49 protein-coding genes, 1 pseudogene and 1 riboswitch (2 of these 51 cut by a window edge) are annotated in these 57671 nt (G+C 67.0%); of the genes and pseudogenes, 25 read left to right on the top strand and 25 right to left on the bottom strand.

From position 1 onward, the window contains the following. A protein-coding gene (locus IPG63_10625) for a transporter substrate-binding domain-containing protein (protein MBK6727698.1) crosses the window boundary here: on the top strand, positions 1-35 show its 3' portion. Its footprint begins 754 nt before the window's first position; the window shows 35 of its 789 coding nt (coding positions 755-789); its start codon lies off the left edge, out of view; the stop codon is at positions 33-35. A gap of 18 nt (positions 36-53) precedes the next feature. On the opposite strand, the gene IPG63_10620 is transcribed toward IPG63_10625, so the two are convergent. Then, on the bottom strand, positions 54-887 hold the full coding sequence (locus tag IPG63_10620; GenBank protein MBK6727697.1) for a DUF3025 domain-containing protein: 834 nt from the start codon (positions 885-887) through the stop codon (positions 54-56). Beyond that, positions 884-2209 carry a 30S ribosomal protein S12 methylthiotransferase RimO gene (gene rimO, locus IPG63_10615; protein MBK6727696.1) on the bottom strand — a complete coding sequence of 442 codons (1326 nt, stop codon included), beginning with the start codon at positions 2207-2209 and terminating at the stop codon, positions 884-886. Before rimO ends, IPG63_10620 begins: the two co-directional genes overlap by 4 nt. Before the next feature lie 96 nt (positions 2210-2305). Here rimO and IPG63_10610 point away from each other — a divergent pair, with 96 nt between their 5' ends. Both IPG63_10610 and IPG63_10605 read left to right on the top strand, forming a co-directional pair. After that, a complete protein-coding gene (locus tag IPG63_10610) occupies positions 2306-4378 on the top strand; it encodes a GGDEF domain-containing protein (protein MBK6727695.1) in 2073 nt (690 codons plus the stop codon). Then, the gene (locus IPG63_10605) at positions 4375-5451 is read left to right on the top strand and encodes a dienelactone hydrolase family protein (protein MBK6727694.1); all 1077 of its coding nucleotides are present in this window, start codon (positions 4375-4377) and stop codon (positions 5449-5451) included. The genes IPG63_10610 and IPG63_10605 overlap by 4 nt, the downstream gene beginning before the upstream one ends. Here IPG63_10605 and IPG63_10600 read toward each other — a convergent pair. From IPG63_10600 to IPG63_10580, 5 genes are all read right to left on the bottom strand, one after another. After that, a complete protein-coding gene (locus IPG63_10600; GenBank protein MBK6727693.1) occupies positions 5448-6017 on the bottom strand; it encodes a dCTP deaminase in 570 nt (189 codons plus the stop codon). The two genes, IPG63_10605 and IPG63_10600, sit on opposite strands and share 4 nt — an antisense overlap. A 30-nt stretch (positions 6018-6047) precedes the next feature. Next, a complete protein-coding gene (locus IPG63_10595; protein MBK6727692.1) occupies positions 6048-6662 on the bottom strand; it encodes a DUF1287 domain-containing protein in 615 nt (204 codons plus the stop codon). Next, complete coding sequence (locus tag IPG63_10590) at positions 6658-8472, bottom strand: flotillin family protein (protein MBK6727691.1); 1815 nt, start codon at positions 8470-8472, stop codon at positions 6658-6660. Before IPG63_10590 ends, IPG63_10595 begins: the two co-directional genes overlap by 5 nt. Positions 8473-8565: 93 nt before the next feature. Beyond that, positions 8566-9210: a YqiJ family protein gene (locus IPG63_10585; protein MBK6727690.1), complete on the bottom strand. Its 645-nt coding sequence runs from the start codon at positions 9208-9210 to the stop codon at positions 8566-8568. Positions 9211-9349: 139 nt separating this feature from the next. After that, positions 9350-11908, bottom strand: a complete 2559-nt coding sequence (locus IPG63_10580; GenBank protein ID MBK6727689.1) for a PQQ-binding-like beta-propeller repeat protein — start codon at positions 11906-11908, stop codon at positions 9350-9352. A gap of 334 nt (positions 11909-12242) precedes the next feature. Between IPG63_10580 and IPG63_10575 the strand changes: the two genes are divergently transcribed. Genes IPG63_10575 through IPG63_10565 form a run of 3 tightly spaced genes read left to right on the top strand, consistent with a single transcriptional unit; the run spans position 12243 to position 16449 of the window. Continuing rightward, positions 12243-12413 (top strand): hypothetical protein, encoded by a 171-nt coding sequence (locus tag IPG63_10575; GenBank protein ID MBK6727688.1) that lies wholly within the window; start codon positions 12243-12245, stop codon positions 12411-12413. Between the two features lie 49 nt (positions 12414-12462). Then, the gene (locus IPG63_10570) at positions 12463-14316 is read left to right on the top strand and encodes an HlyD family efflux transporter periplasmic adaptor subunit (protein MBK6727687.1); all 1854 of its coding nucleotides are present in this window, start codon (positions 12463-12465) and stop codon (positions 14314-14316) included. A gap of 21 nt (positions 14317-14337) precedes the next feature. Then, positions 14338-16449, top strand: coding sequence for a peptidase domain-containing ABC transporter (locus IPG63_10565; protein MBK6727686.1), 2112 nt, complete (start codon positions 14338-14340; stop codon positions 16447-16449). Between the two features lie 374 nt (positions 16450-16823). On the opposite strand, the gene IPG63_10560 is transcribed toward IPG63_10565, so the two are convergent. From IPG63_10560 to IPG63_10545, 4 genes are all read right to left on the bottom strand, one after another. Beyond that, on the bottom strand, positions 16824-19298 hold the full coding sequence (locus IPG63_10560; GenBank protein MBK6727685.1) for an EAL domain-containing protein: 2475 nt from the start codon (positions 19296-19298) through the stop codon (positions 16824-16826). A 92-nt stretch (positions 19299-19390) separates the two neighbouring features. Beyond that, a complete protein-coding gene (locus tag IPG63_10555) occupies positions 19391-19873 on the bottom strand; it encodes a hypothetical protein (protein ID MBK6727684.1) in 483 nt (160 codons plus the stop codon). 54 nt (positions 19874-19927) lie between these two features. Next, positions 19928-20302, bottom strand: coding sequence for a hypothetical protein (locus tag IPG63_10550; GenBank protein ID MBK6727683.1), 375 nt, complete (start codon positions 20300-20302; stop codon positions 19928-19930). Positions 20303-20308: 6 nt separating this feature from the next. Then, a complete protein-coding gene (locus IPG63_10545; protein ID MBK6727682.1) occupies positions 20309-21532 on the bottom strand; it encodes a phytase in 1224 nt (407 codons plus the stop codon). A 162-nt stretch (positions 21533-21694) separates the two neighbouring features. Between IPG63_10545 and IPG63_10540 the strand changes: the two genes are divergently transcribed. Together IPG63_10540 and IPG63_10535 are read left to right on the top strand one after the other, a co-directional pair. Then, entirely contained in the window at positions 21695-24019 is a 2325-nt protein-coding gene (locus tag IPG63_10540) for a TonB-dependent receptor (GenBank protein MBK6727681.1), read from the top strand. 3 nt (positions 24020-24022) lie between these two features. Beyond that, a complete protein-coding gene (locus IPG63_10535) occupies positions 24023-24844 on the top strand; it encodes a CHAD domain-containing protein (protein MBK6727680.1) in 822 nt (273 codons plus the stop codon). Positions 24845-24858: 14 nt separating this feature from the next. Here the strand turns inward: IPG63_10535 and IPG63_10530 are convergent, their stop codons facing one another. From IPG63_10530 to IPG63_10520, 3 genes and pseudogenes are all read right to left on the bottom strand, one after another. Next, positions 24859-25902, bottom strand: a complete 1044-nt coding sequence (locus IPG63_10530) for a lipase family protein (GenBank protein MBK6727679.1) — start codon at positions 25900-25902, stop codon at positions 24859-24861. A 332-nt stretch (positions 25903-26234) separates the two neighbouring features. Further along, positions 26235-27269 (bottom strand): annotated as a pseudogene (locus IPG63_10525) (IS110 family transposase). A 99-nt stretch (positions 27270-27368) separates the two neighbouring features. Continuing rightward, a complete protein-coding gene (locus tag IPG63_10520; GenBank protein ID MBK6727678.1) occupies positions 27369-29951 on the bottom strand; it encodes a hypothetical protein in 2583 nt (860 codons plus the stop codon). 276 nt (positions 29952-30227) lie between these two features. Between IPG63_10520 and IPG63_10515 the strand changes: the two genes are divergently transcribed. From IPG63_10515 to IPG63_10495, 5 genes are all read left to right on the top strand, one after another. After that, positions 30228-32930, top strand: coding sequence for a TonB-dependent receptor (locus IPG63_10515; protein ID MBK6727677.1), 2703 nt, complete (start codon positions 30228-30230; stop codon positions 32928-32930). Positions 32931-33084: 154 nt separating this feature from the next. Next, positions 33085-33226, top strand: a riboswitch (molybdenum cofactor riboswitch). Beyond that, positions 33217-34203 (top strand): GTP 3',8-cyclase MoaA, encoded by a 987-nt coding sequence (gene moaA, locus IPG63_10510; protein ID MBK6727676.1) that lies wholly within the window; start codon positions 33217-33219, stop codon positions 34201-34203. It overlaps the preceding riboswitch by 10 nt. Positions 34204-34304: 101 nt before the next feature. Beyond that, complete coding sequence (locus tag IPG63_10505; GenBank protein MBK6727675.1) at positions 34305-35552, top strand: molybdopterin molybdotransferase MoeA; 1248 nt, start codon at positions 34305-34307, stop codon at positions 35550-35552. Beyond that, entirely contained in the window at positions 35549-35809 is a 261-nt protein-coding gene (locus IPG63_10500; GenBank protein ID MBK6727674.1) for a MoaD/ThiS family protein, read from the top strand. The genes IPG63_10505 and IPG63_10500 overlap by 4 nt, the downstream gene beginning before the upstream one ends. Before the next feature lie 3 nt (positions 35810-35812). Next, positions 35813-36298: a molybdenum cofactor biosynthesis protein MoaE gene (locus IPG63_10495; GenBank protein ID MBK6727673.1), complete on the top strand. Its 486-nt coding sequence runs from the start codon at positions 35813-35815 to the stop codon at positions 36296-36298. A 90-nt stretch (positions 36299-36388) separates the two neighbouring features. Here IPG63_10495 and IPG63_10490 read toward each other — a convergent pair whose 3' ends face one another. Continuing rightward, on the bottom strand, positions 36389-37447 hold the full coding sequence (locus tag IPG63_10490) for a DUF2278 family protein (protein ID MBK6727672.1): 1059 nt from the start codon (positions 37445-37447) through the stop codon (positions 36389-36391). Between the two features lie 182 nt (positions 37448-37629). Here IPG63_10490 and IPG63_10485 point away from each other — a divergent pair, with 182 nt between their 5' ends. Further along, the gene (locus tag IPG63_10485) at positions 37630-38658 is read left to right on the top strand and encodes a LacI family DNA-binding transcriptional regulator (GenBank protein MBK6727671.1); all 1029 of its coding nucleotides are present in this window, start codon (positions 37630-37632) and stop codon (positions 38656-38658) included. A 118-nt stretch (positions 38659-38776) separates the two neighbouring features. On the opposite strand, the gene IPG63_10480 is transcribed toward IPG63_10485, so the two are convergent. The 3 genes from IPG63_10480 to IPG63_10470 form a co-directional block, all read right to left on the bottom strand. Further along, entirely contained in the window at positions 38777-40378 is a 1602-nt protein-coding gene (locus tag IPG63_10480; GenBank protein MBK6727670.1) for a cyclomaltodextrin glucanotransferase, read from the bottom strand. A gap of 82 nt (positions 40379-40460) precedes the next feature. Then, the gene (locus tag IPG63_10475; protein ID MBK6727669.1) at positions 40461-41864 is read right to left on the bottom strand and encodes an MFS transporter; all 1404 of its coding nucleotides are present in this window, start codon (positions 41862-41864) and stop codon (positions 40461-40463) included. A 32-nt stretch (positions 41865-41896) separates the two neighbouring features. Beyond that, entirely contained in the window at positions 41897-43315 is a 1419-nt protein-coding gene (locus IPG63_10470) for a solute:sodium symporter family transporter (protein MBK6727668.1), read from the bottom strand. Positions 43316-43466: 151 nt separating this feature from the next. Here IPG63_10470 and IPG63_10465 point away from each other — a divergent pair, with 151 nt between their 5' ends. Further along, complete coding sequence (locus IPG63_10465; protein ID MBK6727667.1) at positions 43467-45080, top strand: alpha-glucosidase; 1614 nt, start codon at positions 43467-43469, stop codon at positions 45078-45080. Between the two features lie 50 nt (positions 45081-45130). On the opposite strand, the gene IPG63_10460 is transcribed toward IPG63_10465, so the two are convergent. Together IPG63_10460 and IPG63_10455 are read right to left on the bottom strand one after the other, a co-directional pair. Beyond that, a complete protein-coding gene (locus IPG63_10460) occupies positions 45131-45394 on the bottom strand; it encodes a hypothetical protein (GenBank protein MBK6727666.1) in 264 nt (87 codons plus the stop codon). 604 nt (positions 45395-45998) lie between these two features. Beyond that, entirely contained in the window at positions 45999-46850 is an 852-nt protein-coding gene (locus tag IPG63_10455) for an IS110 family transposase (GenBank protein ID MBK6727665.1), read from the bottom strand. A 217-nt stretch (positions 46851-47067) separates the two neighbouring features. Here IPG63_10455 and IPG63_10450 point away from each other — a divergent pair, with 217 nt between their 5' ends. Beyond that, a complete protein-coding gene (locus IPG63_10450; GenBank protein MBK6727664.1) occupies positions 47068-47397 on the top strand; it encodes a DUF4279 domain-containing protein in 330 nt (109 codons plus the stop codon). 289 nt (positions 47398-47686) lie between these two features. On the opposite strand, the gene IPG63_10445 is transcribed toward IPG63_10450, so the two are convergent. Further along, a complete protein-coding gene (locus IPG63_10445) occupies positions 47687-47887 on the bottom strand; it encodes a hypothetical protein (GenBank protein MBK6727663.1) in 201 nt (66 codons plus the stop codon). Positions 47888-48387: 500 nt separating this feature from the next. Between IPG63_10445 and IPG63_10440 the strand changes: the two genes are divergently transcribed. Together IPG63_10440 and IPG63_10435 are read left to right on the top strand one after the other, a co-directional pair. Continuing rightward, positions 48388-48717, top strand: coding sequence for a type II toxin-antitoxin system RelE/ParE family toxin (locus IPG63_10440; protein MBK6727662.1), 330 nt, complete (start codon positions 48388-48390; stop codon positions 48715-48717). 5 nt (positions 48718-48722) lie between these two features. After that, positions 48723-49010 (top strand): helix-turn-helix domain-containing protein, encoded by a 288-nt coding sequence (locus IPG63_10435; GenBank protein ID MBK6727661.1) that lies wholly within the window; start codon positions 48723-48725, stop codon positions 49008-49010. Positions 49011-49228: 218 nt separating this feature from the next. On the opposite strand, the gene IPG63_10430 is transcribed toward IPG63_10435, so the two are convergent. From IPG63_10430 to IPG63_10420, 3 genes are read right to left on the bottom strand one after another with little or no spacing between them, the layout of a single operon-like run. Next, positions 49229-49426, bottom strand: a complete 198-nt coding sequence (locus tag IPG63_10430; GenBank protein MBK6727660.1) for a hypothetical protein — start codon at positions 49424-49426, stop codon at positions 49229-49231. Further along, positions 49411-49965 (bottom strand): Uma2 family endonuclease, encoded by a 555-nt coding sequence (locus IPG63_10425; protein MBK6727659.1) that lies wholly within the window; start codon positions 49963-49965, stop codon positions 49411-49413. Before IPG63_10425 ends, IPG63_10430 begins: the two co-directional genes overlap by 16 nt. Positions 49966-50016: 51 nt before the next feature. Further along, positions 50017-50577, bottom strand: coding sequence for a hypothetical protein (locus tag IPG63_10420; GenBank protein MBK6727658.1), 561 nt, complete (start codon positions 50575-50577; stop codon positions 50017-50019). Positions 50578-50749: 172 nt separating this feature from the next. On the opposite strand from IPG63_10420, the gene IPG63_10415 reads away from it, so the two are divergent. The 7 genes from IPG63_10415 to IPG63_10385 are packed head-to-tail and all read left to right on the top strand — an operon-like array spanning position 50750 to position 57403. Then, complete coding sequence (locus IPG63_10415; protein MBK6727657.1) at positions 50750-51718, top strand: fatty acid desaturase; 969 nt, start codon at positions 50750-50752, stop codon at positions 51716-51718. After that, entirely contained in the window at positions 51715-52959 is a 1245-nt protein-coding gene (locus IPG63_10410) for an FAD-dependent oxidoreductase (protein MBK6727656.1), read from the top strand. The genes IPG63_10415 and IPG63_10410 overlap by 4 nt, the downstream gene beginning before the upstream one ends. Beyond that, entirely contained in the window at positions 52956-53732 is a 777-nt protein-coding gene (locus IPG63_10405; GenBank protein MBK6727655.1) for a DUF1365 domain-containing protein, read from the top strand. The genes IPG63_10410 and IPG63_10405 overlap by 4 nt, the downstream gene beginning before the upstream one ends. Further along, a complete protein-coding gene (locus IPG63_10400; GenBank protein ID MBK6727654.1) occupies positions 53729-55024 on the top strand; it encodes a class I SAM-dependent methyltransferase in 1296 nt (431 codons plus the stop codon). Before IPG63_10405 ends, IPG63_10400 begins: the two co-directional genes overlap by 4 nt. Next, on the top strand, positions 55021-55551 hold the full coding sequence (locus IPG63_10395) for a DUF2878 domain-containing protein (protein MBK6727653.1): 531 nt from the start codon (positions 55021-55023) through the stop codon (positions 55549-55551). The genes IPG63_10400 and IPG63_10395 overlap by 4 nt, the downstream gene beginning before the upstream one ends. After that, entirely contained in the window at positions 55551-56330 is a 780-nt protein-coding gene (locus IPG63_10390; GenBank protein ID MBK6727652.1) for a DUF1295 domain-containing protein, read from the top strand. The genes IPG63_10395 and IPG63_10390 overlap by 1 nt, the downstream gene beginning before the upstream one ends. Further along, complete coding sequence (locus IPG63_10385) at positions 56327-57403, top strand: class I SAM-dependent methyltransferase (protein MBK6727651.1); 1077 nt, start codon at positions 56327-56329, stop codon at positions 57401-57403. Before IPG63_10390 ends, IPG63_10385 begins: the two co-directional genes overlap by 4 nt. 25 nt (positions 57404-57428) lie before the next feature. Here the strand turns inward: IPG63_10385 and IPG63_10380 are convergent, their stop codons facing one another. Further along, positions 57429-57671, bottom strand: the final stretch of a protein-coding gene (locus IPG63_10380; protein ID MBK6727650.1) for a hypothetical protein. 531 nt of this gene lie beyond the right edge of the window; only the last 243 of its 774 coding nucleotides appear in the window; its start codon lies off the right edge, out of view — the gene reads right to left on this strand; it ends in the stop codon at positions 57429-57431.

Genomic DNA, 57671 nt, shown 5'->3' with positions numbered 1-57671 from the left:
AGTACAACCTGAGCGACTGGACCGCGACCGAATGACCACGCTGATTGCGGCGGCTAGGGGTTGAACGCCGCCTGATCCAGCGGCGTTGGGTACACGCGTCCGGGGCGTGCCGGGCGAAAGCACTCGGCGCTGGCATAAAACGATTCATCCTGGATGCCGTGCCAGCCGGGAATGCCGGACACCGGCAGCGGACGTAATTCCTGCGGATCGTTGAGCCAGCGGCCGCCGCGGATCGCGTCCGCAGTGGCAGTGCCGGTGTCGAAGCCGGCGTCATCGCCGCACCACACCAGGCACTTCGCGGTCATCAGACGCCCCGCCGTCAACGCATGTTCGAGCAGTGCGTGCCCGAATACCTCGATGCGCAGGGCTCCGTCCTGCCAGTGCACGGGCTGAAACAGTTCGGACCAGCCGTGTGCGTCCCAGATCGGCAATAGGGCGGCGTCGCGCAGCGTGACGATCACTCCACCTTCGTCGAACAGGGTCTGCGCATACTGCGCCGGCGTGCGCCGTTTCGCTCCAACCCGCAACAGATCCTGATACTGGCGGCCGTTCAACGCCGCCTTGATTTGCGGAAATCGGCACCAGACCATGGCATTCAGCAGGTCGTGCCAGTTGCGTTCGCGCGTGGCGATCTCGCCGCGTTCGAAGATGCGGGCTTCGTAGTGCAGCCCATCAGCCAACAGCTCCGGCGTCTGCGCGACGAAGCGCAGCGGCTTGCCGGTCGCGGCATGCCGCCGCTCGCCAAACCCGGCGTTGAGTGCACCGAGATCGGGCCAGGCGGGCTGCAGCAACCACTGTTTCAAGCTCGCGTAGCCGGCAAAGGCCGGGGGCGCGAAGGTCGCAGCCGACGTCGCCTCACGCGCCGGAGCGAGATAGCGACGCTTCACGGTGCCACTGCGGTTCCGTGCAAATCATGCTCCCCGGCGGACTCGATGCGGACGTCGACGAACTCGCCGGCGCGTAACCCGATCGCACCCGGGGCAACCAGCACCCTGCCGTCGATCTCCGGCGCATCGGCGCGCGAACGACCGATACCGGCGCTTGGACCCACCTCGTCGATCAACACGCGCTGTACGCTGCCAATCCTGGCCTGCAGGCGCCTGGCGCTGATGCCCGCCTGGTGCAGCATGAAGCGTTCGAGCCGCTCGCTCTTCACCGACTCTGGCACCGCACCCGGCAGCGCGTTCGCTGCCGCACCGTCCACCGGCGAATAGGCGAACGCACCGACGCGGTCGAGCTGCGCGTCATCGAGGAAGTCGAGCAATTCCTGAAACTCGGCCTCGGTTTCGCCGGGGAAGCCGACGATGAAGGTGCTGCGGATGGTCAGACCGGGACAGATCGCGCGCCAGGCACGCACGCGTTCCAGCGTTTTCTCGCCGGATGCGGGACGCTTCATCGCCTTCAGGATGCGCGGGTTCGCGTGCTGGAACGGCACGTCGAGATAGGGCAGCAGCTTGCCCTCGGCCATCAGCGGAATCACCGCATCAACGTGCGGGTACGGGTAGACGTAGTGCAGACGGATCCACACGCCGAGTTCGCCCAGACCTTCGCACAAGGCCAGCAGGCGCGTCTCGTAATCGCGGTCGCGCCAGCGGCGCGCGGCGTACTTCAGGTCCACGCCGTAGGCGCTGGTGTCCTGCGAAATCACCAGCAGCTCGCGCACCCCGCCCTTGACCAGACGTTCCGCCTCGACCAGGACCTCGTCAACGGGCCGCGACACCAGGTCGCCACGCATGGACGGGATGATGCAAAACGTACAACGGTGGTTGCAGCCTTCGGAAATCTTCAAGTACGCATAGTGCCGTGGCGTCAGTTTCACGCCCTGAGGCGGTACCAGATCAAGGTACGGATCGTGCGGCGGCGGCCGCTGCGCGTGCACCGCGGTCATCACGCTGGCGTAGTCCTGCGGTCCGGAGACCGACAGCAGGCCCGGAAAGCGGTCGTGGATCATCTGCGCGCGCTTGCCGAGGCAGCCGGTGACCACCACCTTGCCGTTCTCGGCCATGGCCTCGCCGATCGCGTCCAGTGACTCTTCGACCGCGGCATCGATGAAACCGCAGGTATTGACCACGACGACGTCGGCGTCATCGTAGCTCGGCACGATCTGGTAGCCCTCGACGCGCAGTTGGGTGAGGATGCGTTCCGAGTCGACCAGCGCCTTGGGACAACCGAGGCTGACGAAGCCGACTTTGGGTGGGGACACGGACATGGACGAAACCGGCGGAAAGTCGGGCGCGGAGTATATCTTCCACACCATGGCGGGAGGACCATCGCTATCATCGCCCCGCCTCGCCGGAACCAACGCTTGAACAGATTGCTCCGCCCGCTCCTGATTCTGGCCGCCGCACTGCTCACGGCTGCCGCGCCGTTGCCGGCGCCCGCGGCACTCGGCGAGTCGCGCAATGGCGGTATCTGGAGACCCGCCATCGAAGGCGCGCTTGAGCTGCGCCGACTGACGATCGGCACGCGCGGTGCTTACAGCGCCCATGTCGGCGCCGCCATCGCCTTCGCCGCCAGCCATAGCAATACTGCCGCCCAGGCCCAGTGGCGCGCAGCACTGGCGACCGCCACCAGCCCCGGACAGCGCATGTACGCGCTGCAGATGCTGGCGGAGAACCGCATGGTCGCGGGCGACTACGATGCCGCGATCGCCCTGGCTGGCCAGCTCGCGGAGCTGGCCCGAACGCAGTCGCACGCTGGCTATCTGGCGCGTGCGGTCGGCCACCTCGGACGCATCGCGCGACGCCGCGGCGCGCTGGAAGAGTCCTACGCCTACCAGCAGGAGTCCTTGCGCATCGCGCGCACCGCCGAGCGTTCGGCCGACGCCGCGTTGGCCCTGGTCAACATCGGCACCGTGCTGCGCGACATGGGACGGTTCTCCGAGGCCATGGACTATCAGTTGCAGGCACTGGAGATCCGCAAGCAACTGGGGAGTGGCCACCGCGTTGACGTGCCGTACCGGAACATCGGCCTGCTGTATCGCGAGATCGAAGACACGCAATCGGCACGCGAATACCTGGAACGCGCGATCGAGGCAGCCCGGCTCGAGTCCGAACCGGCGGCGCTGTCCTCGGCACTGGGCAGCTATTCCACCTTGCTCAACGATCTCGGAGAAGCCACGCTGGCGCTGGAAACCGCGCGCCAGGCGATGGCCATCGACAACCGCATCGGCGACAAGCAGGGCGTGGCGCTGGAACGTCTGGAGGTGGCGCGTGCATTGCTCACACTGAAGCGCTGGACCGAGGCCGAAGACGAGATCGAGCGCGCCGGGCAACTCGGCGAGCAAATGCGCCAATCCGACGTGACTGGTCGCGCCCTGCTGTATCGCGGGGACCTGCTCGCCGCGCGGCACCAGCTCAGGGAGGCCGAGAGCGCCTACAGCCGCTCACTCGATTACCTGACCCGCGCCCAGCTCAAGCCGCAGCTGCACGCCGCCTACAAGGCCATGGAGACGCTGCTGGAAACGCGCGGCGATGTCCGCGAAGCACTGCACTACGCCCGCCTGCGCGCGACATTGCGCGAGGAACTTCTCGGCCTCACCGCAACACGGCGACTGGCGGTGCTGGAGCTGAAGCAGGAACGCGAGCGCAGTGAACGCCAGGTCGAAATGCTGCGCCTCGACAATTCGCTGCAGGAGTTGAGCCTGCGCACCGAAGCGCTGCGCCGGCGCATCGGAATCGGTTTCATCATCGCCCTGTTCGTGGTGCTCGGCGTCGTTTTCTGGCGCCTGCGCGATGCGCGCCGGGCGGCGCGCCTGCTGGCCACGAAGAATGCCGAGATTTCAGCGCAGGACCAGGCCCTGCGCACAGCCAACGCCCGTCTCACCACGCAAGCCCAGGAACTGTTCCTGGCTGCAACCACCGACCCGCTGACCGGGCTGAGCAATCGCGGCCATGTCATGCAGCAGATGATCGAATTGTTCGACCGTCTGCGGCAACGCCCGGAGGGTCGCCTTTCGCTGCTGCTGCTCGATCTCGACCGCTTCAAGCCGATCAATGATTCGATGGGCCATCAGTTCGGGGACCGCGTGTTGATCGCCGCCGCGCAGGTGCTGCGCGAGGAAATGCGCGATGGCGATCCGGTCGGGCGCTACGGTGGCGAGGAGTTCATCGCGGCGCTGCCAGGTGCGAGTGCCGATGAGGCGTCGGCGACCGCAGAACGCCTGCGGCTTGCGCTGCAACAGCGGCTTGGCGAACTCGAGGGGTTCACGATCGAACTGACCGCGAGCATCGGCATCGCCGAATTGCGCGAAACCCATGCGCCATCGCTGAGCGCGCTGATCGCCGCCGCCGACGATGCCCTGTACCGCGCAAAGGACCTGGGCCGCAATCGCGTCGAGATCGCACGTACCGCCTCGGATCGCAGGAAACCCGGATGATCAACGACTGGATCGAACTCGACGCCGCCGACGGCCACCGCTTTCGGGTCTACCGATCGCGACCGCCCGAGGCACCACTCGGCAGCGTCGTCGTGCTCCCGGAAAGCTTCGGCACGAACCGCCACCTGCGCTGGGTCGCCGAGCAGATCTCAGCGCACGGTTACGCCGCCCACGCGCCCTGCCTGTTCGATCGCGTCGGTGGTGACATCGATCTGGAATACGGCGACGACAACGCCCGTACTTGCCGCGAACGCGCCGCGGCGCTGGGCTTCGAACGGGCCATGCTCGATGTCGCCGCCACCGCGACCGCCGCCGAGACCCATGGGCCGGTCGGCTGCGTCGGCTTCGGTTGGGGCGGCACCCTGGCCTGGCTCGGCGCAACGCGGCTGGCGCTGCCGGCGGTGAGTTACTACGGCACGCACACGCAAGCCTTTCTCGACGAGACTCCGCAGGCACCGCTGCTGATGCACCTGGGCCAGCGCGACGCGCTCATCCCGCCGGATTTCCACGACGCGCTGCGCAGCCGACACCCGCAGGTGGCGATGCATCTCTACCCTGCCGGCCACGGCTTCAACTGCAACGAACGCAGCGACTTCCACGCCGAGAGCGCGGCCATGGCCTGGCGTCGCAGCTTCGCCTTCCTGCGCGAGCATCTCGCCGAGGCGCCACGTTTCCAGTTGCATTCGACGCTCGCCGCAGACTGCGTTGAAGTCGGCGAGTTGCCGCTGTGCCGTGTGCTGCTGATGAACGACGCCCGCTATCCGTGGCTGATCCTGGTCCCGCGGGTGCGAGAGGCGCGCGAGATCATCGACCTGTCGCGCGACGACCAGCATCGCCTCAGCGACGAGATCGCGCTGCTCAGTGGCGTACTGCAGTCGATCTGCGAGCCGGCCAAGCTCAATGTCGCTGCACTCGGCAACCGCGTACCGCAGTTGCACGTGCACGTGATCGCCCGTTTCGAAAACGACGCCGCCTGGCCCGACCCGGTCTGGGGCCGCGGAGCACCCGCGGCCTATGCCGAGGGTCCGCTGAAGATGCTGCTGAAGACGCTGCGCGCCGCGCTCGGAAGCTAGGCCTTCGGCAAGGTCACGCCTTTCTGGCCCTGGTACTTGCCGCCGCGGTCGCGGTAGCTGACGGCGCAGACTTCGTCGGACTCGAAGAACAGCATCTGCGCGACGCCTTCGTTGGCGTAGATCTTGGCCGGCAGCGGCGTGGTGTTCGAGAACTCGAGGGTGACGTGACCTTCCCATTCGGGCTCCAGCGGCGTCACGTTGACGATGATGCCGCAGCGCGCGTAGGTGCTCTTGCCCAGACACACCGTCAGCACCGAACGCGGGATGCGGAAGTACTCGACGGTGCGCGCCAGCGCGAACGAGTTGGGCGGGATGATGCAGACGTCGGCCACGACATCGACGAACGAACTGGGATCAAACGCCTTCGGGTCGACGATGGTGGAATTGATGTTGGTGAAGATCTTGAACTCGTTCGCGCAGCGCACGTCGTAGCCGTAGCTCGAGGTGCCGTAGGAGATCATGCGCCCGCCGTCGGCATGGGTGCGCACCTGGCCGGGCTCGAACGGTTCGATCATTCCCTGCTGTTCGGCCATGCGGCGGATCCAGTGATCGGACTTGATGCTCACGGGCGGGTTCCTTGGGCGGGGGCGCGCAGTCTAGCGAGGCGCGGGCGTTTCCGGTTGTCGGAAGTGCCCGTCGATGGTCCAGGCCAGCAACACGTCCTCGATCTGCGCGCCGATGGCGATGTTGTGCACGACCAAGGGCCGCGCGCCATCGGCGCTGCGCCGCGCCGAGACCACGCCGATGTGCGGACGGCCATTTGGCAGCCGCCAGCTGACCAGGTCACCCGGCAGATACTCGCCCGGCAGCCGGCTTGGCGTCAGCGACCAACCATGGCGTTCGAACCAGCGTCGCAGGTTGGGCACGCGGCGGTGGTCGATGTTGCGATCCGGGCGCCTGAGCCCCCAGAGCGCCGGGTACGCGGCGAAATGCACGCGCATGTCCTCGTACAACTCGCGCTGCAGGTCGATGCCGATGTCGCGCAACGCGCGCACCACGACATCGGCGCACACCCCGGTATCGATCGGCACATCGCCGCCGGGAAAATCCAGGCGCCGATAGGAAGGGTCGTAGGACGTGGTCACGCCGACCTGGGCGAGCGCCGCCTCGGCGATACGACTGCGCTCTCCCTCGTCCGCGGCGACACTGGCCGCAACCCCTGCCAGCAGCCACAGCCACGCCAGCGCTGGCAGCGGCCGCGTCACCTCAATCGCTGTCCTTGCGCAGCAGCGCGTCGCGCTTGGCGATCAGCTCGCGCACCTGCGCCGCATGCGGGTCCTCGCCGTGCAGCGACGCGGTCATGCCGTTCAGGTCGCCACCAGTGATGCCGACTTCCTTCATCAGCGATTCGATCAACGGCGCCTGTGCGCGATAACGCAGCGCGCTGCTCACTACCTGCTCGGCGAGATTGCCGCTGCCGACGCTGGCCGCCGTGGCGCCATCGCCATGACCACCGCCACTGCCTGCGTTCAGCCCCTCGACCTGCACGATCTTGATGCCGTCGATCGACTCCATCGGCTTCACGCTCTCGCGGATGATGTCGGGCAGGTGGCGCAGCACCGCCAGCTTGATCTGCAACGCGATCTGCTCCGGCGACAGCATGTTCGCCGCTTCGTTCAGGCGGCGCTGACCCTCGGCATCGACGCCATAGCGTTTCTCGGCGGCATCGGCGCGCAGCTTGTCGGCATCTGCGTCGGCCTGCGCGGTGATGCGCTTCTGGTCGGCGTCTGCATTCGCCAGGGTGCGCGTCGCGTCGGCGCGATCGTTGGCCGCGCGCTTCTCCGCTTCCGCAGCAATGGTGATGCCGATCGCCTCGCGCTCGGCCTGGCGCGAGGCCTCGACCAGTTCGATCTTCTTCTGGCGTTCGGCACGTTCAACCTCGCGCACGGTATCGACCTGTTCCTGCGCCTGCACCGCCGACGCTCGCGCCTGGTCGGCGAGCGCCTGCGCTTCCGACTGCGCTCGCGACTTCTCGGCGATCGCGATCGCACGATCCTGCTCCGCCAGTTGCACCGCCTTCTGCTGATCGATTTCGGCGGTCTGCACCGACTTCGACTTGACGATGTCGCGCTCCTTCAGCTGCTGCTCGATGGCGATGCGCTGATCCTGGATCGCGCGTTCGGCGGCAAGGCGGGCGGCATCGATCTGCTGCTGCGCGGCGATCTTGGCTTCCTCGGCCTCGCGCGTCTTCTCCGCCTGCTGGGTCGCGATTTCGGCCTGCTGGGTGGCACGACGGATCTCGATTTCGCGCGTCTGCTGCAGCTTCGCGTATTCCTCTTCACGCGCGATCGTCAGCTTCTGCTGCGCGGCAATGAGGTTCTTCTTCTGGATCTCGACTTCGGTGTCCTGCTGGATCTCGTTGCGCTTCTTGCGACGCAGCTCGATCGCCTCGGTCAGCTTGGTCAGGCCCTCGGCGTCAAAGGTGTTGTCCGGGTTGAAGTACTCCTTGCTGGTCTGGTCGAGGCCGGTCAGCGACACCGCTTCCAGCTCGAGACCGTTCTTGAGCAGGTCCTCGGACACCGCCTGTTGCACCTTCTGCACGAACAGGGTGCGCTGCTCGTGCAGCTCTTCGATGCCCATCTCGGCCGCGACCGAGCGCAATGCGTCGACGAACTTGCCTTCGACGAGTTCCTTCAGCGAGTCCGGCTCGATGGTCTTGCGACCGAGCGTCTGCGCCGCGTTTGCGATCGACTCCTCAGTCGGTTGCACGCGCACGAAGAACTCGGCGGTGACGTCGACACGCATGCGATCACGCGTGATCAGCGCCTGCTCGGCGGCGCGATGCACGTCGAGCTTGAGCGTGTTCATGTTGACCGGAATGACCTCGTGGATCACCGGCAGCACCAGCGCGCCGCCGTTGAGGATCACTTTCTGTCCGCCGAGACCGGTGCGGACGAAGCTCAGCTCCTTGGATGCGCGCGTGTACATGCGCGCGAACACCTTGACGATGTACAGCAGCACCATGAACGCGACGAGGGCCAGGCCGAAGGTGATTGCCGGTCCCATCAATTGCTCGAGCATGTGGTTTCCCCAGTGGTTGACTCAGGATGCGCCGTGGAAGCTCCCTGCGGCGACGCCGCGGGCCACCCGGCGGCGCGCCGGGCGGAATGCAGATCAGGGTTGGTGGGTGAGTTGCGCCGGCGCGACGCGCTTGGCCACGTAGACCGCGCCGCGGCGCGCCATCAGCGCGATTTCCTCGCCCTGGCGCAGTTCGATGCCGTCTTCATCGGGCTCGACCATCACGTAATGCGTGGTACGAAACTCGTCGCGCAGTTTGGCCTGGGCCGGAAAGCCCTTGCGCGCATGGCCGGTGACGATGACCGCGATGCGGCCGATCAAGTCTTCGCGCGAGATCACCGCGGTCTCGTCGCGCGGCATCATCCGCGCGAGGATGGCCGCAGCCATCTTCACCAGCGGCAAGGACAGCGGCAACATGGTCAGGCTCGCGATACCGACATGCAGCGGCGCACCAAACAGGGTCGCGACAAGGTGCTGCAGCAACAGTCCGCCGGCCCCGAACACGCCGAGGAACACCGCGAACACCATCAGCATCGGCACACGCCCGGAGCGCAGCCACGACAGGAACTGGCTCGGCATGGACACGTCATCCGCATCCGGCACGTCGGCATCAAGGTCCGGAAACATCCCCTCGACCACATCCGACAACCCGCTACCGGCGAACTCCAAGGCCAGCAACAACGCCAACACCCCCAACGACACTGTGAACACGATGTTCGGTGCAGCAAACAGGAAGCTCATCGTTCCCTTTTCACGTCGACGGTCGAAGGACAGTCTTTCACAAAGCGTGCACGAACGCACATGGCGGTGGCCAAGCGGGATTCAAGCCTCCCCGATTGGGATGATCTGAACGATTTCGCTGTGACGCGCGCCGACGCGCCTACCAGCGCAGCGCGTACAGCTGCTGATCGGCGCTGGTCACCGCGAGCCAGTCGCCCTGCGCGGCCGGATTGAACACCGGGCCGTGCGTGCGCAGGCGCCACTGCGGTCGGCCGCTGGCGGCGTCGAGTGCATACAGATACGCGTCGCGGCTGCCGGCGATCACCAGACCCTGGTGCAGCAGCGCGCTGCCTTCGGCTGCGGCACCGGTGCGATAGCGCCATTGCTCGCGGCCGCTGGCCTGGTCGAGCGCGTACAGGTGGCCATCGCCGCTCGCGAAATAGACCCGTGAGGCGTCGGCCGCAGCGGCGAACCAGACTTTGCCCTGGGTCTCGAAGCGCCAGCGCAGCCGGCCGTCATCGAGCCCGAGCGCCAGGAAATCGCCGTTGCCGACACCGATGAACACGCGCCCACCCGCGATCACCGGGTAGGCCACCACCCAATCGCGCGCGCGGTACTGCCAGAGCAGGCGGCCGCTCGCGACATCGAGTGCGCGCACGGAACGGTCGGCGGCACCGAACACGACCCGATCGCCGACCACCGCGACGCGACCGCGCACCGGCCGCTCGCACGGAACCCGCCACAGCTGCGCGCCGCTCGCGGCATCCAGCGCGTACAGGTTGCGGTCGTCGCTGCCGACGAACACGCGCCCGTCTGCAACCACCGGCGGCGACATCACCGGGCCACCGGTCTGCACCGTCCAGCGGCGAATGCCGCGGGCACGGTCGAAGGCGCGCACGCTGCCGTCGCGCCGGCCGAAGTAGACGCGTTCGGCATCGAGGGCCGGCTCGGTGGCGCGTGCGGGCGGCAGCGGCGTGAACCAGCGCGCGCTGCCGTCGGCCGCAAAGGCCTGCGCGGCACGCTCGTCGGCCAGGAACACGCCGCCTTCGACGTCCATCGCCAACCCGCGCACCTCGCCGACCACAGCTCTCTGCCACTGCAAGCGAGGCAGCACCGCGCCCTCGGCGAGCCCTTCGACCTCGCCGCGTTCTGCCGCCTCCGCGGCCGCCGGCTGCAGTATGCCGTCGGCGGAGAGGCGCCAGTTGCCGCGGCGCGCGGCCAGCGACGGCGCCAGCGCGTGCACCCGCCCCGAGACCGTCGCGACCAGCAGGCGTTCGCCGTCCACCAGCAACGCCTGCGGCTGCTCCGGCCACTCGATGCGGGTGAGCCGGTCGCCATCTTCGGCATCGACCAGGCCCAACGCGCCGCCGCGCAACACCACGGCGATGCGGCCGTTCCACGCGACCGGATCGAGCGCGCCGGCGATCTCGAGCTGGCGTTGCCAGGCGATCGTGCCATCGGCGCGATCGAAGGCGACCAGATCGCCGCGGCGACCGAGCACCACCACCCGCCCGCCGATGCGCAGCGGCGTAGTCGCGGCCGCGACCAGTTCGCTCTGCCAGCGCAGGCTGCCATCGGCGACGGCGAGCGCCGCGACGAAACCGGCGTCGCTCGCGATCAGCACCTGGTCCTGGTCGAGCACCAGCTCGCGCAGCAACCCGGGAAAGGCCTGCGTCCAGACCGGTCGGCCATCGTCCAGCGCCAGCGCATGCACGCGCCCGCCGGTGCTGCGAAACAGCGCCAGAGACGCCGCAGTCACCGCCCGCCCATGCGGCATTTCGCCAAGCGAGGTGCGCCAGCGCGGCGTCGAGGCCACGAGGTCGAGCGCGTGCACGCTGCCGTCGGAGTCGCCCACCAGCACCTGCCGGTCGGCCAGCAACGGCGTCGTCACCAGTCCGCGCCCGAGTTCGCGACGCCAGTACTCGCGACCGTCGCGGCGGTCGAGCGCATAGAGCCGCCCGTCGGCGGCGGCCACGAACAGCGTCTGCGCCGAAACAGCGGGGCCCTGCAATCGCGTCGCCGCGGGCAGCCGCCAGCGTTCACCGCCCGCGACGCCGTCGAACGCGAACAGGGTGCCGTCGCGACCCGCGAGATACAGCGCCCCATCCGCGTCGCGCGCGAACACGTCGAGTTCGCCATCGCCGCGAAACGGCAGCGGGCTCACATCGCGCCCCGCGCCCGAATCCACCGGCCATAGCCGTACGACCGCTGCGATCAGCAGCAGCGCGGCCAGCAGCCCGATGGGCCACCAGCGGTCCACGCGTGCGTGCTGTGCGGTGACGGCCGCGGGCGGCGCCTCCGTCAACGCCAAGGGCAGCGTCGGCTCGGGTGGCGATGCGGGCGCGATGGGCCCGACCTCGGCGTCCGGGATCGCCGCAGTCGCCGGCAGGGCGGGCGCTTCGATCGGCGCCGGCGCCACCCGCGCCACCAGCCGATAGCCGCGTCGCGGCACGGTTTCGATGTAGTTCGGGCGGCGGGCGTCGTCGCCGAGCGTCTTGCGCAGCATCCACACCGCGTTGGCGACCGACTCCTCGCCCAGGTGCGGGTCGTTCCAGACGCGCTTGAGCAGCTCGGCCTTGCCGAACACTTCGCCCTGGCGCTCGGCCAGCACCATCAGCACGTCGATGAACTTGGCCGGCAGCTTCTCGCTGCGACCGTCGATGCACAGTTCATTGCGCCGCGGTCGCACCACGACGTCGTTGAGCAGGAAGTCGTTCATCGCGTTGCGCAGGGTGGTGCCGGCGGCGGGGGCCGTTGCGCTGAGGCAGCGTCCGTCCCGGGGGCGCGAAGCTAGCACAGGCCGCAGCCGGCGCCCATAACGCAGCGAATTGCCTGGCGCGAGTGCCAAGCCCATCAAATCCTGAAAACTTTGATGTCGCCATGACGCCGATTTGATGGCTTCGCCGGCCCCCGGCACCTAGCGTCCGGCCCGGTCGACCGCACCGTCCCCGGCCCCTGCCGGGGCGGTCGCGGTCGGCAATCCCGCCGCGGAAGGTCGCAGCCCATGGCCAGCGACCGACCTCGGCCCATCAAAACAAACTGAGGAAAAACGAATGAACGTTGCAATCCGTGAGCTCAATGCGGCCGAAGCGGCCAGCGTCGCTGGTGGTTATGACGGCGACTGGTTCTGCGGCACCGTGCCGCACCACTTCCCGTTCCCGCCGCGCCCCTGGTTCATCGACCTGAACCTGCCGGTGATCATCAACACGCCGTTCGGCGGTTGATGGCTCGCGCCACCGCCGTCCGCGGTGGTGGCGCTTCTTCCGCGACCCGATGATGCACGAACCCGATGCCGCCACCGGCCGCGCCCCGGCCACCGCCGAAGTCCCGGTGCTGGACCCGCGCCAGGCCGCGTTCCTGCTGCAGCTGCTGGTCGGCAACGACCCCTTGCACCTGCATTTCGAGTCACCGCTGTGGACCCCGGCCGCACTCGCCGAAGTGATCCACGACGAATTTGATCTGCGTCTCGACCCGGCGACCCTGCAGCGTTGCCTGTTCGAACTCGGACTGCTGCCCGGCGACCCGCTGCTCGCGCTGCCCGCCGCCGAGCGCCCGGCCTGCGCGCGCTGGCTCGCCACCGAGCTGCCCCGCCGACTCGCCCCCGGGCAGAGCCCGTGGTGGCTGGCGGAACAGGTACTGGCACTGTCCGACCTCGGCGAGCCGCTGCCGCATGCGCCGCGCTCCGCCACGGCGCTGTCGGCGCGCGCCGGCGACGGCCGCCTGTGCTGGTGGTTCTGCCGCGGCCACGCCGACGCCGCGGCGCGCGCCGAGTTCGCCGCGCGACTGGCGCGCGTGGCCCCGCGGGCGCTGCTGCTGGGCGCGGCCATCGACCTTGATCCGACCTCGGACCTGCAGCTGCTGGATCTGCGCCAGGCCCAGGGTGCCGCCGACCCCGGGCTGTTCCGCGCCGAAGCGCTGCGCGCGCGCGAACGCCGCATCGAGGGCGAAGTGCTGCTGGTGCAGCCGCTGTCGCTGCGCGTACTCAGCGCCGGCGTGCTCGCGCTGCTGCTCGCGGTCGCCGCGTTCGCCGGCTTCGGCCGCTATGCCCGCACCGAGACCGCCAGCGGCTTGCTGCTGCCGGCCAGCGGCGTGGTCCGCATCACCGCACCGCGCGCCGGCGTGGTCGAGGTGCTGGCCGCCAGCGGCGCCGACGTGCGCGGCGGAGACGCGGTCGCACGCATCGGCTCGGCCCAGGTCGATGCCGGCGGTCGCGCCGTCGAGGCCGACCTGGAGCGCGAACTCGACGCCTCGCTGCAGCGCCTCGCGAACGAGGCCGCCGACCTGGATCGCCAGGACCCACTCGATCGCGCGCAACTGCAACAGGCACTCGGCGCGAGCGAACGCGAACGCAGCGAACTCGCGCGCCAGCAGCAACTGCAGCGCCAGCGCGAACGACTGCTCGCCGACAACCTGGAGCGCAGCCGCAGCCTCGCCGCGCGCGGCGTGATCGCGCGCATGCAGCTGCAGGAGCTGGAACAGCAGGCACTCTCGGCGCAGGTGCAGACGCTGGCGCTGGCGCGCGAACTCGACCGCGCCGGCAGCGCCATCGGCAGCGCGCGCCACGCGCTCGCGCTGCAACCGCTGGAGGCCGCGCGTCGCCGCGAAGCCATCGCCGAGCGCCGCAGCCAACTCACGCAGCGGCTGGCGCAGGTACGCCTGCAAAGTGGAGCGACCCTGCGCGCGCCCAGCGCCGGGCGCGTCGCCGCGGTGCTGGTGCAGAGCGGTCAAAGCGTCGCCGCCGGCGCACCGCTGCTGCTGCTGGTCGACGCGAACGCGCCGCTGCTCGCCGAACTCGCGGTGCCCTCGCGCGCGATCGGTTTCCTGCGCGTCGGCCAGGAGGTGCAACTGAAGCTGGACGCATTCCCGTACCAGAAATACGGCGCATGCAGCGGCCGCATCGTCGAGATCTCCGGCGCGGCACTCGAAGGCATCGACCTCGGCGGCAGTCATCGCCAGGACGAGCCGGCGTACCGGGTGCGGGTCGCGCTCGCCAGCCAGGACTTCGCGGCCGAAGGTCGCCGCCAGGCGCTCGCTGCCGGCATGCGCCTTGGCGCCGACATCGTCATCGATCGCCCGCGCATCGTCGAATGGCTGCTGGCGCCGCTGTTTGCGCTGCGCGGCCGCTGAGCCACCACGGAGCCACCCGCAATGAAGGTCCATGAACTGCTGCGATTCTCGGCCCGGCCACGGGTGCCGGTGGTGCTGCAGAACGAAGTCGCCGAATGCGGCCTCGCCTGCCTGGCGATGGTCGCCGCGCGCCACGGCCACGAGGTCGACCTGTTCGCGTTGCGCCGCCGCTTCGGCGTCACCCTCAAGGGCATGACCCTGAAGCAGCTGATGGCGACCGCCGAGCAACTGCAACTGGCGCCGCGCGCGCTGCGCGTCGAGCCGGCCGCGCTCGGGCAGTTGCGACTGCCGGCGGTGCTGCACTGGAACCTCAACCATTTCGTGGTCCTGGTCGGCGTCGGCAAGGGCCGCTATCGCATCCACGACCCGGCCCGCGGCGCGCGCAACGTCGACGCCGCCGAACTCTCGCGCGGCTTCAGCGGCGTTGCGCTGGAACTGACGCCGACACGCGCCTTCCGCCCGGAGCGCTCGACCACGCCGTTGCGGCTCTCGCAGCTGTGGGGCAGCGCCAGCGGGCTCAAGGGCAGTCTGGTGCAGATCGTGCTGCTCGCGCTCGCGATCCAGGGCTTCGCATTGCTGCTGCCCTACTTCCTGCAGCTGACACTCGACCAGGTGCTGGTCGCTGGCGACCGCCCGCTGCTGGCCCTGCTCGGCATCGGCTTCGCCGTGCTCACCGTGGTCAAGGTCGCGGCCGAGGCACTGCGCGGCTGGGCCGTGCTCTACCTCGGCAGCGCGTTGAACCTGCAGCTCGGTGCCAATGTCATGCGCCACCTGCTGCGGCTGCCGCTGGAGTTCTTCCAGAAGCGCCAGGTCGGCGACCTGCAGTCGCGCGTCAACGCCTTGAACCCGGTGCGCGAGACGCTCACCGGCGGCCTGATCGAGGGCGTGGTCGACGGCGTCATGGCGCTGTCCACGCTGGCGCTGATGCTCGCCTACAGCCCGCGCCTGTGCGCCGTGGCGGTGGCCGCGACCCTGCTCTACGCCGGCACCCGACTGTGGTGGTTCCACGGGCTGCGCGAGACCACGCTGGATGCCATCGTGCGGCGCGCTCGGGCCGAGTCGCAGTTCCTCGAATCGTTGCGCGCGATGCTGCCGATCAAGGTGTTCGGGCGCGAACTCGAACGCCACGCGGTGTGGACCGGGCTGCAGGCCGAGGCGGTGAACGCCGAGGCGCGCAGCCGCCGGCTGCAGCTCGGCTACCAGGCGGTGCAGGGCGTCACCAGCGGGCTCGAATCGGTGGCACTGGTCTGGCTCGGCGCGCTCGCCGTGCTCGATGGCGAGATCAGCGTCGGCATGCTGATGGGCTTTCTCGCCTACCGCCAGTTGTTTTCCGCGCGCTGCACCAACCTGATCGACAAGCTGCTCGACTACCGCATGCTCGGGCTGCACCTCAGCCGCCTCGCCGACATCGTGTTCAGCGACCCGGAGGCGCACCACGACGGCCCCGGTCTGGCGCGCGCCGGCGTGCGCGGTGAACTGGTGCTGCGCGACGTCGGCTTCCGCTACGGCGAGGACGAGCCGTGGCTGTTTCGGCACCTGAACCTGCGTGTCCGCGCCGGCGAATGCGTCGCCTTCGCCGGCCGCAGCGGCCAGGGCAAGACCACGCTGATCAAGATCATGATGGGCCTGCTCGAACCCGGCGAAGGTGAGGTGCTGCTCGACGGCATCGACATCCGCCGCATCGGCCTCGGCCCCTACCGCGCGCTGTGCGCCGCGGTGATGCAGGAGGACCAACTGATCGGCGGCAGCCTACGCGACAACATCACCTTCCAGGACCCGCAGCCGGACCCGGCGCGGCTGGAGCTGGCGGCGGAACTGGCCGGCATCCGCGAGGAGATCGCGCAGCTACCGATGGGATTCGAGTCGCTGATCGGCGACATGGGCGGAGCGCTGTCCGGCGGCCAGCAGCAACGCGTGCTGCTGGCGCGCGCACTCTACGCCGAGCCGCGCCTGCTGTTCCTGGACGAGGCCACCAGCGCACTCGATGCCGCCACCGAGCAGCGCGTCAACGGCAATGTGCGTCGCCTCGGCATCACCCGCGTGATGATCGCGCACCGACGCGAAACCCTCGCACTCGCCGATCGCGTGCTCGACCTTGCCGAACTGCAACGCGACGCCGCGCGCGCGGCGTAATGCGAAATCGGTGCGCACCGCGGCCTTCATGATCGGTGCGCACCGCTTCGCGGTGCACACCCTACGCAGGACGCATCACGCGGATGCGTTCACGCCAGCGCAAGGTGTGCGTAGGGTGTGCGTAGGGTGTGCCGAGCAAAGCGAGGCGCACCGCCCGAAGTGATGCGCACCGCAACGTCATCGCATCGGTGCGCACCGCTTCGCGGTGCACACCCTACGCAGGACGCATCACGCGGATGCGTTCACGCCAGCGCAAGGTGTGCGTAGTGTGTGCGTAGGGTGTGCCGAGCAAAGCGAGGCGCACCGCCCGATGTGATGCACCCCGCCCGATGCAATGCAATGCACCCCGCCCGATGCAATGCACCCCAACCGACCTACCTCCCACCCGCCACTTCCGCGTCCGAGTGGGCGCGCCAGTGTTGTTCCCAGAACGCTGCGGGAGCGGCCTCGCCGTAGCGGTTGCCCTGCAGCTGGTCGCAACCCTGGGCCAGCAGGAACGCCGCCTGACCGGCGGTTTCCACGCCCTCGGCCACGACCGCGAGCCCGAGCTTGTGCGCCAGCGCCACGGTGGCCGCGCAGATCGCGGCATCGCCCGGGTTGCGTTCCAGGTCGCGCACGAACCCGCGGTCGAGCTTGAGCGACTGCAGCGGCAGCGACTGCAGGTAGGCGAGCGAGGAATAGCCGGTGCCGAAGTCGTCCATCGCCAGCTCGATGCCCATGTCGCGCAGCTCGCGCAGGCGCGAGATCGCCTGCTCCGGGCGTTCCATCGCTGCAGACTCGGTGATCTCCAGCACCAGCACTCCGGCTTCGAGGTGGTGCCGAAACAAGGTCGCGCGCACCAGTTCGACCAGGTCGACCTGGCGCAACTGGTGCACCGACAGGTTCACCGCCATGCGCGGGGGCGCCACTCCGCGGTCGCGCCAGATGCTCATCTGTCGGCAGGCTTCGTCCAGCACCCAGGCGCCGAGCGGCAGGATCAGGCCGCTCTCCTCGGCCACGGCGATGAAACCGGACGGACCGACCAGGCCGCGCTGCGGGTGGCGCCATCGCACCAATGCCTCCATGCCGCACAGTTGACCGCCGTGGGCCAGCACCTGAGGCTGGTAGTACAACTCGAACTCGTCCTCATCGAGCGCACGGCGCAGGTCGCGCTCCAGGTCCAGGCGCGCGGTCGCGCGCGCGGTCATCTCGGTGGCGTAGAACTGGGTGTTGTTCCGACCGCTTTCCTTGGCGTGGTACATCGCGGTGTCGGCCTCGCGCAGCAGGCCATCGGCTTCCTGGGCGTCGGTCGGGAACAGGCTCACGCCCATGCTCGGGGTCAGGTGCAGCGAGCGTCCGCCGACCTGGTACGGCGCGCTCAGCGCGGCCTGCAGCTTGCGCGTCACCTGCAGCGTGTCGAGCGGGTCGTCGAGGCCGGTCAGCACCAGCACGAACTCGTCGCCGCCCAGGCGGGCGATGATGTCGGCATTGCGCACGCAGTCGCGCAGGCGCCGCCCGACCTCGGTCAGCACCTGGTCGCCGCTGTGGTGGCCAATGCTGTCGTTGACCAGCTTGAAGCGGTCGAGGTCGAGGAACACCAGCGCCAGCACCTGCATCTCGCGGCGCGCTGCGGCGATCGCCTGCTGCAGGCGCTGATCGAGACCATGGCGGTTGAGCAGGCCGGTGAGCGCGTCGTGGTGCGCCAGCCAGTCGATGCGTGCCTCGGCCTCCTTGCGCTCGCTGATGTCGCTGAAGGTGCCGATGTAGTTCAGCACGCGCCCGTCGGTGTCGGTGCTGACGCTGATCGAGGCCCAGTTCGCGAACACGCTGCCGTCCTTGCGCCGGTCCCACAGCTCGCCTTGCCAGAAGTGATCGCGCTCCAGCGCCTGCCACATGCCGACGTACACCTCGGGCGCGGTGCGGCCAGCGGCGAGCACGCTCGGATTGTGTCCGACCAGTTCCTCGGCGCTGTAGCCGGTGAGCCGGGTCATCGCCTCGTTGATCGCGACGATGCGGTTGTCGGCATCGCAGATCAGGATGCCCTCGCCCGAGGTGTGGAACACGGTCGCGTAAAGGCGCACGGCACGCTCCGCGGCCTTGCGCTCGGTGATGTCACGCCAGGTGCAGTAGATCGCGTGCTGGCCACCGACCTCGAGTCGCGCCAGCGTCACCTCGGCGTCGAACGGGCTGCCGTCGACGCGCAGGTGCACCCACTCGAACCGATGCAGGCCGTTGCGCGTGGCCAGATCCATCATCAGCTCGGCTTTCTCGAACGAACCCATGCCACAGGGCTGGTGGCTCGGCGACAGCTGCGAAGGATGCGTGTTCAGCAGCGCCTCGCGGCTGGCATAGCCGAGCATGGCCACGGCGGCGTCGTTGCAATCGACGAAGGTATTGTTCTCGATGATCCAGACCGGATCGGGCGAAGACTCGAAGATGCGCCGGAAGCGCGCTCCGGCACGGTGCGCCTCGCTGTGGTCCACCAGCGTCTGCAGCACCCCGAGTTCGCTTCCGTCGGCATCGCGCAGCACGCACGCGTCGAGCGCAAGTACAACTTCGCGACCATCGACCGGCAATCGGAATACACCGACCTCGGCGAAGTGCTCCGCCACCGTGGCATCCGCAGCAGCCACTCGCCGCTCGACCAACAGCAACTCGGCCAGCGATAGCTGCGGCTCGACCGAGAACGCCGGCCATACTGCGCTGGCCCCGAGCATGCTCGCCGATGTGACCCCGGTCAGCTGCGCCAGCGCTTCGTTCCAGGCGACAACGTGCGCGCCACGATCGAGCGCGAAGGCCGGCACATGCAACTGCATCACCCAGGTGAACGGGCAGTCGCGGCGCAGGTCGTTGCGTTCGGCGTCGTTCATTCCGGCATCCAGCTGGAGCACGCTGCCCGAGCATAAGCCGTCCGCCGCCGCCGCGCAGCAGGCAAGTCACACCCACGGGCTGCAACCCGCCGTCAGTCGCCGGTACGCGACCAACGCGTCGTGGGAATTCGGTGGAACTCCAGGAACGTGCCGATGTCGGCCGCATTCTCCCCGCTGAAACGGTCCCGCAGCGCGGCAAGGACGTCGTCCGTGGGCGCCTGCAACGCACGCAGCAGGCCAGCCACGGCCTCCGCCGGAATCGTCCACGCCCACTCGTACTCGCGCACCCCGAAAATCCGCTCGACGCCGTCCCCGCAGTCCCGCCCTTCGATCAACAGCTCTCCCCCGGCACCCAGCGCCGCCGTCAGCAGCCGCGACCCGTCGGCGTCCTCAATCTCCCGCAAGATCACATGCCGCGTCTTCATCGCGCTGCCCCTCAATCGCGCCGTTTTGACGACCATCACCTGAGCGAGGTGCCCACACGCGCACCCGCGCAACTCAACAGCCACACCCGCAAACCGCACATTCATCGCGAAAGGATGGATCCGATCGAACCCAAGGTCAGGTACCACCACGGCGTCTCCTTGTTGGGGCGGAACACGAAGCGCATGAGAGCGGCCGACCCCTCGTCAGAGATCATCCAGGAACTTGTCTGTGAATACGTCGGTCTTGCCGTCACTGTTGATATCCGTGACGCCGCGTGATCGCAACCGTGCGAGAAACGAGCGGGAATGGAAATAGCGGACGACAAAACCAACCGCAACTGCCGCCACGGCAACGGCACAGAACACGGCAACCGCAACATTGGAGGCATGCATGCCCATGAACTTCGGCACCTCGACCTCGCCGATGCGAAAGGGCTCGAGCCAGCCAACGGTCAGTGCGCGGCCAACCGCAATGGTGCCAAGGACGATAAACAGCGACGCGTACGCTAGGAAGTGCGCAAGCGCCGCTCGAAGAGTCGCAAACGCGAAAGTGAATGCAGTGTGCGGCGGAGGAACCAAGGATCGCTAACGCCAATTCTTCGACGGGTGCGCCGGGATGAGGGTGAAGTCTGGGGCGCGGGGAATCGGGCGGTCAAGGAGGAGATTTGCCGCGTGCGGAAAAACGGGGTCAGAGCAGTCCGTGCGCAGGGCGAGTGCCTTGGCGATGTCGCGCCAGTCGAAGGCGCCGACGCCCTGGTCGTCGTGCACGGCGTAGAACACGCCGTTGGGGAAACGCGAGGTCGCGGCCTGGTGCAGCCAGACGCCGTCGGTGTTGGCGACGGTGTGGCCGGCGAAGGCACCGAGGTGCCGCAGCGAGGCGCGGTCGTAGACATGGAACAGGCTACGGTCGGGGAATTGGTCGGTGGCGATCCAGTAGCCGCTGCCGTCGGCGCACTGCCACAGCGCGATGCCCTCGGCCTGCGCCTTGAAGCGGCCGAGTCCGAGCGTGCGACCGCGGTAGTTGCCGGCCAGGTCGTATTCGCGCACCGCGGTGCCGATCGCGGTGTCTTCTTCGGCGATCAGCAAGCGGTCGTGCGCGACATCGCCCCAGATCGATTCGGGGATGCGGATGGCGCCCGCTGCCGTGATGTCGCCGAAGGCACCGAGGTGGCGCGTGCGAACTTCGTCGGTCTGCACCAGCACCTCGTAACGCTGCATGCGTCGGCCAAGCTCGGGCAGCGGCGGGGGCAGATCGTCTCCATTGGCCTTTTCGCCGGCCATGTAGGCGTCGGTGACGGTGACCTCGAAGCGCTGGTCGCTCAACGCCCGCACCCACAATCCATAGGGCTGCTGCAGTTGTTCGCTGCCGAACATCGCCAGCGTCTGCAATTGCGGCAGCGACAACATCTGCACGCGCCGATTGTCTCGCTCGACCACGAACACCAGATCGCCGACGACGCTGATCCCGTTCGGGCGCCTGAACTCGCCCGCGGCATCCCCCTCGCGACCGATCCGGCGCAGCAAGTGGCCGTCGTCGCCATCGTAGATGAGCACGCCGCCACCTTCCTTCGCGGTCGCGAACAGCCAGGTGCGGCCGTCCGGAGCGCGCCACGCCGCCGGAGAATCGACGTTGTCTGCCGCGGTCGATTCCGTCAGGAACGCTTCCGCGATCGCGGCATGGTCCATGCCCGCAGTGGCGAAACTTGGCGTGGCATCGGAGCGCTCGTCCGGCTCGCGGGTGTCGCGCAGCGGGGCACAGGCAGCGATGGCAAGGATCAGTGCCGCAAGCGGCAGGGGTGGCTTGATCATGGGTTGCGCGGTCCATTCGCGGCAATCGGAAAGCGCGTCTTATACACGAGCCCGCGCGCATCGGCATGACCGTGCTGCGCCTGCAACCTGCACTGCACGGAACTGTCATGGAGCGGTGATCTGGCCGCGATAAAACTTCCGGATCGCCTTCCGGAGTCCGCCATGCGCAAGTCCCTGCTCAGCCTCGCCCTCGTCCACGCGCTCGCCTCGCTCGCCTTCAGCCACGGTGCCCACGCCGAAGCTGCAGGCGCCGGCAACGAGGACGCCGGCGCTGAAAAGCTCGAAGCCATCGAGGTCAGGGGCGAGATCATCTACCGCGACCGCGCCGACGCGATCGCGCCAACGCTGTCCTACGACCTCGAGTACTTCCAGCGCTTCGAGCCGCTGACCGCCGGCGACATGCTCAAGCGCGTGCCGAGCGTGGCCTTTGTTTCCGACGTGCTCGAATACGACGGCGCGCGCCTGCGCGGTCTCGACCCGGGCTACACGCAGATCCTGATCAACGGCAAGAAGGTGCCGGGTGCCGGAACCGACCGCTCCTTCTTCGTCGACCGCATCCCCGCGGAAATGGTGGAGCGCATCGAGATCGTGCGTTCGACCAGTGCCAACCGCTCCGGTGATGCCGTGGCTGGCGCGATCAACATCGTGCTGCGCGACGCCTACGAGTTCGACGGCGGCTACGCCCGCGTCGGCGGCCTGTACTTCGACGATGGCCGGGTCAAGCCCACCTACGGTGCCGTGAACAGCGGCGAATTCGCCGGCGGCCGCGTGCTCGCCGGCTTCAACGTGCAGGGTCGCTACAACCCGAAGCAGAAACGCAGCGACCGCTACGACGCCCCGGGCGGCGACTACGCCGACCGCGAAGACCAGAGCGACATCCGCAATGGCACCGACTACTCGGCCAACCTGTCGTTCACGCGCGAGTTCGAGCACGGCGAACTGAAGCTCGACGCCCTGTACGTGATGACCGACCGCACCGAGGACGAGCAATCGACCGAGTACGTGGATATCGCCAGCACCGAACTCACTGACCTGCTCTCCTACAACGAGCAACTGGTTACGATCGACCAGCACAATGCCGCGCTCGGCCTCAGCTACGAATTCGACCTGGCCGGCGGCGAAAGCGAAATCGATATCGACTGGGCGAACTTCAGCGACGGCCGCTTCGACACCGAGGAGGAAATCCGCTACCGCGCCGGGCAGAACCCGCCCCGTTTCCGCGACTACCAGGGCACGCGCGTCCTCACCGATGGCGACGACAGCGAGCTGGCGCTGAAGCTTGCACACGCGCGCGAGATCGGTGCGGCCGAAATGGAGTTCGGCCTCGACTTCAACAAGAAAGACCGCGACAGCCGCCTGCTGACCAGCGAGGTCGAGGCCGATGGCGCCGGGCTGCCCCTGCCCGCCTACGAAGCATTTGCACTGGACGATAGCAACATTCAGGAACGCCGCCTCGCTCCCTACCTGATGTTCACCGGTGAACGCGGCGACTTCGACTGGGAGGCCGGCATCCGCTACGAACGCACCGACGTCGACGTGCGCGCCGACAGCGACCGCTACGACAACCGCTACGCCGAGGTGTTGCCGTCCGCCCATCTGCGCTGGAACCTCGGCAACGAGAACCGGCTGAACGTCTCGCTCGGTCGCACCCTGCGCCGCCCGAACTTCAATCAGTTGCTGCCGGTGCTGCTGGAAGGCGAGTTCGGCGACAACGACTTCATCGGCAACGCCCTGCTCGATCCGGAGACCGCCAACGGCATCGACATCGGCTTCGAGCGCCGACTCGGGCTGCAGGGCATCGTCGGGATCAACTTCTTCTATCGCGACGTGCAGGACCTGATCGAAGTGGTGAACACCGGTGAGCCCAGCGACGAAGCCCTCGGCGACTACGAGGACGAGGTCGAGGAGTTCCTCGACGAGAACCCCGGGGCCGGCCCGACCACGCCTGGCTACCCGGTACTCGATCCCGAGAGCTTTGTGTATTCGGTCGCGAATGTCGGTGACGGCTACGTCTACGGCTTCGAGTTCGACCTGTCGACGCCACTGTCGGCGTTCGGCCTCGACGACACCGGCGTGTTCCTCAACTACTCGTGGCTGGACAGCGAAGTCGAGGACGAGATCGGCCCGCGCATGTTCAACGACCAGGCGAAGTCGGTGTTCAACGTCGGCTTCATCCAGGACCTGCCGTCCTGGAACGCCGCGTTCGGCGCCAGCTACCGGCGCCAGGGCGACGCCTTTTCGCGCGTGCTGGCCGAAGAGGTTGCGACCCAGTACGGCGCCGATCTGGAGGTCTTCGTCGAGGAGCGCTTTGGCAAGCAAATGGCCCTGCGCCTGACCGGTTCGAACCTGCTCGACGCCTCCAAGGACGAGCAGTTCAACAAGTTCGATACGCTGACCGACCAGATCGATCGCGACTTCGACGAGTACGAGGTCGAGACCGAGAGCGCCGGCCCGGTGGTACAACTGATCGCCCGCTACACGTTCTAGACCATGCCCGGCCTGCCGATCCGCGCCTACGCAACCGACCAGCTGCTGCGCGCCTTTGCGTGCATGGGTTGGCGCGGCCGACGCGTACACGAGGGCGTGCACCAGGCGCGCAAGTCGATGCGCCGCGTGCGCGCCTGCCTGGCGCTGGCCGGCTTTGACGCGACCGGGGAAGGCAAGCGCATCGACCGCGATCTCGCGCGCCAGTGCCGCGCCCTATCGCAACTGCGCGATGCGCAGGCGCGCATCGAGACCATCGACCGCCTGATCGAGACGCATGCTCCCGGCGATGCTGCCACCTTGCTGCGCCGCGTGCGCCGCGGTGCACTGCAGGAGCGCAGCCAGCAACTGCAGCGCAGCGTTGCGGAGGATGCCGGATTCTCCGAGCAGCGCGAGCAGCTGCGTGCCCTGGCACCGCGACTCGACGCCCTGCCCTGGGCGACATTGACCGACGCGCAGCTGCAGGCCGCGCTCCAGCACAGCCTGAAGCGCTGCCGCAAGGCCGAAGGGCGCGCGCTGTCCGACGGCGACGCCGAAGACTGGCATCGCTGGCGCCGGCGCCGACGTCGGCTGCTGCAGCAACACACTGCGCTCGCCGCCTGCGCAATCGGCGTCGCCGACGCCATCGACCCGCAACGCGAGCTTGCGCACTACCTCGGCGAATCGCAGGACTTATCGGTGCTGTTCGCCCACTTCGGTCGCGGCCGGGATCTGCAGCCACGCGACCGCAAGCCGCTGGTCGAACTGCTGCGCCACGAGATGGAGCACAAGCAGCAACAGATCGAACGCTGGCTGGACGAACACGATCCGGCCGCACCCGCGCGCTGAAGGGTTGCCGGCGGCTACGGCACAGGCTTTGCCTCGATCTGCGCGTCGTGGCCGGCGTGGTCGCCGAACTCGGTGACGCGACCCACCGGGCGCAGCGCGGCGATGTAGTGGTGCGGGCCATGCTCGGAGATTGAATAGCGCATCGAAGCGCGGCGCTTCTCCGACGCGAACAACGCGAACAGCGCACTCGAAATGCCGCGCAGCCCGTGCTGCTGTTCGGTCGCCCGTTCCGCCTGCGTCCACCCGCCGCTGGCGAAGCGGTATTCGTGCCCGATGTGCGCGAGGCGCCCCCAGGCCGCGGGCGGCAGTGCCGGCACCGGGTCGGCATGGCGAATGTGGCGAAACAGCTTGCGCCCGATGCGATCGACGGCGGCCGACGTGCTGGCGCCGACGGCGAGCGGCTGGCCGAAGGTGTAGATCGCGCGCAAGCGATCACTCAGCGCGCGCTCGAGCGTGTCATCACCGAGGCTGAGCGCGAACAGCAGTGCCATCGCACCGCCGAGACTGTGACCGGCGACGTAGAGCGCCTGCAGCGGATGCGCGAGCTGTTCACCCGGATCCGCGAGCGAGCGCCCCTGCAGCGCCAGTTCCAGCTCGTTCAACACTTCCCAACGCGTGGCGCGCATGTTGCGATGAAAACCGGCGTGCACGCGCACGGCACCGTCCGCATCCGTCCCCGGTCGGATGTACTCCGAGCCAACATCGGCATCACCGATCCAGTTGCCGAGCGTGGCCGGCTCGGTGCCGCGATAACACAGGATCACCACGCGCCCGCAGCGGCTCTGCACCAGGTACGCAGTGGAGAAGATGAACATCGCATCGACGGTCTGCACCACGCGGCTGCAGCCATTCGCCGCCAACCCGAGCCGCGCCATGATCGTCGCGACTGTATGCACGTCCGAGTAGACATAGCCCGCGCAAGTCCCGAGCACATGCGCCACGACTGCATCGCGCTCGCCGCCATCCTGCACATGCGCCGCGAGCAGGGTGTCGACCAGATCCGCATGCACCGGAAACGGCGCCAGGCATTCACTCCCCTGTGCTCTGCGTGCATGCATGGTCTCGTACTCCCTTGAAGCGATCGGTGACGCACCGCCCACCCGCGACGAATGCATGCGGTGCGCACCGCATTCGCGGTGCACACCCTATGTATGGACTCACCCCCTCCGTCAACCGCTGCTTTTTTCACGGACCTTGGCTGCGTCTATGTATCAGGCCTCTGATCGGCGAAGCATCGCCTGGGCCAGCATCGGATGAGCACGCGGACTGCCAATTACGTGTAGGCCTCAAGGGCCAGTAGGGTGTTAGGCACCGATCCGCGTCGGTCTTACCTGTGGTTCGTGCGTGAAGCAGCAGGCTGGGCGCTCAGCGCCCGGGGTGAACGCAGGTTTCATCTCATGGCGGCATCCTCGCGGTAGCTGCCGCCGTTCTTCAGCAACGCGTACATGATTCTCAGGTTGCGATTGGCCAGGCGCACCGCAGCAGCCTTGCTGCCCAGCTTCTCCTTCCAGCGGCGAAGACGCTGCGGATGTTTTCTTCCTCGCACGCCGGATTCACTTGTCGCAACACAGCATGGCACCGTTGATCAGTAGGCTGCGGACATAGCCATCTCCGCGCTTGGACATGCCCCTCAGCCGGATTCGATTGCCACTGCTCGCCTGATCTGGCACCACGCCAAAATACGCCGCAAATTGTCGCGCATTGGCAAAGCGTTCTGGATTCAAGTCCGCACACCAATGCGGTCGCAGTCATCGGCCCTACACCAGGAACCGTCATCAGGCGCCGCGTCAGTGGATCGGTTGTTGCCACGCTCTGCAACTCCGCGTCGAGCGCAGCCATGCGTTCGCCCAAGCATTCCCACTCCGCCCACAGATCCGCAATCAGATCGCGCAGCCGAAAGGGAATGGGCAAGCTCGCATCCTCCAGCACCTGCCGCAGGCGAACGACCAGCGCCATCTCGCCGCGCGCGAAGACCAGCCCATGCTCGGTAAGCAACCCGCGAATCTGATTGCTGATCGCCGTACGCCGCGACACGTACCCCGAACGCACCCGATGCAGAGCCTGCATCGTCAGCCGCTCCACCGACTTGACCGGAACTGCGTGGATCGATTTGTCGCGCCCCGCACGCAGGATCGCGAAAGTGTCCTTGCGGTCGTTCTTGGCGCCGCTGCGATGCTCCTCCACTCGCTGTGCGGGTAGTACGAAACCTGATGCCGTGTGACTGCAACTCACGCGCCCATGACTGCGCGCCAGGGCCGGTCTCCATAAGCACCACCAACGGCGGTTTCAGCGTCCTCAGGAACTCGACAAACGACTCGCGCGACTTGATCCGGTCCTCGAAAACAACAGTGCCTCGCTCGTCCTCGCCGGCCACTTGGAAAACGCTCTTCGCCAGATCGATCGCCAACGTCCGCACACGTGCCATACACTCGTTCATGGGCTCGCCCTCTCACTTTGGTCGTGGTGCACGCAGTTCACCACTCCTGGCGCCTAGACGCCTCGGTGAGGGGGTGAGTCCATTCGATTACAACTCGATGACCGCGGTTTCGTCCATGATGCGTGGTGATTCGTTGGTGCCGCCGCCGTAGGTCATCGGGCCGGGGTCGGGGGCGATCGGGCGGTAGCCGCTGTCGTAATCCCAGGTGTTGAGGTAGAGCTTGGCGCCGGTCCAGTCGGCGAGGCCGTCGAACGCGGCGGCGGACCACTCGAAGCGCACCGTATTGGTTGCCGGCAGTGCGGTGATCGTCGCCGCGGGCGTGGTCAAGGTGCCTTCGTGTTGCGCATCGGCGCCTTCGGCGCGGAACCACGCGTTGGACCAGCCGTGCGCACGCAGGCGATAGTGCCAGCGCAGTTCGGCGGGCAGATTGGCGTATTGCTGTGGCATCACGCGGACGCCGCCGTCGCGGCCGGGCAACGCGATGAACAGGGTGAACGCGACATGGTCGAAGCCGTGGGCCGGATGCCAGTGCTGCGACAGCGCTGCCATCTCGACCTCGACGCGCAACGCGCCGCCGGCGCTGTACACGCGAACGCGGCGCAGGTCCTGCGGCCGCACGCGCGCGAACTCGGGCTCGATCGGATAGCGATAGCGCCCATTGCGTCCGTGGTCATCGTCGGCGGGATCGACGATGTCCGCACGCAACTGCCAGTCACGTGCGGCGCGAAAAGCGACACGCGCCGAGGCGCCCTCGCCTTCCGACCACGCCACCGCGTGATGGGTCTGCGTGGCATCGACCATCGCCGCGGTGTCGATGCGTGCCTGCCAATGTCCATCGACGCCGGCGCGGGGCCGTTGCGCCGCATCCCAGTTGCCATCGACGACCAGGTGCAATGCGCTACCCGGCGCGGCGCGACCGTGCACCGCGATGTCGCCACGCCAGACCTGATCAATGATCGGCGCGATCTGCGGCGGCTTGCGCGCGGCGACGCGCACGCGAGCCTCGCCCAGGCCCCAGACCCGTCCCGAACGCGGCGGCAGCAGCACCGATGCACGTCCGTCCTCGTCGAGCTGCAACGGCGCGAACTCGGCGTCGTCCAGATCGAAGCGCGGCACGAGTCGCGCACCGCCGGGCAGGCCGGTGTCCAGTGCATCGACCAACACCGCATGGGTCGCGGTGTTGAACAGCACCAGCGCCGCATCGGCTTCGTGGTCGACGCGCCAGCCGATCGCGCCGGGACCGTTGGCCTGCGCCTGCAGCACCGTCGGCGTGCCGCGCGAGAGCAGCCGCTCGGATCGACGCAACGCGATCGCGCGCTGCAGATAGCGGAACTGCTGCGTGGTCGTGTCGAAATGATCGTGACCGCCGCTACCGTAACCGGCCGCGAACATCGAACCGCGCTGCTCGCGCAGGCCCTGCTCGGTGCCCTGGTAGATGGTCGGGATGCCGGGCAAGGTGAGCATGGCCAGCAGCGCCTGGCGCAGACCAGCCTCGTCACCGGAAGCCAGAAACCGGTCGACATCATGGTTGTCGACGAAGGTCGGCATGCGCCATGGATCGGCATGCAGTTGCATCATCGAACGCACCCGATGGGCGAGCACTGCCGGCGGCTGCCCGCGCGCAAACACGTCGAGCAGCGCGCCGTGCAAGGGGAAGTTCAGCATCGAAGGCAGCGCTGTCTGGCCCGGCGGCGCGCGCAGGTAGCGGTCGATCTTGCGTGCCTGTACGTCCTCGAACGTGCGGTCGATGCCGAAGCCTTCGCCGAACACCAGAAAGTCCTCGCGCCCGGTCGCGCGCGCCACGCGCAACACACCCGGCGCCTTGCGCTCGTCGGCGGCGAGGAAGTCGTCGAAGAACTGCGGCGGCACATAGAACGCGGTATCGACACGGAAGGCATCGACGCCGGCCTCGCGAATCCAGAAGCCATAGCTGTGGCGCAGTGCGCGGCGCACGCGCGGCGACTCGGTGTTGAGGTCATCGAGATCGGCCAACTGGAAGCGGTGTTCCTGCGCCGCATCGGCGTGCTCGCGAATGCTCGGCGTCCAGTGGTAGACCGCCTGCGCGCGCTGCGCCGGATCGCGCGCGTCGTTGCGATCGAACGGCGGCTGCGACGGCGCGTGGCGTCCGGCGGCATACGGATTCAGCGTGAAGCCCGGCGCTGGATCGTCCGCGCTCCAGTCGTCGTCGTAATGAAACCAGTTGGCCATGTGGTTCACGACGATGTCCTGGATCAGGTACATGCCGCGCCCGTGCAGTTGCCGCGACAGCGCGCGGTAGTCGCGCAGCGTGCCGAAGTGCGCGTCGACGCGCTGGAAGTGCTCGCCCCAATAGCCGTGGTAGCCGCCGTAGTTGGCCTGCGCGTCCCACCAGCGATGTGCGACCGGCGGCGTGATCCACAACGCGCTGGCGCCGAGTGCGCGGATGTAGTCGAGGCGTTGCGTCAGTCCGCGCAGATCGCCGCCGGAATAGTGCGCATTGCTCGATGGATCGAACTCGTGCTGGCCCTGGTCATTGTTGCGCGCATCGCCGTCGTCGAAGCGATCGATCATTGCGAAATAGATGATCTGGTCGCGCCAGTCGGGCGAGGGAACATGCAGGCGCGGCCGCGGCGCTTCGCCCGCTTGCACCTCGACGCACAGCGTCGCGGCCACGGCCAGGGTCGCGCACATGCGCCGGCCTGCGCGCCCTGCGAATGCGGTGATTGCTGCGATGCAATGCACGCCAGCCTCCAGTGATTCAATGCGTCATGTTCGGTGACGGCGCCGCGTCCGCGAAGCTGCAGAATGCATGAATACGTTTGCAGGAAAGCGCGTGTGGCGAAAGCCATGGCTACCATCTCGGCACGCTGTGGGAGCACGCCTTGTCCCGCAACGAGTCACGCGCCCAAGCGCCGTGACCGGCCGCTTCCGGCCACCGAGCAAGGCTGTTTTGTTGGGGAGAAAACCGTGTTGATAGCGAAGCGCAATCTGTTGAGCTTGGCGCTGGCTTCGGCGATCGCGATGATCGCGGCCGATGCCCGTGCCCAGGCGGCCGAAGAACAGCCGAAGCCCGAGGCGAAGGAAGAGCAGGCGAAGAAGGCTGCCGAGAAGAAGGAGTCCGAGCTCGAGACGGTGACCGTCGTCGGCATCCGCAGCGGTATCGAGAAGGCAATCGACCTCAAGCTCGACTCGACCTCGATCGTGGAAGCGGTATCGGCCGAGGACATCGGCAAGTTGCCCGACGCATCCATCGCCGAATCGATCGCCCGCCTGCCCGGCCTCGCCGCGCAGCGCGTCGCCGGTCGTGCCTCGACCATCGCCATCCGCGGCCTCGCCGGCGACTTCGCCACCACGCTGCTCAACGGCCGTGAACAGGCCAGCATCGGCGACAACCGCGGCGTCGAGTTCGACCAGTACCCGTCCGAATTGCTCAATGCCGCCGTCGTCTACAAGACCCCGGACGCGCACCTGGTCGGCCAGGGCCTGTCCGGCACCATCGACCTCAAGACGGTGCGGCCGCTGTCCTACGCCGAGCCGACCATGTCGGTGAATGCGCGCATGGAGAAGAACTCGCTTGGCGAGTTGAACCCCGGCGTCAGCGACTACGGCAACCGCATCAGCGCCTCCTACATCGACCAGTTCGCCGATGGCACCATCGGTCTCGCGCTTGGCTATGCGCGCCTCGACTCGCCCGGACAGGCCGAACGCTGGAGCGCCTGGGGCTACCCGACCGGCACCGTCAACGGCGTTTCCGGTGTGCGCATCCTCGGTGGCTCGGAGTCCTGGTCGACCTCGACCGACAACGTCCGCGACGGCTTCATGGGCGTGCTCGAGTATTCCGCCAGCGACACCTATTCCAGCGTGCTCGATGTCTACTACTCGCAGTTCGACAAGGACGAAACCACACGCGCATTGCAGATGGGCCTGGGTTGGTCCGGTGCGGTGATCCAGCCGGGCGCGACCGTGGTCGATGGCGTACTGCTCGAAGGCACCGCGGTCGGCGTCAAGCCGGTGCTGCGCAATGACCTGAACACGCGCGAAGACGACCTGTTCGCGATCGGCTGGAACAACAAGTTCAACTTCTCGGACAACTGGACCGCCGAAGCCGACTTCAGCCTGTCCAGCGCCTCGCGCGAAGAGATGATCCTGGAAACCTACTCGGGCACCGTCGGCGTCACCGACACCGTGCACTTCCTGATCGACCCGGAAACCGGCCTGCCGACGCTCGACTTCGGCCTCGACTACTCCGACCCGTCGATCGTGGCGCTCAACGACTCCGGCGGCTGGGGCCAGGACGGCTACGTCAAGTTCCCGGAAGTCGAGGACGATCTGCGCTCGTTCAAGTTCGCCGCCGCGCGCAGCTTCGACTCCGGCATCCTGAGCAGCATCGACTTCGGCTACAACCATTCCGACCGCGAGAAGAGCCGCAACGTGCCGGAAGCGTTCGTCGACCTGCTGAGCGACCCGACCGCGATCGGCAGCGACATCATCACCGATCCCGCCGACCTCAACTTCACCGGCATCGGCAACGTCATCGGCTACGACGTGGCCCGTGCCTATGCCGCGCTGTATGACCTGCGCACCAACCTGCACCAAGACATCACCAACAAGAACTGGGTGGTCAACGAGCAGCTGCAGACCTTCTACCTGCAGTTCAACCTCGACGCCGAACTCGGCGACAGCGTGACCATGAAGGGCAACATCGGCGTGCAGCACATCCGCACCTCGCAGGACTCGGACGGCTACTCGGTGCCGAACGGCCAGGCCGCGCAAGCCATCCCCTACTCCGGCGGTTCCGACTACAACGACACGCTGCCGAGCCTGAACCTGTCGTTCTCGTTCCCGCATGAGCAGATGCTGCGCTTCGGCGCAGCCAAGCAGATGGCGCGCCCGCGCCTCGACCAGATGCGCGCCAACAACAACTACTCGCTGAATCCTGCAACCCTCATCTGGGGCGGCGGCGGCGGCAATCCGGAACTCGAACCGTGGCGTGCCAACGCGCTCGACATCTCCTACGAGAAGTACTTCGGCACCTCGGGCTATGTCAGCGTCGCCGCGTTCCACAAGGACCTGAAGAACTACATCTACAGCATCCCGGTGACCTTCGACTTCGGCGCCTTCGACGACCTCGGTCTCGATCCGCCCTCCGACATCGGCATGTTCACGCGTCCCGAGAATGGCGAAGGCGGCACCATCCGCGGCACTGAAGTGGCGTTCTCGATTCCGTTCGACCTGTTCAGCGACGCGCTCGAAGGCCTCGGCCTGGTCGCCAACTATTCCGACACCAGCAGCTCGATCGCCCCGAACGGCCCAGGCAGCACCCAGCCCTTGCCGGGCCTGTCGAAGTACGTGTCGAACATGACCGGCTACTTCGAGCGCGGCGGCTTCTCGACCCGCATCAGCCGTCGCCATCGCTCTTCCTTCCTCGGCGAAGTGCAGGGCTTCGGCGCCGACCGCGCCCTGGTGAACGTGCAGGGCGAGACGCTGGTCGACTTCCAGATCGGCTACAGCTTCGACGAGGGCATGTTCGAGAACACCTCGCTGCTGCTGCAGGTCTACAACGTCACCGACGAACCGTACCGCGAAGTCTTCGACGGCTCCGATCTCACGCCGAAGATGTACAACCAGTACGGCCGCACCTTCCTGCTCGGTGCCACGTACAAGTTCTAATCCGCACCTGCTCTCCCCCTTTGCCCCCGCCCGGCCTCCGGGCGGGGGTTTTCTTTTGGGGCTTCGTGAAATCGCGCCGGGGATCTGTGCGATTGATCCCGCGCAATTGACGGCGGCAGCAGCTCGGCTAGCATGGCGGCGCCAGCGCGCCCAATCGCGTTGGCGACTCCGATTCGGCTCACCTTCCGACCGCGGCAACGCGGGCATGGTCACCGAACGAGGCCCCTTCGGGGCCGAGGGTACGCGGGGAAACGCGCGCACCTCCCCAATTTGGAAAGGAGTGAACATGCAGACGCAACTCGCCGACCGCTTCGGGCGGCGTTTTCCCTATCTTCGGCTGTCGCTGACCGAGGCCTGCAACTTCCGTTGCAGCTATTGCCTGCCGCAGGGTTATCGCGCTGGAGCGAAGCGCCCGGACATGCTCGGCGTGGCCGAAATCGCGCGCCTGCTCGCGGGCTTTGCGCGGCTCGGCGTGCACAAGGTGCGCCTGACCGGGGGCGAACCCACCCTGCGTCACGACCTGATCGAGATCATCGGCACCGTCACCGCCACGCCCGGCATCGAACGCGTCGCGATGACCAGCAATGGCGCGCTGCTCGAACAGCACTGGCGCGAGTGGCGCGATGCCGGGCTTGGCGCGCTGAACGTGAGCGTCGATGCACTCGACCCGGCGCGCTTCGCGGCAATCACCGGCGCCGACCGGCTGCACGGAATTCTGCGCGGGATCGACGCGGCGCTGGCCGAAGGCTTCGCGCGCATCAAGCTCAACGCCGTACTGCTGCGCGGTCTCAACGACGACCAGCTGCCGGCCTTCCTCGACTACGTGCGAGCGCGGCCGGTGACGGTGCGTTTCATCGAACTGATGCGTACCGGCGACAACCAGGCCTATTTCGAACGCCACCACTACCGTGCCGAACTGCTTGAAACAACGCTGCTCGATGCTGGCTGGTCATTGCTCGCGCGTGCGCCGGATGCCGGCCCGGCGCGCGAGTATGCACACCCGGACTACGCCGGACGCATCGGCATCATCGCGCCCTATTCGCGCGACTTCTGCGCCAGCTGCAACCGCCTGCGGGTCACCGCGCGCGGCGATCTGCGGCTGTGCCTGTTCGGCGAGGTCGGTATCCCGCTGCGACCGCTGCTGCAGTCGGCGGACCATGCCGACACGCTGCAGGCGACGCTATTGCGCCACCCCGGGCTCAAGGCCCCGAGCCATGCGCTGGAACGCGGCGCCACCGGGCTGACCCCTCACCTGGCTTCGATCGGAGGTTGAATGAATCGGCTCCCGCGTTGCCCGATCGCCCAGATCGCCGCCCTCCTGAGTGCCAACCCGACGTGGCAGGGGATGACGTCGTGCCGTCCACTGGCGCATCCATGATTGCCGTCGAGGAAGCCCAGCGCCGCGTACGCACGCTGGCGCGGCTGGAGGCGACGAGCTGGCTGCCCGCCGCGGCGGCGATCGGCCGGGTGCTGGCCGAGGACCTCGACAGCCCGGTCGATCTGCCGCCGTTCGACAACGCCGCGATGGACGGCTTCGCGTTGTGCACCGCTGGCGCCGTCCTCGCGTGCGGTAGCGAGTGGCCGGTCTCCGGCGAACAAGCCGCCGGCGATGGCGCGCGCCGCCTGGAACCAGGCATTGCCTGCGAGATCATGACCGGGGCACGCATTCCCGAGGGTGCCGATGCGGTGGTGCCGATCGAGCAGGTGCAACGGCTGCCCGGCGCCGCTCGCCGCATCCGCCTGCTCGACGACGTCCGCGTCGGACAACACCTGCGCCGCGCCGGCGAAGATGTGCGCGTCGGCAGCCGCGCCTTGCGCGCGGGGGAGTGGATCACGCCGGCGCACCTGCTGGTCGCGTCCGGGCTCGGCATCGCCCGCCTGCCGGTGCGTGAGCAACCTCGCGTTGCGGTGCTGTGCACCGGGCGCGAGCTGGTGGACGACCCGCTTCTGCCGCTTGCAGCGGGGCAGATCCGCAACGGCAACGGGCCCTACCTGGCGGCGCGACTGGCGGCCGCGGGCGCGGTCTGCGTGCACCGCGAGACCGTGTCCGACGATGCCGATGCATTCCGCGCCGCGCTCGCGCGCGCCCTCGCCGCGGGCGCCACGATCGTGCTCAGCACCGGGGCGGTGTCGATGGGACGGTACGACTTCGTACCGCAGACACTGGCTGCGATCGGTGCCGAAACCCTGTTCCACAAGGTCGCGATGCGCCCGGGCAAACCGCTGCTCGCAGCCAGGCTGGCCGGCGGCCAGGCGTTCTTCGGTTTGCCCGGCAATCCGGTATCGAGTGCGGTCGGGCTGCGCTTCTTCGTCGAACCGCTGCTGCGCGCGCAGCTCGGCCTGCCCGATGAACAGCCATGGCGGGCGCGCCTGCTGCAACCGGCGCGCAAACCCGCGGGCGTTCGCGCCTGGCAGAAAGCTCGTCTCGGCTGCGACCGCGATGGGCGCCTGGCAGTGACGCTGTTGCCCGGACAGGAGTCGTTTCGCACCGCTCCTCTGCTCGACGCCAACGCCTGGGCCGTGCTGCCCGAGGCGATCGAGCAATTCGCGCAGGGCGACCTGGTCGAGGTCTACGCCAGCGGACATGAACTGGGCTCGTTACTGGGAGAAGCGTCGACATGATCGTGCAGGTGTCGCTGTTCGGCGCGTTTCGCCAATTCGATCCCGCGGCGCAGGTGACGCTGACCATGCCCGAGGCTGCGACAGTGGCCGACTTGCGCCGCGCGCTCGGCACCTACGCCGAGTCGCATTGGCCCGAGTTCAAGCCTGGCCTGCTGGCGCGATCGGCGTTCGCCAGCGACCGCGAGGTGTTGCGCGACGGCGATGCGTTGCCCGCCGACGGACGCATGGCGGTGCTACCGCCGGTGAGTGGAGGCTGAGCCATGCCCGCATCGAATCTGCATCGCGAGATCGCCGACATCGCCGTGTGCGGGCTCGATGCCGCAGCCGCGCTCGACTTCGTCTCCGACCCCGGGTTCGGCGGTCTGGCGATGTTCGTCGGCAAGGTGCGGGCGCAGAATCATGGCCGCGACGTGGTCGGCGTCAGCTACGACCTGTTCGAGCCGCTGGCGCTGGAGGTATTCGCGACGATCGACGCTGCCGCCCGCGCCGACGTCGGACCGCGGCTGCGGCTGTTCATCGCCCACGCCCGCGGCCGGCTTGCGGTCGGCGACATCGCCGTGGTCGTGGCCGCCGGCACACCGCACCGCGACGAAGCCTTTCGCGCCTGCCGCCTGGCCATCGAGCAGGTCAAGCACGCAGCGCCGATCTGGAAACAGGAGCACTACGCAGACGGCGACAGCGCCTGGAGCGAAGGTTGCTCGTTGTGCGCACCGGCGTCCGCCGCCGTCGGCGCAGTGTCGCAATAAGACGGCAACTGCACGTCGGCAGCTCACCGGCGTCCGGTTCGTGCGCAGGCCCCGCCCGGTGTTCGGGTGGGGCCTGCGCAACGATCCAGGTCAGAAGTACTTGAAGCGGATGTTCCAGCTCGATGCCGCGCCGTTGGCGCGGACGCGGACGTAGGTCCACTGCAGGGGCGCGTAGTCGCGCAGGAACTCGCTGCCCAGGCCGGCTGCCCCGGAGCGCGCGCGATAGCTCGACTCGGTCGGCGGTGCACCGAGCTGCAGGTAGACGTCGGGGTTGCCCGAGAGTGCGTCCAGCTCGACCTGCATCTGGCCGGACCAGAACGGTCCGTAGTCGACCCAGCCGTTGGCGACGGTGCTGTTGCCGTTGTAATTGATCTGGCTCGGGGTCACGCCGTGACCATTGGCGTCGGTGAAATCCTGCTGTACCTGGAAGCGGGTCATCACCAGCGTGCGGTTCGGAATCGTCAGGTAGAACCCGCCCCAGCAGGGCGGCACGAAACCGCAGTAGCGCGGGATCCAGATGCGGCTCGGGTCGTACTCAATGATCATGCCGCCGTCCTGCCAACGGCCGTTGAGCCAGGAGTAGCTGGCGCCGGCGAAGTTGCCCTGGTTCTGGTGCACGTCATGGATGCCGTTGCTGCCGTCGCTGTTGTGGTACGGCTCGCCGAAGATGTAGACACGGCGGGCATTGAGCATCAACGAATCCCACAGCGGCACGCTGGTACCGCCACTGACCAGCGGCGCAGTGCTCCACGGCGTGGTGCGGATGTCGCCGAGCAGGAACGAGTTGCGCATGTAGTCGAGCGCGCCGCCGGTGTCGGCACCGGCCGCGGCATGGAACGGCAGGTGGTGAACGCCGTCGGGCTTGGAGAAAATGCCGTTGTAGCCCGCGAACGGCGCCATCGCGACCTCGCGATGCATGACCTGCTCGCCAACCCGCCGGTAGACGTTGATCACCGCGCGCTGCGGTCCGGCCGGGGTATCCACATTGACCACATAGTGCGGCCACTTGCCTTCACCCGCCGCCGGCTCCAGGTAGTAGCTGGTCGGACGACCAATCACGACACTGTAATCATCCAGTTCGGCGCGTACCGAACCGGCAAACAAACTGGCCGCAGCGGCCAGACACATCCACGCCTTGCGCAACATCATGGTGCTCCCCTCCTCGATTGACGAAAGCGCCCACGATACGGCGGCAACGTTACATTTCGCAACACCCATTGTCAGTGCGTGCCGGTTTCGTGACCGGGTTGGCAGCCGGCCACCCGACGCCGTCGCGCTTTCATCGGCGCCTGCACTGCCGCCAGAATAGGCGCCTCCTTCACGGGACCTGCATGAAAGGCAAGCCGACCTCGTTCGATATCGCCTACCGCGCCGGCGTCTCGCAGGCGACGGTGTCGCGGGCGTTGAGGGGCAGTGGGCTGGTCAGCACCGAGACCCGACAGAAGATCGAGGCGATCGCGCGCGAGTTGAACTACAAGGTCGACAAGAATGCGTCGTCGCTGCGCCGTCAGCGCGCCGAGACCATCGCCCTGCTGCTGTTCGAGGACCCGACCTCGGACCAGTCGATGATCAATCCGTTCTTCCTGTCCATGCTGGGCTCGATCACCCACGCCTGCGCCGCCGAAGGCTACGACCTGCTGATCTCGTTCCAGCAATTGTCCAACGACTGGCACGCCGATTTTCTGGACAGCCACAAGGCCGATGGCATCATCCTGCTCGGCTACGGCGACTATCTGAAGTCGCGCGCCAAGCTCGAAGAACTGGCTGCGCACGGCACCCGTTTCGTGCGCTGGGGCGCGGTGGTCGAGGGCCAACCCGGCGTCTCCATCGGCTGCGACAACTTCGCTGGGGGTCGTGCCGCCACCGAACACCTGCTGCAGCTCGGACGCAAAAACATCGCTTTCGTCGGCTCGGCATCGGCCAACTGCCCGGAGTTCTTCGACCGCTATCGCGGTTATGTCGCCGCACTCGAAGCCGCGGGCCTGGAGGTGTGGCCAGACCTGCAGGTCGATGCCACCGATTCGATCGAACACGTCGGCTTCGAAGCCACCCGCCACATGATCGATACCGGCGTGAAGTTCGACGCGATCTTCGCCGCCAGCGACCTGCTCGCCATCGGCGCCATCCGCGCCCTGGTCGAATCCGGCCGGCGCGTGCCCGAGGACGTGGCGGTGGTCGGCTTCGACGACATCCCGATCGCGAACTACGTGAACCCGCCGCTGACCACGGTACTGCAAGACACCAAACGCGCCGGCGAATTGCTGGTCGACACGCTGGTCAAGCTGGTGCGCGGCGAAGCGATCGGCAACCAGTTGCTGCCGGCGCAGTTGGTGGTGCGGCGGTCCTGCGGGGCCAAATAGCCAGCGCCCCTCCACCGTAGGGGTGGCCCCCTGTGGCCGCCCTGGCAGATGGTCGCGAGGGGCCGGGCAGGCACGGGGGCCTGCCCCTACGGGTTCGCGCCAACATCCACCGCGCGTCTCAGCGCAACTGCGCCACCAACCCCGGCGCCGTCACCACCGCATCGAGCAACAACACCTCGACACTGTGCGCGCCGACGACCATGTTGGCTTCGCCGCCGGCATCGACGCGGCGCAGATGGCCATCGAAGGCCGATGCCCATTCGCCCGACTGCATCCCGGTGATCGCAAAGCGCGTCTCCGCATCGCCCTTGTTCAACAGCACCAGCGCGATCTGATGCACATCGCCATGCTGGTAGACACGCCAGAACGCGGCGCGCTCGCCGGCCATCTCGATTGGCACCTGCACGCCGCGCTGCAGCGCGATCGAGCTGCGCCGCACCTCCGCGACCTCCATCAGCGCCGTGCGGATCGGGCTGGCCTTCGCCGCCGCGATGCCTTCCACACCGAAGTAGTTGCGATTGCCGGCGTGCTCCGCCGTGCCGCGCATGAAGCCGGACTCGGAACCGTAGTAGACGACCGGGATGCCGCGTGCGGTGAACAGGAAGTTGTGCGCGTCGATGAAGCCTGCGTCGCTGGCATCGAGGCGCGCCATGTCGTGGTTGTCGTAGAAGGTCATCAGCTCGTAGACATTGCGATACGGACCATCCTTCAGGAACAGCGCCTTGGCGATTTCGCCGTAGTCGGCGTCCTCGCGACCGAACACTTTCACCAGTTCGGCCTTGAGCGGGAAGTCGAGCACCGAGATCGCTCCGTTCTCATCCAGTGTGAATGGCGCGATCTTGTTGGCATCGTGGTCGAAGGCCTCGCCGAACAGGAAGAAGCCCGGGCGCTTGGCGCGGATGCGGCCGCTGAACTCCTTCCAGAACGGCAGGCCGACATGGCGGATGGTGTCGATGCGGAACGCGTCGGCACCTTCGTCGATCCAGTGGCTGTAGGCCTCGATGAAGTAGTCGCGCACGACCGGACTGGTGTCGTCGACATTCGACAGCTGCGCCAGGTCCTTCTTCGCGAAGAAGAAGGCATGCAGCGGGTTGTTTGCCGGATCGAGCTGCTCCGGTTCCAGGTTCTGGTGGTCGGCGATGAGCAAGCCATCGCGATCGTAGATCTCGCCGTACTTGGGCTGGTCGTTCGGCATCGAGAACGACGGCGAGCCATGGTTGGCCACGATGTCGAGCACGGTCTTCAGGCCCTTGGCGCGCATACCGTCGGTGAACTCGCGGAAATGCAGACCTGCGCTTGGCAGGTGTTCGTCCTCGACGAAGAAGTTCACGCCCCAGTAGCCGTGGAAGCCGGACTTCCCGCGGTCGGTGAAGAAGCCCTTCCAGGTCACCGGATCACCACCGCTGAAGTGTTCGTCCGGGTTGTCGACGATCGGCGTGATCCAGACCGCACCGAAGCCCATGTCACGGATGTAGTCGGCGTGATCAAGCAGGCCGCGATAGTCGCCACCGAGGTAACCGACGTTGTCGCTTTCGCCGGGCGGCGCATTCGGCGTCGGCAGGTCGAAGGTGCGCAGGGCACCGCCCTGGTCGCGATGGTCGTTGGCGGGGTCGCCATTGACGAAACGGTCGGTCAACACGAAGTAGACCGCGTGCTCGGCGAAGGGCTCGTGGGTGCCGACGATGCTCGCTGGCGGCGGTGCGGTTGCCGTTGCGGCCAGCGGTGCCTGCTCGCTCGAGCAGGCGGCCACGGCTGCGAGCAGCAGGATGGCAATCGGACGCGACGCGCTCACGCGTGGCTCCTCAGTGCGCCGCAGCGGCAGCGTTGAAGCTGGCGTCCGGCTCGCGCACGCGAACCAGGCACATGGCGCCGACGATCAAGCTGCTTCCGCTGATCACCAGCGCGTAGATGGGCTCGTTGTTGAAGATCGTGAGAAGTGCAGGCCCGAGCAAGGTCGCGGCGACGATCTGCGGCATCACGATGAACATGTTGAAGATGCCCATCGCGATGCCCATCCGACGCGGATCCACCGATGACGACAGCAGCGCATACGGCATCGACAGGATGCTGGCCCAGGCCACGCCAACCAGCGCGAACGAGCCGATCAACCAGACCGGCGACGGCACCATGGCCATCGACAGGAAGCCGAGACCCCCGAGCAGCAGCGAGACGAAGTGCACGAGTCGCCGATTCAGCACGAAGCGCGATGCGTAGAGGCTGAGCAGCAGCGCCACCGCCATCGACGACAGGCCGTAATAGCCCATGTAGGCGCCGACCAGATCGGCGGCATTCTGGAAGGCCGAATTCGCGGCGGCGAAGGCCTCGGCCTGCGCGGGCACGGCCATGTCGAAGGCGTGCGGGTCGGGCGCGGGCGCATGGAACACGTGCTCGGTCAGCGCCGGCGTGGCCATGCTCCACATGCTGAAGAACGCCAGCCAACTGAAGAACTGCACGACACCGATGGCCAGCATCTGCGCCGGCATCGCCCGGATGCCGGACAGGACATCAGACAACATGCTGCCCGGTGCCTGCTGCTCGCGACGGAAGGCCTCCAGGTCGTCGGGTGGGTATTCGCGGGTGGTGAAGATGGTCACCAGAATGCTGCCGATGAACACGCAAGCGCCGATCGCGAATGCGACCTGCACCGACGGCGGCACTACGCCCGGCGCGGCCTCGTTCGACACGCCAAGCCGAGTGACGAACCACGGCAGATTGCTCGCGACCCAGGTGCCGACACCGATGATCAAGGTCTGCAGCACGAAGCCGTAGGAGCGCTGGCGTTCCGGCAGCTTGTCCGCGACCAGCGCGCGAAACGGTTCCATGCTGATGTTGATCGACGCGTCCAGCACCCACAGCAGGCCGGCCGCCATCCACAGCGCCGACGAATGCGGCATCAGCACCAGGGCTGCGGAACTGAGGATGGCGCCGAGCAGGAAATAGGGGCGCCGCCGACCGAGCACCGGATGCCAGGTGCGGTCGCTGAACCATCCGATGACGGGCTGCACCAGCAGGCCAGTGAGCGGTGCAGCGATCCACAGCAGCGGCAACGCATCCTTCTCCGCGCCGAGCGTCTGGAAGATGCGCGACATGAATCCGCCCTGGAGGGCAAATCCGAACTGTATGCCAAGGAAGCCGAAGGACATGTTCCAGATCTGCCAGAACGACAGTTCGGGACGCGTGCGCAGCGCGGGGGAGGATGCGGACATTCAGGACTCCGGATTCGCGGGCTCGGCTGATGCTACTGCGCCGGTGCCGGCGTCAGCACCCGCCGCGACTGCAGCAGCCGCGACAGCAGCAGGATGAACAGGATGCTCGCCACCAGGGTGATGAACATCAGGTGGATGTAGTGCAGCGGCGACCACACGAAGGTGAACACGGCATAGAGCGCGGCACCGAACACCAGGCCGGCGCGCGCGGCGCGACCATCGACGTGCGAGAACAGCACGGCGACGATGAAGATCGCCAGCACCGGCATCGAATACAGGCCATTGAGGCGCTGCAGCAGGTCGATGATGCTCTGCGCGTGCTGGTACAGCGGCACCATCGCGATCGACACCACGGTGAACACCACCGCCACCGCATTGCCGATGCGTTTCGGATCGGCGTTCGCGTTCACGTATTTCGCATGCAGGTCGCAGGTGTACAGGGCGGCAGCGGAGTTCAGGCAGGAGTTGAAACTCGACAACACCGCGCCGAAGATCACCGCGGCGAAGGCGCCGGACAACCACGCCGGCAACACGTCGCCGACCAGGCGGCCGTAGCTCTGATCACCGATGTCGCCATAGAGCTTGAAGGCGATCACGCCCGGGAACACCACGACCAGCGGCAGCACCAGCTTGAACACGACCGCGGCATAGATGCCCTTCTGCGCCTCGCGCACCGACTTGGCAGCCAGCGCGCGCTGCGCGATGACCATGTTCGTGCCCCAGTAGAACAGGTGGATGAACAGCATGCCGGTGAGCAGGGTATGCCAGGGGATGTCGCTGTCGCCGGCGCCGATCAGGGTCCAGCGTTCGGCCGGGATGCCGCTGAGGTCGAAGCCGACTGCCTGCAGCGCGAACCAGGTGACGGCGAGCCCCATCACCAGCAGGCCGATGCCGTTGTAGGTGTCGGAGATCGCGATCGCGCGCAGGCCACCGAAGGCGGCATAGGCGAGCCCGGCCAACGCGTAGATGATCGCGATCACGAGGATCGGCAGCTCGAGCGCGAACATCGACTTCATGAACACCGAGCCGGTGTACAGCACCACCGGAAGCAGGATGAACATGTAGCCGAGCAGGAACAGCACCGAGACGGTGGCGCGCACGCCGGCGTCATTGAGGCGGCGCTCGAGCAGTTCGGTGGTCGTGGTGCAGTTGTACTTGTAGTACATCGGAATCAGCACATGCGCGAGGATCAGCAGGCCCGCGGCGGCACCGAATTCCCACCACGCGACCAGCATCATCTGCGCACCGTTCATGCCGACGATTTGCTCAGCGCTGATGTTGGTCAGCAGCAGCGAACCGGCGACATAGGGCCAGGCCAGGCCGCCACCGGCCAGGAAGAAATCCTTGGAGCTGTCGCTGGCATGCACGGCGTGGCGGCACTTCCACCAAGTGGCGACCGCAACCGCCGCAGTGAGCAGCAGGAACACCCCGATTTGTACGCTGGCACCGATCATCGATCCTCCCCGGACCCGATCTCAATCCGGTGAAACTAGTTGGCCGAGCGCATGCGTTGCGATGAATACGTTTGCATGCAATGGTCCCGCAACGTGGCCTCGGCAACACTGCCGTCGAGGCATCCGCACGAGTGCAGGCACGCAGGCAATGAGCAAGCAGAACGACACGCCGTGGTGGCGCGGTGCGGTGATCTACCAGGTCTATCCGCGCAGTTTTCTCGACAGCAACGGCGATGGCATCGGCGACCTGCCGGGCATCCTCGCCAAGCTCGACTACATCGCCAGCCTCGGCGTCGATGGCCTGTGGGTGTCGCCGTTCTTCAAGTCACCGATGGCCGACTTCGGCTACGACATCGCCGACTATCGTGACGTCGATCCGCTGTTCGGCACGCTCGCCGACTTCGATGCGCTGGTCGCGAAGGCGCATGCGCTCGGGCTCAAGCTGATGATCGACCAGGTGCTCAGCCACACCTCGGTGGAACATGCCTGGTTCAAGGAAAGCCGCGAGAACCGCAGCAACGCGAAGGCCGACTGGTATGTGTGGGCCGACGCGAAGCCGGACGGCTCGCCGCCGAACAACTGGCTGTCGATCTTCGGCGGAGTCGCCTGGCAGTGGGAACCGCGGCGCGGCCAGTACTACCTGCACAATTTCCTGACCTCGCAGCCGGACCTGAACTTCCATCATCCGGACGTGCAACAGGCGGCGCTCGACAACCTGCGCTTCTGGCTCGACCGTGGTGTCGACGGCTTCCGTCTGGACGCGATCAACTTCTGCTTCCACGACCGCGCGCTGCGCGACAACCCGGCCAAGCCGCCGGAGCTGCGCGTCGGCCGCGGCTTCTCGCCGGACAATCCGTACGCGTTCCAGTACCACCACCACAACAACACCCAGCCCGAGAACCTGGCCTTCCTCGAGCGCATCCGCGCCCTGCTCGACGAGTATCCGGACGTGGCCGCACTCGGCGAAATCTCGTCCGAGGATTCGCTGGTGACGATGGCCGAATACACCCGCGGCCGTCGCCTGCACATGGGCTACAGCTTCGAGCTGCTGACCGACGACTTCAGCGCGCGCCACATCCGCGAGACGGTGGCGCGGCTGGAAGCGTCGATGAGCGAAGGCTGGCCGTGCTGGGCAATCAGCAACCACGACGTGCAACGCGTCGCGACCCGCTGGGGCGGCGCCAACCCGCCGCCGCAACTGGCACCGATGCTGTGTGCATTGGTCGCCTCCCTGCGCGGTTCGGTCTGCGTCTACCAGGGCGAGGAACTGGGACTCACGGAAGCCGAGGTGCCATTCGAACTGCTGAAAGACCCCTACGGCATTTCCTTCTGGCCCACCTTCAAGGGCCGCGACGGCTGCCGCACGCCGATGCCATGGGACGGCGGCGTGCACGCCGGCTTCAGCACCGGCACCCCCTGGCTCCCGCTCGCCAACGCCCACCACGCTTTCTCGGTCGCCAAGCAGGAATCCCAACCCGATTCCGCCCTGAACCAGTACCGCCGCTTCCTCGCCTGGCGCGCCCAACAACCCGCCCTGCGCGCAGGCAACATCCACTTCCTCGACACCCCCGAACCCCTCCTCGCCTTCACCCGCAACCACGGCGATCAAACCCTGCTCTGCGTGTTCAACCTTTCCGCCGAGCCGCAAGCCTTCGCCCTGCCCGACGATCCTGCGCGGCAATCCCTCAACACCATCGGCGCCGCAACCCTCGACGCATCCACCCTGCAGCTCCCAGGCTACGGCGCGGCGTTCCTGCGCTAGCCCCCACGGCCAAGCCGGCCAACTCCGCCAGCACTGCTTGACCGCCTCCCTCAAGCGGCAACAGGTTCTTCCCCGTTTCCACGGACGGATTGAAAAGGGCTAAGCGCCGTGAGCCACCGCCCGAAATGATGCGCCGAACCGCAGGCCTCCATCACCACCCGCACCGGCGCGCGGTTGTGCCAGAACGCGATGAACGCGGCGCGCGCGAGTCGATGCGATTCGAGCACGTTGCCGTGCGCGTCGACGGCCAGCAGTTGAAAAATGGATTTCGCGAGATCGATGGCGATGGTGGCGACAGCGGGATTACACTTCATGGCGGACTCCTCCGGTGGTGACTGATGATTCGACACCCTCAGATTGGCACTTCGATGCCTGCGCCGCGTCGGGAGGAGTCCATCCCATCATTCAAGCCGACCGCCGAGGAAGGTGGTCGTATCATCCACACGCCGTCGCGCGGCGGCGGCTTAACACGGCGTTAGGTATTCGAATGGAAACTCGCGCAAGGAATATGGCAGCAGCAGTGAGCCTCGTGCTGATATCGGCGTCATGCCTTTGGGTCGCATTTGCCGAGTCACCGATTTTCGGAACTGTGGTCTACTCCATCGTCCTGGGTGTGCAACCGATGCTCACGCAACGTCCCTCCGCTGCAGAGGCTGCGCCCCTTTCTCTCGCGGCTAGAGTCGCAATCGCAGTCGTGCTCGTCGCAGCTGCCGCTGGGCTTGTATGGAGCTCCGCCACTGGCAACACGCTCGCGCACAACGAGTGGTTCAAGAGTTGGGAGTTTCGCCCCGCATCCGCAGCTCTGCTTTGGCTGTTGTACGCGGGCGGGCTTTTCGTTTCGGCATTCCGCCGCACCCGCGGGGCAGCCATGAACGACGGCGCGAACACCTAACTATGTCTATGGACTCCTCCCCCACGTCAAGCTGATTGATCCTGCTCTGCTTCATCACGGTTGGATCGGTGCAAGCGTCTATCCGTCCTCGAAGTGGCGGGATCATCCGCCGGGACATCATGGAATCCGCAGGTGCGGGGCCTATCGTTCAAGCGACCTCGAAGGTCGGCATAGTTATCGGCCTTGCCGCACCGCGGCCGAGCCGCTGGTGATGAGGTTGATGGAATCGATCCGTTGACGTGCCGCTCTGTGGTGAAAGGGTGTTCGAGCGTGCGAATCTCCTCGAGCAGCGACGCGATCAAGTCGCGCATGCGCTGATCCAGTGCTTCGTGGCCCAGCGCCGCACGCATCGCCTGCTGGCCACGCTCTGCGCCTTCCGGAATCACGATGCCGAACTCGCGCAGCAGGCCGCGCGCCAGGTTGATGCGCGCCGTGCGCGTCTCCTGCCACTGTTGCCGCGCGCGGTGCAGCAACTGGATCACCTGCTGCAGCTCGGACTTGATCGGTACCGGCTTCAGATCGATCGCGCGCACCGCCTCGATCATCGCCAGGCAATCGGCTGCATCGGTTTTGCTTCGCCGCACATACGGGCGAACGTACTGCGCGGGAATCAGGATCACCTGATGACCAAGCGCCGTGAGCCACCGCCCGAAATGATGCGCCGACCCGCAGGCCTCCATCACCACCCGCACCGGCGCGCGGTTGTGCCAGAACGCGATGAACGCGGCGCGCGCGAGTCGATGCGATTCCAGCACGTTGCCGTGCGCGTCGACGGCCAGCAGTTGGAAAATGTATTTCGCGAGATCGATGGCGATGGTGGCGACAGCGGGATTACACTTCATGGCGGACTCCTCCGGTGGTGACTGATGATTCGACACCCTCAGATTGGCACTTCGATGCCTGCGCCGCGTCGGGAGGAGTCCATCCCATCATTCAAGCCGACCGCCGAGGAAGTTGCGCGTATCATCCAAGCTCCGTCGCGCGGCGGCGGCTTAACACGGCGTTAGGTCGCTCATGAGATCGCGATGAACACTGGAGAGGTCTATTTCGCATTGCGCGGTCCTGATCTAGATCTCGACCTCGTTTCCTCAGTTCTTGGCGTGCTTCCCACGCGAAAGGTACGCAAAGGCACCCCCCAATCGAAGAGTCTCTTCATGGGAGCTTTCCAGCGGCGAAGTCTCGTCCGATGTCGTGAATGTCTACGAGCTTTCGGAAAAGGTTGTGAACCAGCTCCACGGAAAAGCGGAAGCTATCAAGCGCATCGCTGCATCTACTCAGTCAGCGGCGATCCTTCAAGTCGTTCTCACAATCTCCATGGACGAAATGCTATCCACGCCTGCCATCGGCTTCAGCGAAGCCGTCGTGCAGTTTGTTGCGCAAGCTGGCGCCTACATCGATGTGGACACCTATCGCGAAGCGAGCTAACTATGTGTCTATGGACTCCTCCCCCACGTCAAGCTGATTGATCCTGCCCTGCTTCATCACGGTTGGATCGGTGCAAGCGTCTATCCGTCCTCGAAGTGGCGAGATCATCCGCTGGGACATCATGGAATCCGCAGGTGCGGGGCCTATCGTTCAAGCGACCTCGAAGGTCGGCATAGTTATCGGCCTTGCCGGACCGCGGCCGAGCCGCTGGTGATGAGTTTGATGGGATCGATCCGTTGACGTGCCGCTCTGTGGTGAAAGGGTGTGCTGCGTTGACTGCGTGTATCGATCAGGTGCTGGTCATCGCGATCTCCTGATCGAAGCGCTTGGCGTAGTCGCCATCGAAGCTGCGCGCGTGGTGCCAGGTCGCCCAGACGATGCGCACGATCTTGTTGGCGAGACCGACCGCGGCCTTGTTGAAGCCGCGGCGCTCGGCGAGTGCAAGCGCCCATTCAAGCCGACCGCCGAGGAAGTTGCGCGTATCATCCACACACCGTCGCGCGGCGGCGGCTTGACTCGGCTTTAGGCCCCGCATGAAGTGTCTAGCAATCCTCTGCGCAGCGGTTCTAGTTTCAGGTTGCGTCACGCGCGACCCGCTTCCGCCGCTTCTTCGTGGGGTAGCGGCACATGGCGGATCCAATCCTTGCCCAACGGGCACACCGGCCTATCCAAGCTCAAACCCCTCGCCCTCAGAATTCAGTCGTCGCCTCGCGTCTCAATTTCCGGCCGGCTCGAATGAAAATCATCTGCTCACCGAACTCAAATCTCAGGGGTACGTGCCGGAGGGAACATGCGACTTGGATTCAAGTATCCGCATCGCAAAGTTTCATCTCGACGGGACCTCGAGAAGCCCGGTCGCAATGGACGCTTTCGCCTACTGGAAGCTTGATGATCAAGGACGGATCGCTTGGACAAGCGGTCAGGTTTGGCTTACCGGCCCTTGATAGAGAGAGTTGTTGGTCGCTACGCCACTGGCGTACACTCCAGCGAATGCAGACGGTCGTTGAACTCCCGCACTTCATCCGTCTGGCCCGTTCGCTCTTGTCCGAAACGGAGATCAGCCGCCTGATCAACTACCTGGCTACGCAACCGGAGGCCGGGGATCTGATCGAAGGTACCGGCGGAATTCGAAAGCTGAGATGGGCACGAGAAGGGCGAGGCAAGAGCGGTGGAACCCGGGTCATCTACTTTTTCCACAACGAACGCATGCCCCTCTACCTGCTCACGATCTTCGGAAAGAACGAACAGTCCGATTTGAGCATGTCGGAGCGAAATGAACTCAGAAGGCTGACTGAGCGGCTCGTCGCCGCGTCGAGGTGAGGAAAATGTCGAGCGCATTCGAGAGCATCAGGGCCGGACTCCAGGAAGCCATCGCGCACGCGTCGGGTACGAACATCGATGCTCGCGTGCGCCAGTTCGACGCTTTGGACGTGAAAGCCATTCGGGCGCAAGTGGGAATGACCCGGGCGGAATTCTCGGCTTCCTTTGGGATCAGCCTGGGAACGCTGCGTCATTGGGAACGCGGAGATCGGCAGCCGCACGGCCCGGCCCGCGTCTTGCTGATGGTTCTGGCGCGGCAACCAAGGGCCGTGCTCAAGGCGCTGACTGCCTGACGCCAAACCTCTGGCCACGGACGGCGTCAATGGAATTCCGGGTTTTCGTGATCCCGCGTGGATGATTTGCGCGCCATTCTTGCGCTGCACCCCGCGTAGGCGTTGATATTGCGGCCCATCACGGGACATTCCGACGTCATTCGTGACACGCACCGCCACGCTCCCACCGTTCGCCCTGCGCTTGTCGACGGGCGAGTGCGAGCAGGCATCGAATCCCATCAATCCCACGCCGCGTGTTCCTCGTCGATCATCGCTTCGATTTCCTGCGGTGAGCGCTGCAGGTGTGCCGGCAGCGAATGCGTGTGCAGGCAGGCCAGCAAGACGCGTCCGGTGCAGTCGCGCACGCGTTCGGCCGGAGCGCTCGGCTCCAAACGGCCGGCCGGCTCGTCATGGTGGCCGATCACCACCGCCACCACCCGCCAAGCTCCAGCGGCACGGCGTCGAAGGGTTCGGCGCGCATGGCGTCCTGGTTGCCGTGGGTGGCGAGCAGGATCCAGTGTTCGCCTTCGCGGCGCAGGACTTCGACGGTCTTGGCGGCGGGGTCGACGAGCCAGGCGTGACTGACACCCAGTTCGCGATAGAGCGGCAGCTTGATCGCGCGGTCTTTCATCGCGGTGGATGGCGACAGGATTTCGCAGACCCAGTCGGGGACCACGGAGATCGGGCCGTCGGGAATTTCGGTGAGGCGCTCGCGGCGCCAGCCGGCGAGGTCCGGCACCATCACGTGCGGGCCGAGGTGCAACTCGGGCCCGACCAGGATGACCCATCCGCCCGGCCCACCGCCACCCAGATCGAACGGACCGAACAGGCCGCTGGCGATACTTGTTTCGATGCGCGCATGGCGCGAACTCGGCCGTGGTTGCGAGTGCAATTGCCCGCGCAGGATCTCGCCCGTCACATGCTCGGGCAGACGCAGCAGGTCTTCATACTGGACGGGTCGGACGGCGGCGCTCATGGCCGCGAGCATACGCTTCGCTCAGCGTGGTCGTCATGCGGTCCGGGACCTTCACCCCACCCCGCCCGCATGCTCATCCGCCCGCGCGGCCTTGCGGAAGAACGCGGCGGAGAGCAGCCAGAGCGCGACCAAGACCGCGGTGATGACGAAAATGTGGGTGCCGTCGACGAGCAGGGCGACCACCGCGGTGGCGGCTTGCGCGAGTGCAGTGGCCTGCATCACGTGGACCATGCGCCGCGCCTGGAATCGAACCGCCAACGCTCCCAGCAGGCTGAGGCCGAGCACGGCGAAGAACATCAGGTTCAGCGGATGGTCTTCGTTGCCGATGATGCCGACGGCGAGGTTGCTCCAGGTGATCAGGAATCCGGTCGCCACTGCGATGCCTGCACCGGCCCGGTGGGCGCGGTGGCCGGACAGGCGCGTGGCCAGGTGATACAGGCCCGCGGCACTGCCGAGCATCAACGCCCAGACCACGAAGTCGAAGACGCTCCAGTCCATCTCGGAGGAGAACTGCGTCGCCACCAGCGGCAGCAGCCACAGGGCCACGACCGATGCCCACACCACGCGATCGCCGAGGGTCCTGCCTTTCTCTTGAGCCGCTGTCGCCACCATGTTCGCCTCCGCTCCTGATCGCGGCGGAAGCTACCGGAACGCGTGTGGCTTGCCGGAAATCAATCGTGTCCATTGGCTTGCAGTCCGCGAAATCGCCGGTTGCCGGGGGTCATCACGCCATGACGACGCGGGATCGTGAAAATGGCCGTATTCACATGCGTGAAGGCGCTCCATGAACGCACCAAACCCTGCCATTCCCCTCGCCGCCGCACCCGCCCGCGCCCGGCTGGCACGCGCGCGCCGAGCGATCCTGCGCTGGTTCGACACCGCCGACGAAGCCGATGTCGGCGCCGATGGCGGGCGCATCGACTGGCTGCGCGTGATCCCGTTCATCGCCCTGCACCTGGTCGCGCTGGTCGGCGTCTGGTTCGTCGGGTTCTCCTGGTTCGCGTTCTGGACCGCGGTCGCGCTGTACGCACTGCGCATGTTCGCGATCACCGGGTTCTATCACCGCTACTTCTCGCACAAGACCTTCAAGACCTCGCGCCCGCTGCAGTTCCTGTTCGCCTTGATCGGCACGTCGAGCGTGCAGCGCGGGCCGCTGTGGTGGGCGGCGCACCATCGCAACCACCACCGCCACTCCGACACCGCGCTCGACGTGCATTCGCCGGTGACGCAGTCGTTCTTCATGAGCCACATGGGTTGGTTCCTGACTCGCGCCGGTTTCCGCACCGATCGCGCCGTGATCGCCGACCTGATGAAGTTCCCCGAGCTGCGCCTGCTCGACCGCTTCGACGTGTTCGTGCCGATTGCACTCGCGACCGCGCTGTTCCTGCTCGGCGGCTGGCTTGGCGAACATCGTCCCGAATACGGCACCAGCGCCGCGCAGCTGCTGGTCTGGGGCTTCTTCGTCTCGACCGTGGTCCTGTTCCACGCCACGGTCACCATCAACTCCTTCGCGCACCGCTTCGGCACGCGCCGCTATCGCACCCGCGACGACAGCCGCAACCACTGGCTGCTGGCGCTGATCACCTTCGGCGAGGGCTGGCACAACAACCACCACCACTTCCCGGGCGCGGCGCGCTGCGGCTTCTTCTGGTGGGAGTACGACCTCACCTGGTACGGGCTCAGGCTGATGAGCTGGTGCCGCCTGGTCTGGGACCTGAAACCGGTCCCGGCGCAACTGAAGTACGCGCGATGAAGATCGCCATTGTCGGTTCCGGCATCAGCGGTCTGGGCGCGGCGTGGCTGCTGGCGCGCGAACACGAGGTCACCGTGTTCGAGGCGAACGACCATGTCGGTGGCCACACCCATACCCACGACATCGAGCTGGACGGCGCGCGGCATCGCGTAGACACCGGCTTCATCGTCTGCAACCCCGAGCACTACCCGCACTTCTTCCGCATGCTCGGCGAACTCGGCGTGGCCACGCAGGAGACGACGATGGGCTTTGCCGTGCGCAACGAACGCAGCGGGCTCGAGTACAACGCCAGCAGCCTCGACCGCCTGTTCGTGCAGCGGCGCAACCTGCTGTCGCCGCGCTTCTGGTCGATGCTGCGCGACCTGCTGCGCTTCTACCGCGAAGCCCCGGCCCTGCTCGAACGCACCGACGACGGCCCCGACCTCGGCGACTACCTGCTCGAACACGGTTACGGCGACGCCTTCCGCGACGAGCATCTGGTGCCGATGGCGAGTGCGCTGTGGTCTTCGCCGAGCGCGCAGATCCTGAAGTTCCCGGCCAAGTATCTGGTCGCCTTCATGGCCAACCACCAGATGCTGGTGGCCGGCGCGCGCAAGCCGTGGCGAGTGGTGTGCGGCGGCTCCGCCAGCTACGTGCAGGCGCTGCTCGCGCAGTCCGGCCTGAGCGTGCGCACGCGCACGCCGGTGCGCTCGATCATTCGCGCGCCGCAGTCCGTGCGCATCACCGTCGATGCCGGCGTCGAGGAATTCGACCAGGTCGTGCTGGCCTGCCACAGCGACCAGGCCCTGGCCTTGCTCGCCGACCCGAACGAGCGCGAACGCGAGATCCTGGGTGCGATCGGGTACCAGCCGAACGAGGTCGTGCTGCACACCGACATCCGCCTGCTGCCGCGCCGACGCAAGGCGTGGGCCGCGTGGAACGCGCTGATCCGCGACGACGGCGACGATGCCTGCACCGTCACCTACGACATGAACCAGCTGCAGGGCATCGACGCGCCGCAGAACTTCTGCGTAACGCTGAACGCGACTGACCGCATCGACCCGGCACGCATCCTCAGACGCCTGCGCTATCAGCACCCGCTGTACACGCGCGCCTCGGTCGCGGCGCAAGCGCGCCGGCACGAGATCAGTGGCCAGCAACGCACCTGGTACGCCGGTGCGTACTGGGGCTTCGGCTTCCATGAGGACGGCATGCGCAGCGGCGTGGAGGTAGCGCGTGCGCTCGGGGTGCACTGGCCATGAGCAACGACTTCGCCAGTGCCATCTACCGCGGCCGCGTGCGCCACCGTCGCCACCAGCCACGCGCGCACGGCTTCGAGTACACGGTCGCGTACCTGTACCTGGACCTGGACGAAGTCGAGCGCGTGTTCGCACTCAGTCCCTGGTGGTCGCGCGACCGGCGCAACCTCGCCGAGTTCCGCCGCAGCGACTACCACGGGGACCCCGCACGCCCGCTCGCCGACTGCGTGCGCGATACCGTGCAGTCGCAGATCGGGCGCCGCCCGACCGGACCGATCCGCCTGCTCACGCATCCGCGCTATTTCGGCCACTGCTTCAATCCGGTCAGCTTCTACTACTGCTTCGAGGCAGACGGCACGACGCTGGACGTGATCGTCGCCGAGATCACCAACACGCCCTGGAAGGAACGCCACGCCTACGTGCTGCCGCTGGCGGCGGCCCAGGCGCATGGCAGCGCGCTGGCCTTCGCCTTCGACAAGCGCTTCCACGTTTCGCCGTTTCTGCCCATGCAGCGTCGCTACGAGTGGCGCTTCCAGCCCCCCGGCCCGCAACTGCGCGTGCACATGGACGTGAACCGCGACGAGCAGCGCGACTTCGACGCCACCTTGGTGCTCGAACGCGAGCCGATGTCGCGCGGCGCGCTGCATCGCCTGTTGTGGCGCCACCCGCTGATGACGCTGCGCGTCGTCGCCGCGATCCACTGGCAGGCGTTCCTGCTCTGGTGCAAGCGCACCCCCGTCCACGACCACCCCGAGAAAGCCAAGGCATCTCCATGAACAGTCCCTCCAGCGCACTTGTCCCGAACCTGGCCAGCGCAGGCCAGACCCATGGGCGTCTTGACCGTTATCTTCGGCAGCGCCTGCTCGATACGCTGTCGGCACTGCGCGACTGCGAACTGGTGCTGGTCGACGGCGACGAGCGCTTCCTGCTCGGCCAGCCGCTCGCCGGCCGCGAGCCGCTGCGGGCCGAACTGGTCGTGCACTCGCCGGAGTTCTACCGGCGCCTGGCGCAAGGCGGCTCGGTCGGCGTCGGCGAAGCCTGGATGGACGGACTGTGGAGCTGCAGCGACGCGGTAACGCTGGTGCGTATCTTCGTGCGCAACCGCGACCTGCTCGATGCCATGGAAGGCGGCGCCGCGCGTGTAGGCGGCTGGCTGATGCGCGCTGCACATGGCCTGCGCCGCAACACCCGCGACGGCAGTCGCCGCAACATCGCCGAGCATTACGACCTCGGCAACGAGCTGTTCTCGCTGTTCCTCGACGACAACCTGATGTACTCCTCGGCGATGTTCGCGCACGAGCATGAATCGCTGCAGGTTGCGGCCACGCGCAAACTCGAACGAATCTGCCAGAAGCTCGAACTCAAGCCCGGCGACCATGTGGTCGAGATCGGCACCGGCTGGGGCGGCTTCGCCCTGCATGCCGCGAAGCATTACGGCTGCCGCGTGACCACGACCACGATCTCGCGCGAACAGCACGCACTGGCCACGCGACGCATCGCCGAGGCCGGCCTGTCCGATCGCGTCACGCTGCTGCTTCGCGACTATCGCGACCTCGACGGCAAATACGACAAGCTGGTGTCGATCGAGATGATCGAGGCGATCGGCCACCAGTACCTCGACACCTATTTCGCCAAGTGCGCGTCGCTGCTCAAGCCCGACGGCATGGCGCTGGTGCAGGCGATCACCATCGAAGACCACCGTTACCTGCAGGCGCTGCACTCGGTCGACTTCATCAAGCGCCACATCTTCCCGGGCAGCTTCATCCCCTCGGTCTCGGCCATGCTCGGTGCCGCCGGGCGCAGCGCCGACTTCAAGTGCACGCACCTGGAGGACTTCGGCCTGAGCTACGCCTGGACCCTGCGCGCATGGCATCAGCGCTTCCTTGCACAGTTGCCGGCGGTGCGCGCGCTCGGCTACCCGGAGCGCTTCGTGCGCATGTGGCGCTGGTATCTCGCCTACTGCGAAGGCGGCTTTCTCGAGCGCGCCATCGGCGTGGTGCAGATGCAGTTCGCGAAGTCGGGCGCGCGTCCGACACCCTTCCTCCCCGACCTCAAGGACAGCGCATGAACCTGGTGCTGAATGCAGTGCTTTTCCAATGCGTGTGGTTCGCCTGCGTGGCGGGCGCCGGTGCCGGCTACTGGTGGGCCGGCCTGCCCGCGCTGGCGCTGCTCGCTGCGTGGCAGCTGCGCGTGTCGCATTGCCCACGTGCCGACGCCGCCCTGCTGGCCTGCGCGGCGTTGCTCGGATTCCTGATCGACAGCGCGCTCGCGCTCGGCGGCTGGCTCAGCTATGCGGCGCCGCTGCCGTTCGCCGGACTGGCGCCGGTATGGATCGTGGCACTGTGGGCCGGATTCGCGCTCACAGTCAATCACTCGCTCGCGTTCCTCAAGCACCGATATGCGCTCGCGGTACTGTTCGGCGCTCTCGGCGGGCCGCTCGCCTACCTCGGCGCGGCGCGCGGGTTCGCGGCCGTGCAGTTCGAGGCACCACTGCTGGAGGCGCTGCTGGTGCTCGCCCTGGCGTGGGCGGTGGCGACACCGTTGCTGCTGCGCTTGTCGACGCAATTCGTGGCACGTGAAGGAGTGCCGGCATGATGGCTTCGCTGTTGCAACCGCTGCTCTCCCTCGGCGTGCTCTCACTGCTGGTCATGGTCGCGCTGTGGGCGCTGCAGTGGCGCACCCGCAACGCCGGCCCGGTGGATGTCGCCTGGGCCTTGCTGCTCGGTGTAGCCGCGCTCGGATTCGGCTGGTTTGCGCAGGGCGATGTCGAAATCCGCATCACCGTCGCCGTGCTCGGCGGGCTGTGGGGCTTCCGTCTCGGCCTGCACCTGCTGCGACGCGTGCTCAGCGAACCCGAGGACGGCCGCTACGCCTTCCTGCGCGCCCACTGGGGCGGACACCAGGGCAAGTTCTTCGGCTTCTTCGTGTTCCAGGCCGGGCTGGTGGTGCTGTTCGCGACGCCGATGCTGGCCGCGGCGCAGAACCCGGCCGCACCGAGCGTGATGCAGCTGGCGGCGGCGGTGGCGATCTGGCTGGTCGCGCTCGGCGGCGAAGCGCTGGCCGATGCCCAGCTCGCCGCCTTCCGCAATGAGCCGGCGAACCGCGGACGTACCTGCCGCGCCGGCTTGTGGCGCTACTCGCGGCACCCGAACTATTTCTTCGAGTGGCTGCACTGGTTCGCCTACGTCGTGCTCGCGCTCGGTTCGCCGCTGTTCGCACTCAGCTGGATCGGCCCGCTGCTGATGTTCGTCTCGCTCAATTGGCTCACCGGCATTCCCTTCGTCGAGGCCCAGTCGCTGCGCTCGCGCGGCGACGACTACCGCGACTACCAACGCAGTACCAACCGCTTCTTCCCATGGATCCCGAGAACATGAACGCCACCATCAGCGAACGCCTGCAAGCCCTGTCCGGCCACGAACCCCTGTCCTCCGCGATCGGCCTGGCCGAGCGCGGACTGATCCCCGACCCGCTGCTGCGCATCGCGATCCGCCGCCTGTGCGGAGATCGCCTGCACCAGGAGTACGCCGGCGACTGGTTCGCGCGCCTGCGCGAGCGCGTGCAGGACCTGCGCCGCAGCCCGATCGCGATCGAAACCGAGGCGGCGAACACCCAGCACTACGAGCTGCCGCCGGCGTTTTTCGCCGCGACCCTCGGGGCGCGCCTGAAGTATTCGAGCTGCTACTACCCGACCGGGCGCGAGACCCTGGACGAAGCCGAACGCGCGATGCTCGAGCTGTACCTCGAGCGCGGCGAGTTTCGTGATGGCCAGGACGTGCTCGAACTCGGCTGCGGCTGGGGTTCGCTCACGCTCACGCTGGCCGAGCGCTTCCCGAACTCGCGCATCGTCGGCGTCAGCAACTCGGCCTTCCAGCGCGAGTTCATCGAGGCACGCGCACGCGAACGCGGGCTTGGCAACGTGCGCATCCTGACCCGCGACGTGAACCGCCTGGAGCTCGACGCCGCCGCGTTCGACCGCTGCATCTCGATCGAGATGTTCGAGCACGTGCGCAACTACGAGTCGCTGCTCGGGCGCATCGCGTCCTGGCTGCGACCGGGCGGCAAGCTGTTCGTGCACATCTTCTGCCACCGCGAGGTCTGCTACCCGTTCGAACGCGACGGCGACCACGACTGGATGGCGCGCCATTTCTTCACCGGCGGGCTGATGCCGAGTGCCGATACCCTGCTGTGGTTCCAGCGCGACCTGCGTATCGAGGAACAGTGGCGCTTGCCGGGCACGCACTACCAGCGCACCGCGAACCACTGGCTCGCCAACCAGGACGCGCGCCGCGACCAGGTGTTGAAGATTCTCGCCGACGCCTACGGCGCGGACCGCGCCGAACTCTGGCACCAGCGCTGGCGCATGTTCTTCATGGCCTGCGCGGAACTGTTTGGCTACCGCAACGGCAGCGAGTGGCTGGTCGGCCACTATCGTTTCGCGAAGCCGTAGTGCGGCAACAGCGGACCGGATTGCGCTACACCAGCAATCGCGGTGCGAACAGGTGCGACTCGTGCAGGTTGCCGGCGAGTCGCAACGCCTGCGCCAGCGTGTGCGCCGCGGCGCTGCGACCGACCAGAACGGTCGAGGCCAGATAGAACACGCGCAAGGACGTGCGCATTTCGGCCAGTGCCAGGTGGTCGGGGATGGCGTCTTCATGCAGGTCGCCGTCGATCCAGTCGATCAGCATCGAAAGCACGTCCTCGCCCGCACCGACCTG

It is taken from the genome of Lysobacterales bacterium (assembly GCA_016703225.1).
In the GTDB taxonomy this organism is placed as follows: Bacteria; Pseudomonadota; Gammaproteobacteria; order Xanthomonadales; family Ahniellaceae; genus JADKHK01.
Note: the sequence above shows the minus strand (reverse complement) of the source record. Positions and strands in the feature narration are given on the sequence as shown.

Bases quoted from the DNA above. Each gene is read 5' to 3' on its own strand.
- rimO (MBK6727696.1), bottom strand. From the start codon at position 2,209: ATGTCCGTGTCCCCACCCAAAGTCGGCTTCGTCAGCCTCGGTTGTCCC.
- IPG63_10605 (MBK6727694.1), top strand. From the start codon at position 4,375: ATGATCAACGACTGGATCGAACTCGACGCCGCCGACGGCCACCGCTTT.
- IPG63_10590 (MBK6727691.1), bottom strand. From the start codon at position 8,472: ATGCTCGAGCAATTGATGGGACCGGCAATCACCTTCGGCCTGGCCCTC.
- IPG63_10585 (MBK6727690.1), bottom strand. From the start codon at position 9,210: ATGAGCTTCCTGTTTGCTGCACCGAACATCGTGTTCACAGTGTCGTTG.
- IPG63_10580 (MBK6727689.1), bottom strand. From the start codon at position 11,908: ATGAACGACTTCCTGCTCAACGACGTCGTGGTGCGACCGCGGCGCAAT.
- IPG63_10575 (MBK6727688.1), top strand. From the start codon at position 12,243: ATGAACGTTGCAATCCGTGAGCTCAATGCGGCCGAAGCGGCCAGCGTC.
- IPG63_10570 (MBK6727687.1), top strand. From the start codon at position 12,463: ATGATGCACGAACCCGATGCCGCCACCGGCCGCGCCCCGGCCACCGCC.
- IPG63_10565 (MBK6727686.1), top strand. From the start codon at position 14,338: ATGAAGGTCCATGAACTGCTGCGATTCTCGGCCCGGCCACGGGTGCCG.
- IPG63_10560 (MBK6727685.1), bottom strand. From the start codon at position 19,298: ATGAACGACGCCGAACGCAACGACCTGCGCCGCGACTGCCCGTTCACC.
- IPG63_10545 (MBK6727682.1), bottom strand. From the start codon at position 21,532: ATGATCAAGCCACCCCTGCCGCTTGCGGCACTGATCCTTGCCATCGCT.
- IPG63_10540 (MBK6727681.1), top strand. From the start codon at position 21,695: ATGCGCAAGTCCCTGCTCAGCCTCGCCCTCGTCCACGCGCTCGCCTCG.
- IPG63_10535 (MBK6727680.1), top strand. From the start codon at position 24,023: ATGCCCGGCCTGCCGATCCGCGCCTACGCAACCGACCAGCTGCTGCGC.
- IPG63_10530 (MBK6727679.1), bottom strand. From the start codon at position 25,902: ATGCATGCACGCAGAGCACAGGGGAGTGAATGCCTGGCGCCGTTTCCG.
- IPG63_10520 (MBK6727678.1), bottom strand. From the start codon at position 29,951: ATGTGCGCGACCCTGGCCGTGGCCGCGACGCTGTGCGTCGAGGTGCAA.
- moaA (MBK6727676.1), top strand. From the start codon at position 33,217: ATGCAGACGCAACTCGCCGACCGCTTCGGGCGGCGTTTTCCCTATCTT.
- IPG63_10505 (MBK6727675.1), top strand. From the start codon at position 34,305: ATGATTGCCGTCGAGGAAGCCCAGCGCCGCGTACGCACGCTGGCGCGG.
- IPG63_10500 (MBK6727674.1), top strand. From the start codon at position 35,549: ATGATCGTGCAGGTGTCGCTGTTCGGCGCGTTTCGCCAATTCGATCCC.
- IPG63_10495 (MBK6727673.1), top strand. From the start codon at position 35,813: ATGCCCGCATCGAATCTGCATCGCGAGATCGCCGACATCGCCGTGTGC.
- IPG63_10490 (MBK6727672.1), bottom strand. From the start codon at position 37,447: ATGATGTTGCGCAAGGCGTGGATGTGTCTGGCCGCTGCGGCCAGTTTG.
- IPG63_10485 (MBK6727671.1), top strand. From the start codon at position 37,630: ATGAAAGGCAAGCCGACCTCGTTCGATATCGCCTACCGCGCCGGCGTC.
- IPG63_10475 (MBK6727669.1), bottom strand. From the start codon at position 41,864: ATGTCCGCATCCTCCCCCGCGCTGCGCACGCGTCCCGAACTGTCGTTC.
- IPG63_10465 (MBK6727667.1), top strand. From the start codon at position 43,467: ATGAGCAAGCAGAACGACACGCCGTGGTGGCGCGGTGCGGTGATCTAC.
- IPG63_10460 (MBK6727666.1), bottom strand. From the start codon at position 45,394: ATGAAGTGTAATCCCGCTGTCGCCACCATCGCCATCGATCTCGCGAAA.
- IPG63_10440 (MBK6727662.1), top strand. From the start codon at position 48,388: ATGCAGACGGTCGTTGAACTCCCGCACTTCATCCGTCTGGCCCGTTCG.
- IPG63_10435 (MBK6727661.1), top strand. From the start codon at position 48,723: ATGTCGAGCGCATTCGAGAGCATCAGGGCCGGACTCCAGGAAGCCATC.
- IPG63_10425 (MBK6727659.1), bottom strand. From the start codon at position 49,965: ATGAGCGCCGCCGTCCGACCCGTCCAGTATGAAGACCTGCTGCGTCTG.
- IPG63_10420 (MBK6727658.1), bottom strand. From the start codon at position 50,577: ATGGTGGCGACAGCGGCTCAAGAGAAAGGCAGGACCCTCGGCGATCGC.
- IPG63_10415 (MBK6727657.1), top strand. From the start codon at position 50,750: ATGAACGCACCAAACCCTGCCATTCCCCTCGCCGCCGCACCCGCCCGC.
- IPG63_10410 (MBK6727656.1), top strand. From the start codon at position 51,715: ATGAAGATCGCCATTGTCGGTTCCGGCATCAGCGGTCTGGGCGCGGCG.
- IPG63_10405 (MBK6727655.1), top strand. From the start codon at position 52,956: ATGAGCAACGACTTCGCCAGTGCCATCTACCGCGGCCGCGTGCGCCAC.
- IPG63_10400 (MBK6727654.1), top strand. From the start codon at position 53,729: ATGAACAGTCCCTCCAGCGCACTTGTCCCGAACCTGGCCAGCGCAGGC.
- IPG63_10395 (MBK6727653.1), top strand. From the start codon at position 55,021: ATGAACCTGGTGCTGAATGCAGTGCTTTTCCAATGCGTGTGGTTCGCC.
- IPG63_10390 (MBK6727652.1), top strand. From the start codon at position 55,551: ATGGCTTCGCTGTTGCAACCGCTGCTCTCCCTCGGCGTGCTCTCACTG.
- IPG63_10385 (MBK6727651.1), top strand. From the start codon at position 56,327: ATGAACGCCACCATCAGCGAACGCCTGCAAGCCCTGTCCGGCCACGAA.